43 protein-coding genes are annotated in these 51,280 nt (G+C 52.5%); 27 read left to right on the top strand and 16 right to left on the bottom strand.

Going from position 1 to position 51,280, the window contains the following annotated elements:
• Positions 1-26: 26 nt before the first annotated feature.
• The 4 genes from ACW73I_RS17935 to ACW73I_RS17920 all read right to left on the bottom strand — a co-directional run bounded on the left by ACW73I_RS17935 (position 27) and on the right by ACW73I_RS17920 (position 6,330).
• Positions 27-3,941 (bottom strand): RecQ family ATP-dependent DNA helicase, encoded by a 3,915-nt coding sequence (locus ACW73I_RS17935; protein WP_458030805.1) that lies wholly within the window; start codon positions 3,939-3,941, stop codon positions 27-29.
• 129 nt (positions 3,942-4,070) lie between these two features.
• The gene (locus ACW73I_RS17930) at positions 4,071-5,093 is read right to left on the bottom strand and encodes a M23 family metallopeptidase (RefSeq protein WP_458030804.1); all 1,023 of its coding nucleotides are present in this window, start codon (positions 5,091-5,093) and stop codon (positions 4,071-4,073) included.
• A 40-nt stretch (positions 5,094-5,133) separates the two neighbouring features.
• Positions 5,134-5,430: a hypothetical protein gene (locus ACW73I_RS17925; RefSeq protein ID WP_458030803.1), complete on the bottom strand. Its 297-nt coding sequence runs from the start codon at positions 5,428-5,430 to the stop codon at positions 5,134-5,136.
• A gap of 207 nt (positions 5,431-5,637) precedes the next feature.
• Positions 5,638-6,330, bottom strand: a complete 693-nt coding sequence (locus tag ACW73I_RS17920) for an SDR family oxidoreductase (RefSeq protein WP_458030802.1) — start codon at positions 6,328-6,330, stop codon at positions 5,638-5,640.
• Between the two features lie 51 nt (positions 6,331-6,381).
• Here ACW73I_RS17920 and ACW73I_RS17915 point away from each other — a divergent pair, with 51 nt between their 5' ends.
• Positions 6,382-6,726, top strand: a complete 345-nt coding sequence (locus ACW73I_RS17915) for a DUF2956 domain-containing protein (protein WP_458030801.1) — start codon at positions 6,382-6,384, stop codon at positions 6,724-6,726.
• Positions 6,727-6,777: 51 nt separating this feature from the next.
• Here ACW73I_RS17915 and ACW73I_RS17910 read toward each other — a convergent pair whose 3' ends face one another.
• Both ACW73I_RS17910 and ACW73I_RS17905 read right to left on the bottom strand, forming a co-directional pair.
• On the bottom strand, positions 6,778-7,440 hold the full coding sequence (locus ACW73I_RS17910) for a response regulator (RefSeq protein WP_458030800.1): 663 nt from the start codon (positions 7,438-7,440) through the stop codon (positions 6,778-6,780).
• 152 nt (positions 7,441-7,592) lie between these two features.
• The gene (locus ACW73I_RS17905) at positions 7,593-8,945 is read right to left on the bottom strand and encodes an ATP-binding protein (RefSeq protein WP_458030799.1); all 1,353 of its coding nucleotides are present in this window, start codon (positions 8,943-8,945) and stop codon (positions 7,593-7,595) included.
• A gap of 171 nt (positions 8,946-9,116) precedes the next feature.
• On the opposite strand from ACW73I_RS17905, the gene ACW73I_RS17900 reads away from it, so the two are divergent.
• Both ACW73I_RS17900 and ACW73I_RS17895 read left to right on the top strand, forming a co-directional pair.
• Positions 9,117-9,620 (top strand): DUF2380 domain-containing protein, encoded by a 504-nt coding sequence (locus tag ACW73I_RS17900; protein WP_458030798.1) that lies wholly within the window; start codon positions 9,117-9,119, stop codon positions 9,618-9,620.
• Positions 9,621-9,698: 78 nt separating this feature from the next.
• Positions 9,699-10,145, top strand: a complete 447-nt coding sequence (locus ACW73I_RS17895; RefSeq protein ID WP_458030797.1) for an SRPBCC family protein — start codon at positions 9,699-9,701, stop codon at positions 10,143-10,145.
• A gap of 153 nt (positions 10,146-10,298) precedes the next feature.
• On the opposite strand, the gene ACW73I_RS17890 is transcribed toward ACW73I_RS17895, so the two are convergent.
• Positions 10,299-10,682, bottom strand: a complete 384-nt coding sequence (locus tag ACW73I_RS17890; protein ID WP_458030796.1) for a hypothetical protein — start codon at positions 10,680-10,682, stop codon at positions 10,299-10,301.
• A gap of 86 nt (positions 10,683-10,768) precedes the next feature.
• On the opposite strand from ACW73I_RS17890, the gene ACW73I_RS17885 reads away from it, so the two are divergent.
• The 3 genes from ACW73I_RS17885 to glcF are packed head-to-tail and all read left to right on the top strand — an operon-like array spanning position 10,769 to position 14,499.
• On the top strand, positions 10,769-12,226 hold the full coding sequence (locus ACW73I_RS17885) for an FAD-linked oxidase C-terminal domain-containing protein (RefSeq protein ID WP_458030795.1): 1,458 nt from the start codon (positions 10,769-10,771) through the stop codon (positions 12,224-12,226).
• Complete coding sequence (gene glcE, locus ACW73I_RS17880) at positions 12,226-13,278, top strand: glycolate oxidase subunit GlcE (RefSeq protein ID WP_458030794.1); 1,053 nt, start codon at positions 12,226-12,228, stop codon at positions 13,276-13,278. The genes ACW73I_RS17885 and glcE overlap by 1 nt, the downstream gene beginning before the upstream one ends.
• A 3-nt stretch (positions 13,279-13,281) precedes the next feature.
• Positions 13,282-14,499, top strand: a complete 1,218-nt coding sequence (glcF, locus tag ACW73I_RS17875; protein WP_458030793.1) for a glycolate oxidase subunit GlcF — start codon at positions 13,282-13,284, stop codon at positions 14,497-14,499.
• Positions 14,500-14,590: 91 nt separating this feature from the next.
• On the opposite strand, the gene ACW73I_RS17870 is transcribed toward glcF, so the two are convergent.
• From ACW73I_RS17870 to adk, 6 genes are all read right to left on the bottom strand, one after another.
• On the bottom strand, positions 14,591-17,281 hold the full coding sequence (locus ACW73I_RS17870; protein WP_458030792.1) for a FimV/HubP family polar landmark protein: 2,691 nt from the start codon (positions 17,279-17,281) through the stop codon (positions 14,591-14,593).
• 71 nt (positions 17,282-17,352) lie between these two features.
• The gene (locus tag ACW73I_RS17865; RefSeq protein WP_458030791.1) at positions 17,353-18,375 is read right to left on the bottom strand and encodes an aspartate-semialdehyde dehydrogenase; all 1,023 of its coding nucleotides are present in this window, start codon (positions 18,373-18,375) and stop codon (positions 17,353-17,355) included.
• A 21-nt stretch (positions 18,376-18,396) separates the two neighbouring features.
• Positions 18,397-18,651, bottom strand: coding sequence for a hypothetical protein (locus tag ACW73I_RS17860; protein ID WP_458030790.1), 255 nt, complete (start codon positions 18,649-18,651; stop codon positions 18,397-18,399).
• A gap of 188 nt (positions 18,652-18,839) precedes the next feature.
• The gene (gene leuD / locus ACW73I_RS17855) at positions 18,840-19,478 is read right to left on the bottom strand and encodes a 3-isopropylmalate dehydratase small subunit (RefSeq protein WP_458030789.1); all 639 of its coding nucleotides are present in this window, start codon (positions 19,476-19,478) and stop codon (positions 18,840-18,842) included.
• Between the two features lie 148 nt (positions 19,479-19,626).
• Positions 19,627-21,036: a 3-isopropylmalate dehydratase large subunit gene (leuC, locus tag ACW73I_RS17850; RefSeq protein WP_458030788.1), complete on the bottom strand. Its 1,410-nt coding sequence runs from the start codon at positions 21,034-21,036 to the stop codon at positions 19,627-19,629.
• Positions 21,037-21,070: 34 nt separating this feature from the next.
• The gene (adk, locus tag ACW73I_RS17845) at positions 21,071-21,709 is read right to left on the bottom strand and encodes an adenylate kinase (protein WP_458030787.1); all 639 of its coding nucleotides are present in this window, start codon (positions 21,707-21,709) and stop codon (positions 21,071-21,073) included.
• Between the two features lie 521 nt (positions 21,710-22,230).
• Between adk and ACW73I_RS17840 the strand changes: the two genes are divergently transcribed.
• Both ACW73I_RS17840 and ACW73I_RS17835 read left to right on the top strand, forming a co-directional pair.
• Positions 22,231-23,256, top strand: coding sequence for a ParA family protein (locus ACW73I_RS17840; RefSeq protein WP_458030786.1), 1,026 nt, complete (start codon positions 22,231-22,233; stop codon positions 23,254-23,256).
• A complete protein-coding gene (locus ACW73I_RS17835; protein WP_458030785.1) occupies positions 23,253-23,927 on the top strand; it encodes a hypothetical protein in 675 nt (224 codons plus the stop codon). The genes ACW73I_RS17840 and ACW73I_RS17835 overlap by 4 nt, the downstream gene beginning before the upstream one ends.
• Positions 23,928-24,333: 406 nt before the next feature.
• Here ACW73I_RS17835 and rsmA read toward each other — a convergent pair whose 3' ends face one another.
• From rsmA to ACW73I_RS17820, 3 genes are all read right to left on the bottom strand, one after another.
• Positions 24,334-25,113 (bottom strand): 16S rRNA (adenine(1518)-N(6)/adenine(1519)-N(6))-dimethyltransferase RsmA, encoded by a 780-nt coding sequence (gene rsmA / locus ACW73I_RS17830; RefSeq protein ID WP_458030784.1) that lies wholly within the window; start codon positions 25,111-25,113, stop codon positions 24,334-24,336.
• Complete coding sequence (gene pdxA, locus ACW73I_RS17825) at positions 25,110-26,105, bottom strand: 4-hydroxythreonine-4-phosphate dehydrogenase PdxA (protein WP_458030783.1); 996 nt, start codon at positions 26,103-26,105, stop codon at positions 25,110-25,112. Before pdxA ends, rsmA begins: the two co-directional genes overlap by 4 nt.
• Positions 26,106-26,210: 105 nt before the next feature.
• Positions 26,211-26,774: a MarR family winged helix-turn-helix transcriptional regulator gene (locus tag ACW73I_RS17820; RefSeq protein ID WP_458030782.1), complete on the bottom strand. Its 564-nt coding sequence runs from the start codon at positions 26,772-26,774 to the stop codon at positions 26,211-26,213.
• A 201-nt stretch (positions 26,775-26,975) separates the two neighbouring features.
• Here ACW73I_RS17820 and ACW73I_RS17815 point away from each other — a divergent pair, with 201 nt between their 5' ends.
• From ACW73I_RS17815 to ACW73I_RS17725, 19 genes are all read left to right on the top strand, one after another.
• Positions 26,976-28,556, top strand: a complete 1,581-nt coding sequence (locus ACW73I_RS17815) for a cytochrome D1 domain-containing protein (protein WP_458030781.1) — start codon at positions 26,976-26,978, stop codon at positions 28,554-28,556.
• Positions 28,553-28,861, top strand: coding sequence for a c-type cytochrome (locus ACW73I_RS17810; RefSeq protein WP_458030780.1), 309 nt, complete (start codon positions 28,553-28,555; stop codon positions 28,859-28,861). Before ACW73I_RS17815 ends, ACW73I_RS17810 begins: the two co-directional genes overlap by 4 nt.
• Positions 28,862-28,864: 3 nt before the next feature.
• Complete coding sequence (locus ACW73I_RS17805; protein ID WP_458030779.1) at positions 28,865-29,167, top strand: c-type cytochrome; 303 nt, start codon at positions 28,865-28,867, stop codon at positions 29,165-29,167.
• A 61-nt stretch (positions 29,168-29,228) separates the two neighbouring features.
• On the top strand, positions 29,229-29,840 hold the full coding sequence (locus tag ACW73I_RS17800) for a cold shock domain-containing protein (RefSeq protein ID WP_458030778.1): 612 nt from the start codon (positions 29,229-29,231) through the stop codon (positions 29,838-29,840).
• Position 29,841: 1 nt separating this feature from the next.
• Positions 29,842-31,020 (top strand): cytochrome D1 domain-containing protein, encoded by a 1,179-nt coding sequence (locus ACW73I_RS17795; protein ID WP_458030777.1) that lies wholly within the window; start codon positions 29,842-29,844, stop codon positions 31,018-31,020.
• Entirely contained in the window at positions 31,020-31,475 is a 456-nt protein-coding gene (locus tag ACW73I_RS17790) for an Lrp/AsnC family transcriptional regulator (protein WP_458030776.1), read from the top strand. The genes ACW73I_RS17795 and ACW73I_RS17790 overlap by 1 nt, the downstream gene beginning before the upstream one ends.
• A complete protein-coding gene (gene ahbB, locus ACW73I_RS17785) occupies positions 31,468-32,004 on the top strand; it encodes a siroheme decarboxylase subunit beta (protein ID WP_458030775.1) in 537 nt (178 codons plus the stop codon). The genes ACW73I_RS17790 and ahbB (ACW73I_RS17785) overlap by 8 nt, the downstream gene beginning before the upstream one ends.
• The gene (locus ACW73I_RS17780) at positions 31,997-32,440 is read left to right on the top strand and encodes an Lrp/AsnC family transcriptional regulator (protein ID WP_458030774.1); all 444 of its coding nucleotides are present in this window, start codon (positions 31,997-31,999) and stop codon (positions 32,438-32,440) included. Before ahbB (ACW73I_RS17785) ends, ACW73I_RS17780 begins: the two co-directional genes overlap by 8 nt.
• Positions 32,440-32,919 carry a siroheme decarboxylase subunit beta gene (ahbB, locus tag ACW73I_RS17775; RefSeq protein ID WP_458030773.1) on the top strand — a complete coding sequence of 160 codons (480 nt, stop codon included), beginning with the start codon at positions 32,440-32,442 and terminating at the stop codon, positions 32,917-32,919. The genes ACW73I_RS17780 and ahbB (ACW73I_RS17775) overlap by 1 nt, the downstream gene beginning before the upstream one ends.
• Before the next feature lies 1 nt (position 32,920).
• Complete coding sequence (gene nirJ, locus ACW73I_RS17770; protein ID WP_458030772.1) at positions 32,921-34,060, top strand: heme d1 biosynthesis radical SAM protein NirJ; 1,140 nt, start codon at positions 32,921-32,923, stop codon at positions 34,058-34,060.
• Between the two features lie 167 nt (positions 34,061-34,227).
• Positions 34,228-35,037: an NAD(+)--dinitrogen-reductase ADP-D-ribosyltransferase gene (locus ACW73I_RS17765; RefSeq protein ID WP_458030771.1), complete on the top strand. Its 810-nt coding sequence runs from the start codon at positions 34,228-34,230 to the stop codon at positions 35,035-35,037.
• Between the two features lie 12 nt (positions 35,038-35,049).
• Complete coding sequence (draG, locus tag ACW73I_RS17760) at positions 35,050-35,937, top strand: ADP-ribosyl-[dinitrogen reductase] hydrolase (RefSeq protein ID WP_458030770.1); 888 nt, start codon at positions 35,050-35,052, stop codon at positions 35,935-35,937.
• Between the two features lie 82 nt (positions 35,938-36,019).
• On the top strand, positions 36,020-38,758 hold the full coding sequence (locus ACW73I_RS17755; RefSeq protein ID WP_458030769.1) for an Hsp70 family protein: 2,739 nt from the start codon (positions 36,020-36,022) through the stop codon (positions 38,756-38,758).
• Positions 38,759-38,866: 108 nt separating this feature from the next.
• Positions 38,867-41,908, top strand: coding sequence for an SNF2-related protein (locus tag ACW73I_RS17750; RefSeq protein ID WP_458030768.1), 3,042 nt, complete (start codon positions 38,867-38,869; stop codon positions 41,906-41,908).
• A gap of 145 nt (positions 41,909-42,053) precedes the next feature.
• Positions 42,054-42,650 (top strand): Uma2 family endonuclease, encoded by a 597-nt coding sequence (locus ACW73I_RS17745; protein WP_458030767.1) that lies wholly within the window; start codon positions 42,054-42,056, stop codon positions 42,648-42,650.
• Positions 42,651-42,968: 318 nt separating this feature from the next.
• Positions 42,969-44,258, top strand: a complete 1,290-nt coding sequence (locus ACW73I_RS17740) for an RraA family protein (RefSeq protein WP_458030766.1) — start codon at positions 42,969-42,971, stop codon at positions 44,256-44,258.
• Between the two features lie 404 nt (positions 44,259-44,662).
• A complete protein-coding gene (locus tag ACW73I_RS17735; RefSeq protein ID WP_458030765.1) occupies positions 44,663-46,117 on the top strand; it encodes a tetratricopeptide repeat protein in 1,455 nt (484 codons plus the stop codon).
• A 106-nt stretch (positions 46,118-46,223) separates the two neighbouring features.
• The gene (locus ACW73I_RS17730) at positions 46,224-50,102 is read left to right on the top strand and encodes a glycoside hydrolase family 99-like domain-containing protein (RefSeq protein WP_458030764.1); all 3,879 of its coding nucleotides are present in this window, start codon (positions 46,224-46,226) and stop codon (positions 50,100-50,102) included.
• A 150-nt stretch (positions 50,103-50,252) separates the two neighbouring features.
• The coding region (locus ACW73I_RS17725) for a flagellin N-terminal helical domain-containing protein (RefSeq protein ID WP_458030763.1) at positions 50,253-51,280 on the top strand (1,028 nt) is incomplete at its 3' end.

The raw sequence follows: 51,280 nt of genomic DNA, 5'->3' as shown, positions 1-51,280 counted from the left end.
ATCACGTGGCGGTGTAGGCGCGATTGCTAGCCAGGGATGGCTAGCAATCTTTCCCGCCGGAAGCCGACACTCTCCGGCAAATAATAGGTTTTGGCTTGGTAGTCGTCGGCGAAGCGTTTGATAAAGCGGACGCTGGCGCCGTCGAAGGCGTAGATGTTCTGATCGTCGTCGCCTACCGCCATGATGGACAACCTGTCTTCCTCGTTGTTGATGGTGCGGCCGGCCAGGGCGCTGATCAATTCGTAATGTTCGGCGTTGATATCCTGATATTCGTCCACCAGCAAATAACGCAGGCCGGACAACAAGCGGTCGCGCCGTCCCGAAGCCTCTAAGTCGCCGTCCGCTTCGGCATTTTTCAAATAAATGGTCGCTTTCTTGATGACGTCGGAGAAATCGATATCCTCGCCGTGTTCGGCGGCGACCGCGTAACTGGTCCCGGTCAAGCGCATCGCCAGGCCGTGCACAGTTTGCACCGCGACGCCCGCCGCATCGGCGCCGATCAAGTCCCATAACCGGCGCCTGATCTCTACCGCCGCCGAACGGTTATAGCTCAGCACCATGATGTCTTCCGGCGCCACCATGCACTCGCGTATAAGCCAGGCGACCCGGTGCACGATGACCTTGGTCTTGCCGGAACCGGGACCGGCCAATACCAAATGATTGCCGTCCAAGGCCGCAGTGACGATGGCCTGCTGTTCGGGGTTTTTCAGATCGGTCAAAATGCGGCGATGGGCGGTTTCGGTGGTCGCCATATCCAGAACTTCCCGGCGCCCGGCGAAATAGCGCCGCACGAATTCGTCGCGCTCCATGCCGAAATAATCGACGATAAAGGCCATGGCCGCTTGAATCTTGCCCAAGGCCAGGCGCGCGTATTCCGCCATCACATGAACCTGGATGATCTTGTCTTTGTAATGCAAAGCTAACTCGGCGTAATCCGAGTTCTTGAATTGCCGGCGCCTGGCTTCGGCATTCAGGTGTATGCTCATCGCCGAGCGGAACACCGCCTTGCCGCGGGCCAGATGCAACACTTCGTTGCCGTCCAGGTAGACCAAGGTTGCGGCCAGCGCGGTGTACCAGTCGCGGACGTCCAGGTCTTGCAGAGTCAAATCGGCTTGCAAGGCTGCTTCCAGCTCGCATTGCTTACAGGTGACCAACAAGGCGTTGCCTTCGCGCTTGGCTACGAAATAGGCAACCAAGGATTGCGCCAACCGCATGCGCTTGCGGCGGATGGCGTCGATATCGCTCCAATTGCGTAACAGCTTCAGATAGCGGTTATCCTGACCGCCGGGCCGCATCGCGAAAAAGCCGCGCTTGTCGCTGCCGCTACCGAAGGCCTCGGCAAACGATTTCATCAGCCGCGATAAACCCAGCGGTTCCAGGTCGACGCCGGACTCGCGCCGCAAGGTATCGCACAAGCGGCGCACGTCCAGGATTTGCCATTGTTCCCGATCCGCATCCGGCGCCGCCTCGCGTAAGCAGGCCAGCAGCGCGTCTTCCAATTTGGCCAAGGCTTCCAACCGCTCTGCCGTATCCGGATCGCGGTACAACACCACTCCTATTTCGCTATCGTTGGATAGCAGCTGAAAACGGTCCAAATCGCGCAGCAACTGCATCACCCGGTGCGAATCGCAACCGGTGGCCAGCATCAGATCGTCGGTGCTGACGCCTTCGTCGTCCTCGCAATAAAACAATTGCGACAGCAGCGCGATATAAGGTTCGACATCGGCATTCGGCCCCAGTCTTTTCTCCAGCACGGCCCGTGCTTCATCCAGATTCGGCACCAGCAAACTACCGGGAAACACGCGGGTATGGTTTTCCTGGCGCTCCAGCAAACGGGCTTCCTCCAGCCAGGCCACGCCGATGCGCACCTTGGTATCGGCATCGGCCGCATCGGGATCGATGCCGTGTTTGTCGGGGATTTCCAGCAGGATCTCGCCGCTGGTCACCACCACGGAGCCTTCGCTGCGGTCTTTCCGTTCTATGCTTCTCAGGGCTTTCAAGATCGCATAAATATCGTGCCGGCTGAGTTTGGAACTGCGCAGCAAGCGAAATTGCACGTCCAGGTCGGCATCGTCGTACAGCAGCACGCAGCGCGCCGGTTCTTGATCCCGCCCGGCGCGCCCGGCTTCCTGCAAGTAGTTTTCCAGGGAGCCCGGCGTATCCAGATGCACCACCAAACGCACGTCGGCCTTGTCCACGCCCATGCCGAAGGCGTTGGTGGCGGCAATGACCCGTAATTCGCCGGAGATGAAGGCTTCTTGTACCCGGCGCTTTTGTTCGGGCAGCATGCCGCCGTGGAAAAAACCGCAATCGAGGCCGGCTTGCACCAGAAATTCGGCCATGGCCTCGACCGTTTTTTGCCGCGCGCAAAACACGATGGCCTCGCCGTCGTCTCGCAAGGCCTGTTCCAGAAGGCGGAGCACTTCCGGAAATTTGGCCTGTACCGGTACCGCGTAGACTTCGTAGTGCAAATTTTCGCGCTTGACGCCGCCGCTCAGCGTTTGCAAGCGGATGTCCAACCGCTGCTTGAAATGACCGACGATGTCTTGCACCACGTCCGGCTTGGCGGTGGCGGTAAAGCAGAATACCGGCGACGGCTTGTCCTTCTGCCGGTTTTTGATGAAGCGCGAGACGTATAGATAATCCGGCCTAAAATCGTGCCCCCACTTGGACAAACAGTGCGCCTCGTCGAATACCCAGGCGCCGATTTCGCGGTGGGTCAAGGCATTGGTAAACGCGGTACTCCTAAACTGTTCCGGCGCGACGAATATCAAACCCAAATCGCCTAAACGCAATTTGTCCAGCATGATGCGCCGTTCCATCGGATTCAGCAGGCTGTTCAAATAACCGGCGCAGGTAATGCCGCGCGATTCCAGGTTATCGACTTGGTCTTTCATCAAGGATTGCAAGGGCGAGACGACCACCGTCAAGCTGCCGTTGCGGTAAAAGCGCGCCAGCGCCGGCAATTGGTAGCACAGGGATTTGCCGCCGCCGGTCGGCAGGATGGCCAGCGTCGACGTTCCGGCGAAACCGCTTTCGACGATGGCTTGTTGCAAGGAGCGGCCGTCTTCGGTCGTCGGCGCCGGCCGAAACTGGTTTATGCCGGGGAAATAGCACGGCAGTAGTTTCGATAAATCGTGTTGTTCCCGGCACCAGTCGCAATCCGGATCGCCGCACGGCACGTCGCGCAACAACGCGATCAGTTCCCGCGTTTTCGGAAAAGACAGGCTGACCCAAGGCGGCAGTACCGAATTTCCGCCGGACACCCGCAACCAGGCCACCACGTAAGCCAAGGGCTTATGCCATTCGGAATCGGTCAAAAAATCATCGGCGACGCGTTGCTGGCCGACCGTGCAAACCTTGCCGTCGCTCGCCCGCCGCCAAGCCGCTTGCGCCTCGCTTAGCGCAGGCCGCAGCGCCGCTCTTAAGGTTGCGAAAAAATTGGCCAGGCCTTTGCCGTTTTCGGGCGCCAATAAGTAGTGCAGGCACAAGGCCTCGTCGGCATGTTCGGCAACGCGCCGGCGCAAGGCGTCGGCTTGGTCTAAAAACAGTTCGTAAGCCAATTCGGCTTCGCGCACCGGATCGTTGCGGGTCGTCGTGCAAAGCTTGTAATCTTTGACCAGACGATGATACGGATTTTGCGGAAAGGCCACCGGCGACAGTTCCAAGGTGTCGATCATCGGCAAGCGGTGCAGGGCCAGATCGGGATGCAGCAACGATAAAGCCGGCTGATCGAAGGCGATCACATTATGGCCGAGGACGAAGGCCGCGCCGTCGGTGATCCGGTTTAGCTCGGACACGAGATTGGCGGCTTTACCGGCGAGTCGCAGTCTTGCGTCGGTATCCGGCCTATAGGCGCCGATTTCCTTGAGTCTTAACCGGTCTTGTCTGGCGGTTTCAATATCGATACAGAGACATTTCGCTCGGTTTCGGTCTGGCATGTGGTCCTTGAAGCCGTTCAAATCGTTAAAGTATAGTGCTGATTTCGCTTGTTTAGCCCCATCCGGGATAGTACCCGCTGAACCTCCCGGCAGCAAGAAAGGTGCTTGGACTGCCGATTGATCGAATGGCTAAAACGGCTTTAGGTTCAGCCGAAATTCGGCTTGAGCGCGGTTGCCGGCAAAATCTTCGGCTGAAATATATAGAGTAACGGACGCCTGTTTGTCCGGGTGCAGTCGGTTGGTGTCGAAACGGACTCTATAAAGAAACACTCTGGGTTTCGATGGGTCGATTTGATTGGTTAACTGCGTGCCGTCGGGAAGGACGATGGGCTCGACTTTGTAAACGGCGCTTACGCCTTCTAAAAAGTCTTTGCTCGGCAGACTGTTTCGGAAATCGTAATCGGTAATCGTTTGATCGTTACAAGTCACGCTCAAGCGGGCAATCGAATCGCCGGCGGGTTCGCCGTCGATAACGTCCAATAAATCGACGACCATGTCGTAAACGCCCGCTTTGACCGAGACGTTTTTGGCGGCGTTATGCCATTGCGCTACCACATGGTTGTCGCTGTCCGCGAAATAGACCCCTCTGAATTCAGGGGGCGTTTTATCGGCAAGCGGCGGAAAGAATCTAAGCGGATTTTGATGAATTCCGACTTGGTCGATAACGTCGATATGCACATGCGGCGGAATAGTCGGATCGAAACGCGGGGCGTCATAGATTTTCGCAATCGGCGTTCCGGCTTCGATCCGCCCACGCTGATCGGCCAGCGAGCGAATTTGATCGGGAATCGTTTGCTGATCTATGTGATGAAATTCCCAGCGATTGCCGTCGTCGGCGTCGATAAAGACCGCGTAAGTATAGGGTGTCTTCGCGCGAGGGTAGTAATAACCGATTGCTACGCTGCCGCCTACCGGCGCATAGACGGCTGTTCCCGCCGCGGCTTTAATATCAAGTCCGTGATGAAATCCGGGCCTTCCGCCATAGAACTGCAGCGTTGAGATCGTATCCATGATCGAATAGGCGTCCTTGATCGGCCAAACGTACTGCGGCGATAGTTCGGCAGCGATTGTCCGGCCGGCGAAAACGTAACAGATCAAGCCGATTAACCGTAGTACGGCTAATCCGTGTTTCTTAAATAGTGATTGTTGCATGGCAAAGAGCTGAACGCTTGTCGGTAGTCCAAACCAAATATCATGAAAATTTAAAAATCATATCTTCCTGAATTTGGCGAACCATACGATTGAATTGATCCGACTTGACGTCGATATATCTAAGCGGATCGTTTTTACTCAGCACGAATTCCCTGATGAACTCATTGTTCCAAGACCGATAATTATCATGCACCGCACGTAACACGGAATTCAGTTTATTAGCGGCATAAATCACATCGTCTTCTTGATCTTGTACCTCAAATTCCTTTAAGCCTTTTATTGCGCGCTTGACTTCAAAAAAAGCATTATTGGAGTCTGATTGTGCAGTTTGTTCCATATGTTTTCTCCGATTAAAAGTACGAATATTCAATTCAATTTCGTCAGGACTCAATGTCACATCAAGCCCTTAAACCAAACTTAACGATAGGCAGGGTGGTAATGGCTGAGGGGTAGCATGTTCAAGTTGTAAAATCGATTGAAGATCAAGGATTCCGGCTTTGATTCGGTCATTAAAGACTGTAGCTATATTAGCTAACGTAAGCAGTCAGTGTCCAGGCACGGTTAAAGGTTTGCCGTTATCGGCGGCCTTGAGTTTAAGTAGAAAAGGCACCGCCGTTTCCGCCCAACGTTCTGCTGAGGGATAATGCTTTGCTTCTTCGCCAAAACAGATTTTCAGCATGTCGGTAGCGATAATGCCGGGGTTCAACGCAATTGCCGCCATGGTTTTCGGCAATTCTTGCGCTAAAGCGCGTGTCAAACCTTCGATCGCCCATTTGCTGGCACAGTACGGCGCAACGCCGGCATCGGTGCTTCGGCCCCAGCCCGAGCTGAAATTGACGATGATGCCCGCTTGCCTTTCGACCATAGCGGGGACAAAGCCACGAATCAGATTGGCCACGCCTTTTATGTTTACATCGACGACGGCATCGAAATCTTGCGCGGAAATTTGCCACAGCGGTTCCACAGAGTTGATCAAGGCGGCATTATTGAGCAGCATATCAGGCGGGCCGAAATCCTTGATGACGGATTCGGACCATGCCGCCACATCGGCATTTCGGGTAACGTCGACTACATCGAAGCGATGCGGCGATGCGAGTTCCGTTCCGAGGTCCGCTATCGCGGCTTGCGATCGCCCGCAGCCAATGACGGTATGACCCAAACCAGCAAACTTGGCGGCCATGGCTCGGCCTAAGCCGCGAGTGACGCCGGTGATGACAATGATCTTGGATTTGGACATACTGGCTCCTTACCTAGCACTCAATCACTACTATAACGTTTAAGCGCGATCATGAGCAAAAACAGCCAGCAAAAGCCTTCTCCTCATACGCAAGAAGAGGCGTTAAAAATCGCCAAGAGCATTCAGCGTCCGGCGCAAACCAAAGAGCAAACCAAACTGATTGCTCAAGGGATACAACAAGGCATCGATCTTTACAAACGCCAACAGAAAGAAAAAGCCCGAGAGCTGGATAAACAACGGAAAAAATTAGCGCAGCAAAAAACGCAACCGGGCGGGCAGGATAACAATGAAACCAAGGAAATCATCGTTTATCGGCAGCATTGGCTGCCTTGGGCATTGCTGGTCATGACGTGGTTGGGTGTCGTAATTTATATCGCGACCAGCCAGCCGGTATGACTGGATACGCTGAGAGAAGACATGCCAATCCGGTTTGCCAAAATACCCTGGCTAGGCCGTCAGATCCAAAAGATTGACCAGATTTAATTTAATCGCCAGACGGGTCAGTTCGATGTCGCTGTCGACGCCGAGCTTACTCTTGATTAGATAATGGGTATTGCCGACGGTTTTGGGGCTGATATGCAGAATCGCGGCGATTTGTTCGTGGCTTTGGCCGTCCACCAACAATCGTAAGATTTCGAATTCGCGCACGGACAGCGACGACAGTGCCAGGTGCTCGCTTCCCAGTCTTTCCAAAGCCAGCGCTTGTGCAATGTCCGGGCTCAGTGCCACTTTGCCCCGGTATATTTCGCGAATGGCTTGCAGCAGAATTTCCGGTTCGCTGCTTTTGGTGATGTAACCCAATGCGCCGGCCCTAATGGCTTGCGTCGCGAATGCCGGATTTTGGTGCATGCTGAACACCAGAATCTTCGCTGTTGCGCAATATTGCTTGATCCGTTTGATTAATTCCAAGCCGCTGTCGTCCGGCATGGACAGGTCGGTAATCAGCACATCCGGTTGGTATTGTTGAAACAAGCGGTAGGCTTGGCTGCCGTTGCCGGCTTCGGCAACGATTCGTAAATCCGGCTGTTTGGACAACAAGGAACGATAGCCTTCGCGGACGATGGCGTGGTCGTCGGCCAACAGGATATGTATGGTTTTGGCTATCGGCATATTTCAAGGACGCTTAGTTGTTTTATCAATGGAATCTTGCCCGGACTGGTGAAAAAACACCGTGAAAGCACCGCGGTCAGCGACGCTTAGTCGCGACAAAGTGTCGCTCCCACATAGCTCGCCTTTCATGTTCTGGAACGATACCAAATGTTTCATGATCGTTTGTGAACCGGTAATGTCAGCGAAACCCGCAAGCCATGCGGCTGCTGAATCGATAAAGCCGCTCGTCCGCCTAAAGCTTCGGCACGTTCGCGCATGCCTAGCAAACCGATGCCGGCGGAACCGGCGAACGGCAATGCGGCGGCTTTGCCATCGTCTGTGACCTCCACCAGAATCCGGTCCGAAGTAACGGTTAAGCGGATATCGACTTGAGTTGCCTCGGCATGCTTGGCCACATTGGTCAGACATTCTTGAACCGCGCGGAATATGAACAAAGCCGGCGTTTCCTGGATTTCTTGAACATTGCCGCTGACGGTTAAAGCATAACGGGTTTTAGCGCCGGCATGTCCGTTCCAGGAAGCGACCAAACCGGACAGACTGGCCGCCAATCCCAATTCATGCCATTCCGGCGGGTGCAGGCGTTGCAGCATCGCGCGTATGGCAAGCTGCATATGCCCGGTAATCCGGCCTATGCGTTCGCCGTCTTCCAATAGCCCAGGACACTTTTCGGCGGCGGTTTGTTTGATCGATGCGGCCACGGCGTTGATCGCGGCCAGGCATTGGCCGAATTCGTCGTGCAGTTCGCCGGCTAGCTCCCTACGCTCTTGTTCTTGCAATTCCAGCATTTTGCCGATCAATCTTTGCCGCTCCGAAAGTAACTGTTGTTGACTGGCAGCGAGTTGGTTGATCGCAGAAGCAATGCTTTGCCATTCATTTAGCTCGAATGCGGGCAAGCGGAAAGACAGTAAACCGCCTTCCAGTTTTTTCAAGCCGTCTACGATGATTAAGCTTGGCCGCAGAGCCCGGCGCATAACCAGATAAACCAACACCGATACGGCCAGCACGGTCGCGCCGGATAAACTCATCAGACTGCGGCTGTAGCGCCAGGCTTGAGCGATTTCCTGTTCGGCGCTGGGGCTAACCGTCACGCGGCCATAATGGCGGCCATTGGGCGCAACCGTTTGTTCCACCGGCAAGCCGGGTTCGAGCAGTAATCGATAAACGGCTGCAAAGGCATTGGGCCAATCCTTAGACAGAGATTTATCGCCGTTGCACAAACTGCGCGGCGTTACTTGACTAACGGGGGTGTACACGACGCAGGTGCCCGGTTGGATGCTGGCATGTTGTTTCCAGCTGTCGAAATCCGGAAAGGGGTTTGCGCGGCCGATGCCGGCTTGAGTCAGCAGCAACTGAGATTCCAAGTGCCTAGCCAGCGATTCGGCCAATTGCCGCGAAACTTGCACGGCCTGACGATGGCTTTGATCGAGTGCATAGCTACCGATCATCCCCAAGCACAGCAAGACAACCAGGATAATTCGCGTTAGCAAATAAGATTGTAACTGCATGGCTTACCCGATCCGGTCATTGAAAACGCATCATTCTATGCTTGGTCCGGGCGAGGTTAAATTCTCATTGCTTCTATCGGGCAAATTGCCCGACTGAGGCGGGCAAATTTCGGCTTACTTAAATCAACGACACCCTTAATCTGGCGCCGGACAAATCAACGGAGACCCATCATGCACATCAATAAATCATTGGCATTCAGCCTGTTGCTGTTGGCCTCGGCGGCGCAAGCTAAAACGCGGATCGCGGTGCTGGATTTCGAGCTGAACGACATTACTTCCTTACCCAACACATCGGCAGAGTTAACGCGCACCGCGTCGATGGCGCCCTTGCTGCTCGAAGCATTAGGCCGGGCCGGCGATGTTCAAGCCGTACCGGTCTCGCCCGATCTGCAGAACCACGCCAACGGCGGTTTCGGCTATCTGTTCCGCTATCCCGATGAGGCTGCAAAACTCGGCCGACAAGTAGGCGCCGATTTGCTGGTCGTCAGCCAGCACAGCAAACCCAGTTTTTTATATTCCGAACTGTGGGTGTACTTGGTCGATGTAAAGACGCAACAACAGCTGGCGCGTTACGACATACAACTAAAAGGCAATCATGAAAATGTCACGCGGCACGGGATTCAGGCTTTGGCTGAAAAAATTCAAGTCACGCTTGATGCTAGGCCAAACCGTTAGCGTGCGCGGGCAGTTCTAATAAACCCGTGCTTACGGCTTAAATCCATTTCGACCTTGATCCAGACTTAGGTGACAACGATGCTGACCAAACAAGCGATTGTTAAAAAACTAACTTTACCGGCGGAAATTGCTTGGAACGCCATCCGAAAATTAGACCGGTTGGATGTCTGGTTTCCATTCATTCAAACCTGCCGGCTGCAAGGTTCCGGGCCGGGGGCTTTACGTTATATGACGACCGCTGACGGTGAAGAAATCACCGATACAATCGAAGAAATCGACCAGCGCAACATGCGCTTAGTCTACCTTAGGCCGGTTTCTCCGTTTCCGGTCAGCCGTTATAGGGGAACGGTCGAAGTGTTCACTTCTTTTGATGGCTTAGCGGTTGTGGTCTGGACGATAGACTTCGAATCAGAGCCTGAAGATGCGGGATCAGTGGCGGAAATTGTGTACGCGGCCATCAGCGATGGCATTGACGGCATGGAAAAAGACCTAAATCGGCTATTTCATCAAAAAAGAGCCGGTTGAGCCTGTAAACCGGCATAAAATCCAATGGCTGTTTATCGTGTTGCAGTCGGCCGATCGCCGGCCGAATCGATCCGGAGCCGGCGAACAATGATCACATGATCCACGCTCTTCGGACCGGATTATCCCGATCCGAGGTTTGGCGGCATACGGCTCTTAATACATGCCGTTGCCAAACCAAGCGCCTGCCGCTGCGCCTATTCCGGCCGCGACAGGATCGCCGTTTCCTAATTCGTAACCCATGGCGCTACCGATCACGCCACCGACTAAACCTTGCGGTGTGCGTCTGTCGTATCGATTGTAGTAAACGGGGGCCGGTGGAGGCGGGGCATAGTAACGCGGTTGTACCGGCACATATTCCACGACTCTACCGGGCACATAAACGACACGATCGCGGTGTCGCGGATAATAGTGGTCGACATGATGGCGGTGATGGTTGTGATGATGGTGGTGGTGACCGCCTCGCCATTCACCGCGATCGGCCCATGCCGAGGATGAAAATAACAAGCCGGCGATGATAAATGTTGTTATTCTGGACATATCGACTCCTTGGTAAATATTTTAGTCGTGTCGGATTGTCCGCATGCTTGCTTAAAAGTGACTTAATTTTTTCCTATCTATTCATAATGGCCTTAAGCGATCAATTTATCCGGCAATGCCATCGGCTATTGGGCCCGGAAAATGTCGTTGCCGACTTAGAAAGCCTCAAAGCATACGAATGCGATGCCTTGTCGGCTTATCGCCGGCTGCCCGGCCTGGTGGCGTTGCCCGAAACTACGGAGCAAGTACAAGCGATATTGAAATTGTGCCGTCGACAGGAAGTCCCCGTGGTGGCGAGAGGGGCGGGAACCGGCTTATCGGGTGGTGCCATGCCGGTCACAGGCGGCATCGTCCTGGGATTGAGCAAGATGAACCGGATACTGGAAATCGACACGCTAAATCAACGGGCTAAGCTTCAGCCGGGTGTGCGCAATTTATCCATCTCCGAAGCCGCTAGACCGCACGGTTTGTATTATGCGCCCGATCCGTCGTCTCAAATCGCTTGCACCATCGGCGGCAACGTGGCCGAAAACGCAGGAGGCGTGCATTGCTTGAAGTACGGGTTGACTGTACACAACGTGTTACAGCTCAAATTGGTCACAATGGAAGGTGAATTGTTGACCCTGGGAGGCGGCGGTCTGGATGCACCGGGATACGATGTGCTGGCCTTGTCGATCGGTTCGGAGGGGTTGCTGGGTGTCGTGGTGGAAATCACGGTCAGATTGTTGCCATTGCAACCGGCCACATGGGTTTTATTGGCCGCGTTCAGCAGCGTTGAGCAGGCAGGGGCCGCAGTTGCGGCCATAATTGCCGACGGCTTGGTGCCGTCCGGTTTGGAGCTGATGGACAATGCGGCGATCCGCGCGGCCGAAGCCTTCGTACATGCCGGTTATCCGGTTGATGCGGCGGCCATTCTGCTCTGCGAGCTGGATGGCTTATCGGAGCAAGTCGCGGCCGATAGCGCTCGCGCGGAACGATTGTTGCTTCAAACAGGAGCGGTCGAAGTGCGCAAAGCAACGAGTCAGGATCAGCGCAAACGTTTTTGGGCGGGACGGAAGGCGGCGTTTCCGGCAGTAGGACGTATCGCTAGCGATTACTATTGCATGGACGGAACCATTCCGCGTAAGCATCTGGCGGAAGTGTTGCAGCAAATAAACGCGATGGTTGCAGAGGCAGGTCTGGGTGTCGTCAACGTATTCCATGCCGGCGACGGCAATTTGCATCCTTTAATTCTGTACGATGCCAATCAAAAGGGGGATTTCGAAAAGGCCGAAGCTTTAGGCGGGGCCATTTTGGAGTTGTGTCTATCAGTCGGCGGCACGATCACCGGCGAGCACGGCGTCGGTCATGAAAAGCTCGGTCAGATGTGCGTTCAATTTAATACGCTGGAGCTAGCGCAGTTTCGTCGCTTGAAACAGGCCTTTGATCCTAAGGACTTGCTTAATCCCGGCAAAGCGATTCCAACTTTACATCGTTGCGCCGAATTCGGACGGCTGCATGTGCATGAAGGCCGGTTGCCGCATGTGGAGTTGGAGCGATTTTGATGCCTAGTCAAGATTTGACTCAGACTTTGCAACAGAGAATTAAACAAGCCGTTGCCGAAACCAAGCCGCTACGAATCGTCGGAGCTGATAGCAAAGCCTTCTACGGCGGACCTTGCGATGCAATCGAACTGCTGGAATTGAGCGATCATTGCGGTTTGATTGATTACGAACCCAGCGAATTAGTCATAACGGCGCGGGCCGGAACCCGGTTAAGCGATATTTCCGAAACACTGGCCGGCCGGCGTCAGGCACTGGGATTCGAGCCGCCGAATTTTGCGGGTCGGGCGACATTGGGCGGTACGCTTGCTTGCGGGTTTTCCGGGCCGCGGCGGCCTTTCGCCGGCAGCGCTCGCGACTTTACGCTGGGCTGTAAAATCGTTAACGGTCACGGCGACGTGTTGAACTTCGGTGGTCGCGTGATGAAGAATGTGGCCGGCTTCGATGTGCCGAGGCTAATGGTGGGGGCGTTGGGCACCCTGGGCGTGATATTGGAGGCCTCGTTGCGGGTTGTGCCGATGCCGGAATTCGAGTCGACGGTTGTGCAAGCTCTGTCCGAGCGGCAAGCCTTAGTCAGAATGAATGAGTTGTCGGGGCAGCCTTGGCCGTTATCGGCTATGACTTACGATGACGGCCGCCTGCGCTTGCGTTTCTCGGGAGCCGAGACCGCAGTAAGGGCTGCAATACGGCAAGTTGGAGGCGATGCGGATGTTCGGGCGGAAAGCTATTGGCGAGATCTAACGGAACAGCAGCTGGCGTTTTTTCAATTGCCGGGCGACTTATGGCGTATCAGTGTCGCGCCCGCTACGCCTGCTTTGGAACTGTCGGGGCGATGGCTGCTGGACTGGGGCGGCGCGCTTCGTTGGCTAAAAACCGACCTGCCTTCCGGACTCATACATGTTGCCGCGCAAAAAGCCGGCGCTCATGCGGTATGCTATCAAGGCGCGAAAAACGATTGGTTCAGGTTGGACGATGGCTTGCTGGCCTTGCAGCAGCATATTCGTAAGGCTTTCGATCCGTTAGCGCTGTTTAATCCCGGACGTCTGTTACTTTGAATTATGCAAACGCAGCTTGCCGATTTGATTAAGGACACGCCTAAAGGCCGCTTGGCCGACAGTATTTTGCGTAGCTGCGTGCATTGCGGGTTTTGCAACGCCGTTTGTCCAACCTACGGATTGCTCGGAGACGAATTGGACGGTCCGCGCGGTCGGATTTATCTAATCAAACAAGTGATGGAAGGGAATCGGCCAAGTCAAAAGACGCAAACACACTTGGACCGTTGTCTGACATGTAGAGCCTGTGAGACTGCTTGCCCATCCGGCGTGCGGTATTCACGCCTACTCGACATTGGGCGGGATATCGTAGATCAAAGCGTGAAGCGACCGCCGTTGCAACGCCTAGTCCGTAAGCTGTTACTCTATGGATTGCCGTACCCGCACCGCTTTTCGAGGCTGGTGGCTATCGGTCGTAAGCTCGGGTTTATCGTGCCGGAAAAATTAAAAAGCAAGTTGCCCCGGCGCCGGACAATTGACCGTGGTGTGGATACTAGGCATCGGCGGCGCATGTTGATGCTTGAAGGCTGCGTGCAGCCGGTATTGGCGCCGGGTATCAATGCGGCGACGGTTCGGGTATTGGATCAAGTCGGTATTAGCGCCATATCGATGCCTATCAACGGCTGTTGCGGAGCATTGCCCTATCATCTCAACGACCAGGCGACCGGCTTGAATATGATGCGCCGTATGATAGACCTTTGTTGGCCCGAAGTTGAGAAAGGGCTTGAAGCCATAGTCATCAATGCGAGCGGTTGTGGGGTAACGCTAAAGGAATATGGTGAGTTATTGCTGCATGATCCTTTATATGCCGACAAAGCGGTATGCATTTCAGCATTAGCTAAAGATATTGTCGAGATTTTGTCGGCGGAGGATTTATCGAGCATTAAAGTCAAACCGCGGCGTATTGCGTTTCACTCGCCTTGCACCTTACAACATGGTCAGGGGATTATCGGATTAGTGGAACAGTTAATGACGCGATTGGGTTTTACATTAACGGCGGTGCCTGACGCTCATCTTTGCTGCGGTTCGGCCGGCGCCTATTCGATTTTGCAGCCCGATCTGGCCGATAGATTAAGGACAGCCAAGATGCGAGCGTTACAAACGGAGAGCCCCGAATTAATTGCGACCGCCAATATAGGATGCTTGTTACATTTAAAAGAAATAGCCGATAGGCCTGTATTGCATTGGATTGAATTGCTGGCGGAAGTAAACTACGCCGATTGAGTTTTTTAGCCGATCGGTACAGGACGGAACTACTAGGGACGCTGTTAGTATAAGGACGGGTTTTGCCCGTCCTTATTTCGACAAAGAGCGATCAGCCTAATTCATCCAAGATTGCTTGCGCTGCTTGTTTTTGGTCCGGATTACCTTTTTCAAGCACTTCCTCCGCTATGGTTTTGGCCGCGTCGCTATCACCCATGTCGATGTAGGCTTTTGCTAAATCGATTTTAGTTTCAAATTCGTCCATGTCGGTTAAATCAGTAACGCCTAGATCCAATTCATCGTCGCTACTTTCAGCGCTGGCGGTTCCAAAGTCGAAATTGAAATCGAAGTCGTCGGATATTTCAGTGTCGATCGGTTCGGGCTTGTTCGGCAAGATATCCTCTTCGGCATCTACGCCGCCCAGTTCGGAGAAATCAAACTCTTCCAAATTCTCCAATGCCGATTCTTCTTTAGTCGGCGACGGCTCGTCGGCGGATAGGCTGGGTTCAGATTCAGAATCCATGTCGAAATTGAAGTCGAAACTTTCCACTGCGTCGCTGGCGGATTTTTTGGTATCTTCGGTCGGCGTAGGCGTTTCGTCTTCAAAGCGGCTGAGATCAAAATCTATCGATTCTATGTCGTCTTTTTTGTCGGCTTTGACATTCTCGGGCGGGCTTTGCTTTTCTATTTCCGAAAAAGAACCGAGATCGAAGTCCAGGCTATTGTCGTCGTCTTGGGCGTCTGCAAACTGATCCAGATTTAATTCGGCATCGAATTCGTCCGTTTCGTCGTCAAACGCTAATGGAGCTTCCAAATCGGCTAGGTCGGAGTCGCTATCGCTGTCATCGACATTGATGCGCTCTATACTGCTGAGTTTGGATGGGGTTTCCGCCCCGGTTTGCCCGCCACTTGCGTTCGGCTTTGGCGTATCGGCTTCATCATCCGATACGGTATTGCCGGTCCCGCCGAACAGCGGCGATTCGGGGATGATCTCTTTCGCCATATCAGCGACTTTGGTCCAGAACGGTAGATCGGCGGTTTTTCCGGCTTCGGCCAATTCGTTCGTGTAAGCGGCAAATCGTTCTTTGTTTTCGTTGGCGTAAAATATTTCCAGCAGTTTGAGCTTGTACTCGTCCTTGTTCGGCTGCTCCGAAATGGCTTGCCGCATCAAGTCCTCAGCCTGCTGATAACGACCGTAAGCCAGATAGACGTCGGCTTCCGACATTGGATCGACTTCCGTTTGATCGGTATCGAACGCTTCAAAGTCGCTGGGAGTAAAGTCGCTGATGAAAGAACTTTCTCCAACGGTGCCGACATCATATGAGCTGGTACTACTCATGTCGAGAACCGGCACCGACAAGCTGCTGTCGGTGTCGGGAAGCTTGATTTGACTGGCCGTCGCGAACATGCTTTCGGCATCAATTTGTTTTTCGGTCTGTTGTTTGCGCCACAGCAACCAAGCAAGCAAGGCCAGTATGCCTCCGCCGAGCCCTCCTAATGTCACATAATAAGCCGTTGACGAGAAGAAATCACCGCCTTCTTCCACCGGCGAGGGTGGGAGAGGAACTGCCGGCTTTGCTTCCGGTTTTGGAAGGGTAGGCGTTGCAGTTTGTTCGGGGACTTGAGTCTCGGCTGTGGGTTCGGAGGTCTTGACTTCCGGTGCAACCGGCTGAGTGGTTTGCAGGTTTTTAGCCGTTTCCGCTACTTGTTGAGCCGCTTCGGCATCCTTATTTTGTAACGCTGCAAGCTGCTGGTCTTTTAAAGCCAGCATTTGTTGCATCATATTTATTTGTTGTTCGAGGCGGTCGATCCGGCTCTGTAATTCAAGCGATTTATCGCCGCCGGGTGCCATTTCTTCATCTCCGGCTACGGATTTTCCGTGTTCTCCGCTTTCAGAGCCTGGTTTTGGTTGTTCGTCGAACTGAGCCGTTTCCGGGATTTTCGCGTCGGTCGGCGCCACAAGTTCAAGCGCTTTACTTGCCGCCGCCGTATCCGTTTTGGGAGGCGCTTGTTTTTCTTTACGAGCAGTTTGTGTCGGACCAGTGGCTTTGCCTGTTTGGAGTATCGCTTCGGTTTCAGGAATTTTCAGAACGACGTCGACTTTCATGGTGTTGATGTCGCCACGAATAAAAGCTTCCGGGTTGGCCCTGAATAAGGCCATCATCATGCTATTTGTCGGAACGCCGCGTTCGGCGCCTAGCTGTTCGGCGATCCGCCATAAGGTATCGGCATTTTTAGTTGGGCCATATTCACCGCTGATAGGCGTTTGCGGAGTGATATTCGATGCGACTGTCGATCGGCTGGCTTTTCGTCTTGGGGTACGCGGTCTCGGTTCCGGTATTCGATAGTCTTCAAGCGGTTCGACTTGGTACGGCGTACCGGTTACGCTGGGAATAACAGGTGGCCGGTAGCCTTCCGGCGGATCCAACAAGACGGTGTATTCGCGAAATTGACTGCCTTGCGGCCAGGAAATTTCCAATAGAAAGTCCAAAAACGGCTCGGATAGAATCTCACGCGAAGTTACTTTGATAATGATAGAACCGTCCGGCTGAATGACGGGTTTGAATTTAATTTTCGATAAAAAATAATTCCAAGGTACGCCCGCTTTGTCAAATTTTTCCGGAGACGCCAGTTTAACGTTGATGTCGGCTGGATTTTCGCCGGGTGCCAGGTGCAGGCGGATTTCGGCATTAAGCTGTTGATTTAGCGCAGAATGTAACTCAATATCGCCTATCCCTAAGGCCTGTGCTGTTATCGGCGCGAACAACGATACAACCGCTAACGTTTTAGTCAAATGTTTCACACTCTTTTCCTTCACTGGGATTACCTCGGCACTTTCGGATAGACGTATTAAAGTCGCTTGCTAATCTTAGTCTAGATGTAATTTTTTACCAGCACCTCCGCTATCTGCACACTGTTAAGTGCCGCACCTTTTCGGACATTGTCGCCGACTACCCACAAATCGATTCCGTTTGGATGAGAAATATCCTCGCGAATACGGCCGACGTAGACATTATCGTGACCGGACGATTCGGTCACTGCGGTCGGATAGCCGCCGTTGACGCGCTCGTCGAGCACGGTGACGCCCGATGCCGAGCCCAAAAGCTCGCGTACTTTTTCGACGGAAATCTTTTGTTTGGTTTCGATATGCACCGCTTCGGAATGGCCGAAAAACACCGGGACGCGCACCGCGGTCGGGTTCACTTGTATCGAGTCGTCGCCCATGATCTTGCGGGTTTCCCAGACCATCTTCATTTCTTCCTTGGTGTAGCCGTTATCCATGAATACATCGATTTGCGGCAGACAGTTGAAAGCGATTTGTTTGGGGTACACGCTTGGAGTGATGGGTTTCGCGTTCAATAGATTGGCGGTTTGCGTTGCCAGTTCTTCAATCGCTTCCTTGCCGGTACCGGAAACGGCCTGGTAAGTTGCGACGTTGATGCGGCTGATACCGACAGCGTCGTAAATCGGCTTCAATGCAACCAGCATCTGGATGGTAGAGCAGTTCGGATTGGCGATAATGCCGCGATTTTTATAGTCGGCGACTTTTTCCGGGTTGACTTCGGGTACGACCAACGGAATGTCGCCGTCATAGCGGAACTGCGAGGTGTTGTCGATAACCACGCAGCCGGCTGCGGCGGCTTTGGGCGCATATTCGGCCGAAACCGAAGCGCCTGGCGAAAATAGGCCGATTTGCACTTTCGAGAAATCGAAGGTCGCCAAGTCTTCCACAATCAGAGAGCCGCCTTTAAATGGAATGCGCTTTCCCGCCGAACGCTCGCTGGCTAAGGCGTAAAGCGTACCAACCGGAAAGTTGCGTTCTTCCAAAATGGAAATCATGGTTTCGCCTACTGCGCCGGTGGCTCCGACAACAGCGACATCGTATGTTTTCGACATAATTAAACTCCTTAAAGGGCGTTAACGACTGCATCCCTCATTTCTGAAGTGCCGACTTTCGTCATGCCTTCCGAATAGACGTCTGCCGTCCGGATTGTTGCATCTAATGCGACATTCACTGCGCTCGGCGGCATAGCTTAAATGTGCAGCGTAAGCATCATCGCTACTGACGTATGGCCGCGTCAGCGGATAGGCGATGCCCATGCCCGCAATGCCGGCAGCCATCGGTTCGTACATGCCTTTGCCGTTTGCATCCGGCGAGGCCGAGGTCAGCATGCCGATCGGGCGGCATCGCAGGCGGCAGGAAGGCCGTTAACCAAGGCATTCCCGAATATCAAGTCCAAACCCGATCGGTATTCAGGAACCTCAATACCTTAATGGCTTCGGCGCCGGTCTCGGGGCCGAAACCGTCGCCAGGCAAAACAGCAATCTTTCTAGCCATTGTGTTTACGCTAAACCGGGCCTCAAGCTTCTTTGAACAGCCACGGCGCGCGCTTGGCCCGTTCGGCTTCGTAGGCTTTGATCTTGTCGGCGTGCTGCAGGGTCAGGCCGATATCGTCCAAGCCGTTCAGCAATCGGTGGCGGCGGTTTTCGTCTACGTCGAACGGAATGATATGGCCGCTCGGCGTCGTGATGGTTTGCGCGGCCAAATCGATAGTCAGTTGATAGCCGTCGCTTAACTCTTTAAATAAGGCGTCGACGGTTTCCGCCGGCAACACGATAGGCAGGATGCCGTTTTTGAAGCAGTTGTTGAAAAAAATGTCGGCAAAGCTAGGCGCGATGATGGCTCTGAAACCGTAATCTTCCAGTGCCCAAGGCGCATGTTCGCGCGAGGAGCCGCAGCCGAAGTTTTCCCGGGTCAGAAGGATTTGCGCGCCTTGGTATTGCGGCTGGTTCAGCACGAAGTCCTTGTTCAAGGGGCGGTTGCTGCAATCCATGTCCGGCTCGCCGTGGTCCAGATAGCGCCATTCGTCGAACAAATACGGACCGAAACCGGCGCGGCGTATCGATTTCAAGAACTGTTTCGGGATGATCGCGTCGGTGTCGATATTGGCTCTGTCCAACGGTGCAACCAGAGCGGTCAAAGTAGTAAAAGCTCTCATGCCGCACCTCCTTGTGCGGCACCCTGACGGGCTGCCGTTGGCAGTGCAAAATTGCTGTCCTGCAATTTTGTCATGCCGAATCTACATGCGGCACCCTGGCGGGCTGCCGTTGGCAGTGCAAAAATCCTATCCTGTATTTTTGTCATTTTTATGCTCCTTCTTCTGCGATATTGACAAAGTGGCCGGCAATCGCGGCGGCTGCCGCCATCGCGGGGCTGACCAAGTGAGTGCGTCCGCCGTAACCCTGGCGGCCTTCGAAATTGCGGTTCGAGGTGGATGCGCAGTGTTCGCCGGCTTCCAGGCGGTCGGCATTCATCGCCAGGCACATCGAGCAACCGGGTTCGCGCCATTCGAAGCCGGCTTCGGTAAAGACTTTGTCCAAACCTTCGGCTTCGGCTTGTTGTTTGATCAAGCCTGAACCCGGAACGATCAATACTTGTTTGACCGAGTCGGCTTTTTTGCGGCCTTTGATCGCCGCCGCCGCCGCGCGCAAGTCTTCGATGCGCGAGTTGGTGCAAGAGCCGATGAAGACTTTGTCCAGATGGATGTCGGTGATTTTCTGGCCGGCTGTCAGGCCCATGTATTGCAACGCACGGGTTATGCTTTGGCGTTTGACCGGATCGGTTTCTTGGGCCGGATCGGGGATGCTGGCGTCGACCGGTAATACCATCTCGGGCGATGTGCCCCAGCTGACTTGCGGTTTGATTGCGGCGGCGTCGAATTCGATGACTTTGTCGAATTTTGCGTCGGCGTCGGAATGCAATCTTTCCCAATAGCGTACGGCCATGTTCCAATCGTCGCCTTTAGGCGCATAAGGTCGGTCACGGTAAAATTCGATGGTTTTTTCGTCGCAGGCGATCAGGCCGGCGCGGGCGCCGGCTTCGATCGCCATGTTGCAAATGGTCATGCGGCCCTCCATCGACAGCGCACGAATCGCTTCGCCGCCGAATTCAATCGTATAACCGGTGCCGCCGGCGGTGCCGATTTTGCCGATGACGGCCAAAACGATATCTTTGGCTGTGACGCCGGGACCGGTTTTGCCGTTGACCTTGATCAGCATGTTTTTGGCTTTTTTCTGCACCAAGCACTGCGTCGCCAATGCATGTTCGACTTCGGATGTGCCGATGCCGAAGGCCAGTGCCGCCGATGCGCCGTGAGTCGAGGTGTGCGAATCGCCGCAAACCACGGTCATGCCGGGCAAGGTCGCGCCTTGTTCCGGGCCGACCACGTGCACGATACCTTGGCGGATATCGCTCATGTCGAATTCGGTGATGCCGAATTCCTTGCAGTTGTTTTCCAAGGTTTCGACTTGCAGACGTGAAACCGGGTCGGCAATGCCGCTGGCGCGGTCGGTGGTCGGTATATTATGGTCGGCCACCGCCAGATTGCGCGTCACGCGCCAAGGCTTGCGGCCGGATATGCGCAGGCCTTCGAAGGCTTGCGGCGAAGTGACTTCGTGCAACAATTGCCGATCGATATAAATCAGGCAAGAGCCGTCGTCTTCGGTATGGACGACGTGGTCGTCCCAAAGTTTGTCGTATAAAGTTTTACCTGCCATTGCGGGAATCCTATTGATAAAGTTAATGCGGGGATTAGTTCAACGCGGCGAAGACTTTTGCGGTGATTTCGCTAACCGAACCGACACCTTCTATGGAAGTGAACTTGGACTTTTTACCGGGGGCCGAATAATAGCCGACCAGCGGTTTGGTCTGTTCGTGGTAAACGTTCAGGCGTTTGCGTACGGTTTCTTCTTTGTCGTCGTCACGTTGAATCAAAGCCTCACCTGTGACATCGTCCAGGCCTTCTTGTTTCGGCGGGTTGAACACGAGGTGATAACTGCGCCCGGATGCCGGGTGCACGCGGCGTCCGCTCATGCGTTTGATGATTTCTTTATCGTCGACCGCGATTTCGATCACATGATCCAGTTCGACGCCCATTTTTTCCAAGCCTTCCGCTTGCGCGATGGTGCGAGGAAAGCCGTCCAGCAAAAAGCCGTTTTTGCAATCGCCTTGGGCGATGCGTTCCTTGATCAGGCCTAAGATGATGTCGTCGGAAACCAAGCCGCCGGCATCCATGACTTTCTTGGCTTCGACTCCCAACGGAGTACCTTCGCGAACGGCTGCGCGCAGCATGTCACCGGTGGAAATTTGCGGGATCGCATACTTTTCGGTGATGAACTGGGCTTGTGTGCCCTTGCCCGAACCAGGGCTACCTAACAGGATGATACGCATAGTCATTAACTCCGGAGCATCGATGCGGCTTTTTGCCGTCTAAATTAATAGTTTGGTATCCGCGAGGGTATGTCCGCGAAAGCCGTTAAAAAACCGGTTATTTTAGCGTAAACCTTATAGTAATGCCGTTAAATGTTGGTTTTTGGTGGTGGGCTTTTTGTTTTAAGGTGTCGCTATCGCGACGGGTGATTTGATGTCGGTTCGCGGACCGACTGCCGCGATACTTTCTTTTGCGTTGCCAAAAGAAAGTATCCAAAGAAAAGGCAACCCGGATGCCGCGTTGATCCTGCGCTCCTCGGGTTTGCGCGGGGTTTCCCGAAGGGGCCTCCAAGCCCCTGCGGAAAACGCGATGCATCCGTGCATCGCCCCTAAAGGGCTGATCCGCACAAACCCTCCGGTGCTCGGCGCGGCATAACGGGAGAAAGCTCCGCCGCGAAATTTGAAATCGTATAATATTGATGTATATCGGGATCCGTCTTACTCGGGTTGTTTTTAAATGTTTACAATGAAACAAATATTATATGGCTAAGGTAATCGCTCTATACAATAATAAAGGGGGAGTTTCTAAAACTACAACTTTATTTAATTTGGCTGTTCATCTGTCTAAAAACCATAGGGTGTTGATAGTGGATTGTGATCCACAGTGCAATGTAACTGAAATGTTTTTTGCCGCACTTGATGATGTGGATGATCCGGAAAAAGAGTTGCCAGGGTCGTCGATTTATCAGGCATTGCTTCCCAGGTTTCAAGGAAAGCAAGCTTTTATAAAACAAGATGATGTTGTTCTTGTTGAGCATTCTTTGTACAACAGACTATTCCTGTTTAGAGGCGATATAGAGTTTTCGCGTGCGGAAACATATCTAGGCACTGCATGGAATCAGGCGATAACAGAAAATATACATGAGAAAAATACCTATGTAGTATTTAATAATTTGCTTAGAGCGCTTGCCGAGGCACGTGGTTTTGATTATATATTGTGTGATGTAGGGCCTAGTACAGGAGCAATCAATAGAACTGTAATTCTGAGTTGTGATGAAATTATAATTCCTTTGGTCCCGGATCGATTTTGCTATCAGGCAGTTAAGCTATTGGGAAGTATTATAAAAGAGTGGGTTAATCGCCATGAAATAATAAAAGAATCTTTGATTCCGTTTGGAATAGATCCGTTTGATGGGAGGCCGAAACTTGCAGGGACTGTGTTGCAAAATTTTAAAGTTCACGCGGGCTCAAAAATAAAGAAATCCTATATTAAATGGCAAAATAAAATTAAGACGGAGATTGAAAACTCATTAATAAACACGAATGGCCTAAATCTTAAGGCGGGGTTTGATCCCAAAAATCCTTTTACTGCATCAATACAAGATGTTGCAGTTCTTGCTCCAATAGCTCAGCTCTTTGGGCGGGCTATATTTGATATACAGCAGGACCATACTAAGGAAGCATCGAGCGATGGAAGAATGTACTATGGTTCAGTATGGGAGCCTTGGGTGGAAAAAATGGCGGAATATAGAAGTGAAATTGAAAAAATAGCTAACTCCTTATTATGACTCCAATGTATTCTTACGTTGCGCTAATTGATGTCTTGGCTTACCGTTCTCGACTAGAGAGCGATAAAAAAATGGGGCAATTTAAACTGAAAGATGATCTTGAGGGAGCTCTATCTGTTTTTGATGTAGTTAGCCCCGAAAGATTCGGTGTACAAGCTATTTCAGATACAATAATTCTTTCATGTGATAATCACAATGATTTTTTAGAGTTTTTAATTTTAATAAAAAGAGTATTTTTAGCGTTTTTAGATAAGGGGCTTTTTATTAGAGGTGGGGTTTCTTACTCTAAACATTTTCACTCTGGCAGGCTAACTTACAGTCATGCTGTCGCTAGAGCCTATGAGATAGAAAATAAAATTGCTATATATCCGAGAATAGTAATTGATTCAAATATAATAGAAATGTATTCATCAAGTACTTCTTTGCCAGCTATTTTAGGCAAAGACTTGTTTGTAAGTCATAATAAGGTTAATTTTCTTCATATTATAGACGATCAAAATTTTGATTCTGTATATGTAATGGCAAAAAACATATACGATCGAGATATAGAAGACATCAGTCTTGATGAAGGTGCATTTTCTAAGCACCAATGGTTTGAGGATTATATTTTTACCTTTGCGGGTGATAATGCATCTAAGCAGAAGTACATTAAGGAAATGATTGTATTTTAACGTATGGTTTGGTCGGGGTAACGGGATTTGACCGAATCCTGCATTTCGGATCGGTACCTTCCATGTTGATTTTATGCCAAATTGTGGGATGGTTTTATTCCCGTTATGCCGCGCCGAGCACTGGAGGGTTTGGGCGGATCAGCCCGTTAGGGGCGATGCAGGGATGCATCGCGTTTTCCGTAGGGGCTGGGATGCCCCTTCGGGAAACCCCGTTCAAAGCCTTCGGAGCGCAGGAAATACGCGGTATCCGGGTGTCGTTTCTTTTGGATACTTTTCTTTGGACAAGCAAAGAAAAGTATCCCGCCTGTCGGTGCGGGAACCGACTTTAAATAACCCGTCGCGATAGCGACACCCAATAATCGAAATCCTTTAAATTGGGCTACGGCAATTGCTCGTAGATTGGTCTCTAAGGCTGACTATGTCGACTAATCAACGCAAATTCCTCCAGCGAAACCGACTCGGCGCGTAAATTAGCGTCAATGCCCAATGCCAGGATTGCGTCTTCGGCGATAAAGTTTTTCAGCGAATTACGCAGGGTTTTGCGGCGTTGCGAGAATGCCTGGGTGACCAGCCGGCTGAAATGCACAAAATCCCCGATTTCGACCGGCGGCTTTTGGTGTGGCACCAAGCGCACGATGGCCGACATGACTTGCGGGGCCGGATTGAAACTCTCCGGCGGTACATCGAACAGCCATTCGGTTTCGCAGAAATATTGCATCATGACGCTGAGGCGGCCGTATTTTTTGCTGCCCGGTTCCGCGCATATCCGGTTCACCACTTCTTTTTGCAGCATGAATATCATGTCCTCGATACAGCGGGTGGTTTCGAGTAGATGGAACATCAGCGGCGTGGATATGTTGTACGGCAGGTTGCCGATGATGCGCAATTTTCCGCTTGGCGCCGCCAGCGCCGAAAAATCGAAAGCCAAGGCATCGGCGCTGTGAATCCGGAGATTGGCGCGATCGCCGAATTGCCTATGCAATCGCGCGACCAAGTCTCGGTCCAGCTCCACGACGTCCAACTTGACGCCGGTTTGCAGTAGCGGCTCGGTTAGCGCGCCCAGACCCGGTCCGATTTCCACCCAATGCTCGCCGGCCACAGGGTGGGCGTAGTCCAGGATATCGCTGATGACGCGGTGATCTTGCAGAAAATTTTGGCCGAAGCGTTTGCGGGCTTGATGAGTCATGTATCGTGTTGGTTTAACTGGAGCATATCGAGCGCGGTTTGCAGCGCGTAGCGCAAACTGCCTAGGTTGGCTTTGCCGGTGCCGGCCAATTCCACGGCCGTGCCATGGTCGACCGAGGTTCGGATGATGGGCAGGCCGAGGGTGACGTTGACCGCGTGGCCGAAGCCTTTGTATTTCAATACCGGCAGGCCTTGGTCATGGTACATCGCCAGCACGGCGTCGGCATAATCCAAATATTTGGGCGTGAATAGGGTGTCGGCCGGCAGCGGGCCGTATAAATGTATGCCTTCGCAGCGCAGGCGTTCCAGCGCCGGTTCTATGACTTCCATTTCTTCCAGGCCTAGATGTCCGCCTTCGCCGGCGTGCGGGTTTAAGCCGCATACCAATATATTGGGTTTGGCTATGCCGAAGCGTTCGCGTAAATCCTTGTTCAACACTCGAATCACACCGATCAAGGTTTCCGCCGTGATGGCTTCGCTGACTTGGCGTAACGGCAAATGCGTGGTGGCCAACGCGACGCGCAAGCCGGGCGTTGCCAGCATCATTACCGGGGTGCCGCCGGTAATCTCCGCGATGAATTCGGTATGGCCGCTGAAAGCCAACCCGCTGTCATTGATGATGCCCTTGTGTACCGGAGCTGTCACCATGGCTGCGAAGGTCCCGTTCATGCAGCCTAGCGCGGCTTGACGTATGGTTTCCAATACGTAAGGGCTGTTGCCGGCGTCCAGGTGTCCGCTTATCGCGGATTTGGCCGGGTTGATCGGTAATACCGTCATATGACCGCAGGGTAGCGCTTTTTGCCAGGTATCGATATCGAAATAGTGCAGGGTCAGCGGCAGGCCTAGTTGTTTTGCCCGTTCTTCGAGTAAAGCCGGGTCGGCGATTACCACGAGTTCGAAGCTATTGTGTTCCTGGGCCAGTTGCACGCATAGATCGGGACCGATGCCGGCCGGTTCGCCGGCGGTTAAAGCGATGCGGAAATTGGTTTTCATGGTGTTGCTTGCGTCGATTACCGAAATTCATTTAGCGTAGCTTAAATCGTACGCATTACACCTGTTTATTGAGAGTCGGTCCGGTGTTGCACAAACCGCTTGTGTTTAACGAGGCGCGTGTTCTTGGCAAATTTGCTCGCTGTCTTCGGTCGTTAGTTTTTGCTGGGTGAGCTCGCAGAAAAAATCGCCGTCTCTTTCGCTAAAGTTGCGACAGGTTTTGCAAACGCCGAAGGACTGAGATTCGTTGGCTTTTTGCAATGCGGTCAGGGCTTGCTGGAAGACATTGACGTCCGGCGACATCGGATCGGTGGTTTTTAGAATATCGGTTGCGCTATCGAACAGGTCGGACGGTCTGGCTTGTTTTAAAATCGCAGCGCCTTCCGCCAGCAATCTCAGATGAACGACGCGCTTGTCGTTGGCATCCGGCGTTTTTTCGATATAGCCTTTTTTCTCCAAGATGATCAACGATTGCGATACGGTCCCCCGCGTCATGCCCAAATAATTGGCAACGGCCGCCGGGGTGTTGCTGAATTTATTGGCGCGCGACAGATAGTTAAGCACTTGAAAGTGCACGGGTTGCAGACCTAGCTCGGTGCATTTTTTACGCTCTTCCGAGCGTATCAGCGAGGTCATGCATTCAATGAGTTCGTAAATGTCGGTCTGTGCCATGGGAGTTATTTTACCATCGAGTCTAAGGTTGACAATAGTCTGGTTTGAGTATTTAATAGCGATTCGAAATTTTATAACATTCAGCCACGAGTCGACGAGGAATTTTTCCATGACAGCATGCCATTGGCGAGATCGCATGGCGTTTATGGTTTAATATTTTCGGTTGACTCTTTTTTTACCGACGGATGACAGGAATGCTCTATGAAAACTATAACTAAAAGACGACTGAATCTATCCCTACTGACGAGTTCTATCGCGATGCTGCTGTCATCCGGGCTGGCAACGGCAAAATCCGGCAGTCCTCATGACATTTACATGAACAACTGTGCGAGCTGTCACGGTGCCGATCTTGGGGGATATTTGGCTCCGGCTTTGAATGCCGACACATTAAAAGGGCGCAGTCCTACCGCACTGCGCACCATTGTCATGGCCGGCAGCTTCGATACCTTGATGCCGCCTTTCTACGGCAAGCTCAGTGACGATGAGATCCGTGGGGTCATCAAGCATTTGCAAGCTACCCCGAAGCAACCGAATCCGGCCTGGACCCTGGACGATATGAAAAAGTCGCTTAAGGTTTATGTCAAGGACGAAAGCACGCTACCGGATAAACCAACTTACCAAATCGATAATATCGACAATCTAATCGGCGTGGCGGCCCGCGGCAAATACGGACGCGGCGAGGGTTCCAAAGCCATCTTCATCAACAGCGTGACCCATCAAAAAATTGGTGAAGTTCCGACCGGAACAGCCGCGCATATCATCGATTTCAATCCGGCCAACCCGCGTTGGGCCTATGTCAAAACCGATACCGCCGAAATCTTCAAGGTCGACCTGTATTCGATGCAAGCGACCCGTAGCATCAAAACCGGTTACAACGGTCCCGGCATGGGCGTTTCCCGCGACGGCAAATACATCATGGCCGGTTCCTTCGTGCCGCACAACGCCGTGATCTTGGATGCCGATACATTGGAACCCTTGAAAACCTTCGAACTGGAAGGCGTCGATCCCGACGGCAAAATGGTCAGTTCCGATTCCGGCATGATCATCGGCACGCCTTATGCCGATATTTTCGCGATCGCGCTGGAAAATGCCGGTCAAGTCTGGATCGTCGATTATAAAAAAGACGGTTTTCCGGTTACCAAAATCGAGAAAGTCGGCCGCCATTTGCACGACGCTTTCCTGACCCACGGCGGCAAGAAGCTGATGGTGGCTTCCTATGACGACAGTATCGTCGCGGCGATCGATTTGGAAGAACGCAAATTGATCAAGCAATTGCCGGCCGGCTGCGTGCCTCATGTCGGCGGCGGCGCGGCGGTCGTGGTTGACGGCCGTACCTTGGGCTTCGGCACCAACTTCGGCGATTGCGACAAGATGGTGGTCAGCGTTTGGGACTTGGACAAAATGGAAGTGGTCAAGCAAGTGCCGGTTTCCGGCGGCACCGAATCGCCGGCGGCTCACGCCAACGCGCCTTATGTCGCGGTCGACATCATCAGCAAGGACAGACGCGCCCGCACCGTGCAGTTGATCGACAAGAAAACGCTGGAAGTGGCTAAAACCCTGGACGTCGGCGGCCACGCCTATTTCCCGGAATATAGCGCCGACGGCAAGTTCCTGTACATCAGTGCCGGCTATAACGGCGACGAGGTGGTGGTTTACGATTCCAACACACTGGAAAAAGTCGCTAGCGTGCCTATGGAGAGTCCGGCCGGCATCTTTTCCAGAGGACGGGTCAAATACATGACCCGCGGTTTGTCTCCGGATGAAATGGAGCAAAACCAATGAAAATAAAGCTTGCTATGTTGATGCTGGCCGGCCTGACGGGTATTGGTTCCGCACAGGCGGCTAGTCTGTACGTCGGTCAATCGAAAGCGGCGGCGGTTTGTTCCCAATGCCACGGTATCCGCATGCCCAGCGCAGATGCGCCGTTTCCGCCATTGGGCGGGCGCGACCCGGAATACTTGAAAAAGGCGATCAAGCAGTATCGCGACAAGACTCGGGTGTCCGAAATCATGAACGCGATAGCCGGGTCTTTGACCGATAAAGATATCGACGATATCGTTCATTATTACGGCAGCGTTAAACCTTGATTGATGCGTGTGTTATGGCTGTTTAGCCTGCTGTCTTTTGCCGCCGTTGCGGACGAGCCCGGTACGCAACGGCAGCAGGAATTAATCAATCTGCTAAAGCACGATTGCGGTTCCTGCCATGGCCTGCCTCCGAAAGGAGGCCTGGGACCATCGTTAATGCCCGATGCCTTGTCCGGAAAAAGCGACGCATGGTTGATCGATGCGATACAAGACGGCCGGCCGGGGACGGCGATGCCGCCGTGGAAAAACTTTCTGACGGTGGATGAAACAAGCTGGCTGGTGAAAAAATTGAGGGAAGGCCGGTAGTGGCCGAGTCGCTGGCGTCGCGGCAGATGGGCATAAATCTAAACAGACAGTGCGGATATCGATGCAAAAAGGAAAATTAATAAAATGGGATGATGAAAAGGGTTTCGGTTTTATAGAGCCGCAGAATAGTGCGGAACAGGTCTTTTTTCATATTTCAACCTTGCAAGGAACGACACGCCGACCTGTCGTGGGCGATACGCTATTGTTCAACGTCGTGTCCGACGAAAAAGGGAGAAGAAAGGCAGCCGATGTCAGCATCGAGGGCGTGAAAAGCGTGTTTGCCGAACGCAGCCTTGGTAAAAACAATCCGTATGATAGGCAAAACAAACCGTTGCGAACCGAGGCTGGTCGCTCTCGACAATTTAAGCCGAGGCGTGGAAGCGGTCGTGCCGGTTTTGGTTTCGGAGTTGTTGTGATGGTGATAGCTGTTTTATTCGGAGTCGATCAGATCCAGAAACGCCGCTTTTTTGTAGACCTTTCAACGCCAAGCTCAGAGGTGGACGAGTTTGATACCCTTGCCGTCGAGAGTTCGTTCAAATGCGAAGGAAAAACCCGCTGTACACAAATGACCTCATGCGAGGAAGCGATGTTTTATCTGAATAACTGCCCAGGTAGTGTAACGGATGGCGACGGTGATGGGCGGCCGTGTGAAGATCAATGGTGCGGACATTAATATGAACCGGATTTTTCGCAACATTTTTTTTGCCATTGCGTTGATTTTGAGCGGTGTTGTTCATGCCGACCTACGCGCCACAGGTGACCTCGGCGTCGCGATCGAGCGCGAGACCGGGAGCGTTCAGATCGTCAACACCAGTCGTCCGGCGATGTTGAGTCGTATCGAAGGCTTGGGCGACTTGTCGCATGCCTCGGTCGTGTTTTCCCGCGACCAGCGTTATGCCTATGTATTCGGGCGCGACGGCGGCTTAAGCAAGATCGACTTATTGCAGGACAAAGTCGAGAAACGCATCGTGCAGGCCGGCAACAGCATAGGCGGGGCGATTTCTCAGGACGGCAAGGTCATCGCGGTATCCAATTACCAACCGGGCGGGGTTAAGCTGTTCGACGCCGATACGCTGGAACAACTGGCCGAGATTCCGGCCGTTTACGGCGAAGATCATCAGCTTTCCAAAGTGGTCGGCTTGGTCGATGCGCCGGGGCAGCGCTTCGTTTGCAGCTTATTCGACGCCAACGAAATCTGGCTGATCGATGCCCACGATCCGCGCCGGCCGCAAGTACAAAAATTCAAAGACATCGGCAAGCAGCCTTACGATGCGCTGTTGACGCCGGATGGCCATTTTTACGCGGCGGGCTTGTTCGGCGAAAAAGGCTTGGCCTTGCTGGACTTATGGCAGCCGGAGCAGGGTGTCAAACCTATTTTGCAAGACTACGGCAAAGACGACGAACAAATGCCGGTCTACAAAATGCCGCATTTGGAAGGCTGGACCGTGGCCGGCGATTGGCTATTGGTGCCGGCGGTAGGACGGCATGAAGTACTGGTCATCGATAAACGCAATTGGTCGCTGTTTAACCGCATTCCGGTGGCCGGCCAGCCGGTGTTCGTGATGTCCCGACCGGATGGTCGCCAGGTTTGGATCAATTTCGCTTTTCCGGATAACGGTACGGTACAGGTCATAGACGTCAAAGATTTCAATGTCGTCAAAACGCTGCAACCGGGCAAGGGCGTCATGCACATGGAATTCACGCCGCGAGGCGAAGCCGTCTGGCTGGCCGTGCGCGACGAAGACAGGGTGATGGTCTACGACACCGAAACCTTCGCCGAAACGGCCCGTTTGCCGGCGCAAAAGCCCAGCGGTATTTTCTTCAGCAACCGCGCGAATCAATTGGGTCTGTGATGCTGGCGCCCCTGCACAAACAACTGTTAAACGACTACCAGCAGGACTTTCCGCTGAGTCCGAGGCCGTATCGCGATATCGCCGAGCGGCTCGGCGTCACGGAAGACGAGGTGTTGCAGGCATTTCAGGCTTTGTCCGAACGGGAAATGATTAGCCGCATAGGGCCGGTCATCGCGCCGAACAGCATCGGCAGCAGCGCGCTGGTCGCGATGGCCGTGCCGGAAGCCGATCTGCTTCGCGTTGCCGACGTTGTCAGCGCCTATCCGGAAGTCAATCATAATTATGAGCGGGACAATCGCTTCAATCTGTGGTTTGTGTTGATCGCGGACGATGCGAGCCAACTCGGTGCGGTGGTCGCCGATATCGAAGCCAAAACGGGTTGTTCGGCCATGGTTTTACCGATGCTGGCGGATTATTTCATCAACCTCGGTTTCGAACTGAACTTACATGATTGACGTACTGGATTTTCAGCTGATAGCCGCCGTGCAGGCAGGACTGCCGCTGGTGGCCCGCCCGTACGCCGCTGTCGCCGAGCAATTGAGTATCGGCGAAGATGAAGTGATACGGCGTTTGCGCCGTTTGAAGGATCGGGGCTTGATTCGGCGCTGGTGCGTGGTGGTCAAGCACCGGCAATTGGGTTATACCGCCAATGCCATGGTCGTGATGGATGTGCCGGACCGGCAGGTCGCGGAAATCGGCAAATTGCTCAGCCGGCAGGCCAGCGTCAACCTCTGCTATTTGCGGCCGCGCCAGGACGATGTCTGGCCCTACAATCTTTATTGCATGATACATGGCAAGGATAAAAACGCGGTTTTGCGAGAATGGGCCGCGCTCCAACGCGCATGCGGCCTGGACGATTATCGCCACGAAGTGCTGTTTAGCGGACGCTGTTTTAAGCAACGCGGCGCCTTGTATGCATTGCGAGACAAAACGCAGACATCAAAGGAAGTGATGGCCGCGGAGACGACGCCGGCCTATGGATGACATCGACAAAGCCATCGTCAATCACTTGCAGCGCGGCTTTCCCATTTGCCGGTCGCCCTATCGCCGGGTCGCCGAGCAATTAGGTATTGCGGAAGCCGATTTATTGCGTCGTTTGAAACGCTTGTTATCGGACGGCGTACTGTCCCGCTTCGGACCGATGTATCACGCCGAACAAATGGGCGGCGCGCTGACATTGGCGGCTATGAAAGTGCCGGACGCGCGTTTCGACGAAGTGGCCGGCATCGTCAATGCCTTCCCCGAGGTCGCGCATAATTACGCGCGCAGCCATGTGTTGAATATGTGGTTCGTGCTGGCGACCGAACGACCGGAACAGGTGCAAGCCGTCATAGCCGCCATCGAAAATCAAACCGGTTTAAAGGTGCATAACATGCCGAAAATCAAAGAATATTTCGTCGGCCTGCAATTGGAGGCCTAATGCAGCTCGATGCCATTGATAGACGAATCATTCAGGCAACTCAGCTAGGCCTACCTTTGCTTGCCGAGCCGTATCAAGCCGTCGCCGACCAGCTCGGCCTGAGCGCGGAAGACGTCATGCAGCGTATGGCTAGAATGCAAGAACACGGCGTGATCCGCCGCATCGCCGCCGTGCCGAATCACTACAAGTTGGGTTATCGCTACAACGGCATGAGCGTTTGGGATGTGGACGATCAATGTGTCGATGCCTTGGGCCAAAGGGTAGCGGAATTGTCCTTCGTCAGCCATTGTTACCAGCGCCCGCGCCATCTGCCGGACTGGCCGTACAATCTGTTCGCGATGATACACGCGAAAACCGAACCGGACGCCGAGCGGCAGATCGCCGTCATCGCCGATTTATTGGGCAAGGACTGTAGCCGGCATGAGGTGCTGTACAGCACTAAAATCCTGAAAAAAACCGGCTTGAGGATCGTGGGTTAACATGTTCAGACTCAGTCAATACATGCGCGAATTGCTGCAGCCCACGCCGGTAAAACCGCCGCGTAAACCGTCCGGTCCCGTGGTGATCTGGAATTTGATCCGGCGCTGCAATTTGACCTGCAAGCACTGTTACACGACGTCCGCGGATATCGATTTTCCGGGCGAGCTGAGCACGCCGGAAATTTATAGTGTGATGGACGATCTGAAAGGGTTTGGCGTGCCCGTACTGATTTTGTCCGGCGGCGAACCCTTGTTGCATCCGGATATATTTCCGATTTCGCAACGAGCTCGCGATATGGGTTTTTACGTGGCCCTATCCAGCAACGGCACGTTAATCGATGCATCGAATATCGAGCAAATCGCCGCGATTGGCTATCAGTACATCGGCGTCAGTCTGGACGGCATGCGCGAGGCCCACGACAAATTCAGGCGGAAGCAAGGCTCGTTTGACGCTTCGTTGGCCGGCATACGTTTATGCCGCGAGCATGGTATCAAGGCCGGCATTCGTTTTACCCTGACCCGGGACAATGCCCACGACTTCGATGCCTTGTTGCAGTTGATGGACGACGAGGACATAGACAAATTCTATTTGTCGCATTTGAATTATGGCGGGCGCGGCAACAAGAACCGCAAGGATGACGCCGAGTTTCAGCTGACCCGCAAGGTTATGGACAGCTTGTTCGACAAATGCCTGGCTTGGGAACGGCAAGGTTTGCATAGAGAAGTCGTCACCGGCAACAACGATGCCGACGCGGTGTATTTTCTGCATTGGGTCAGGCGTCGCTTCCCTGACCGCGCCGAGCACATGCAGGCTAAATTACAACAATGGGGCGGTAACGCCTCCGGCGTCAATGTGGCCAATATCGACAATCTGGGGAACGTGCACCCGGACACGTTTTGGTGGCATTACAATCTGGGCAATGTCCGGCAAAGACCTTTTTCCGAAATCTGGCGGGATGTTTCCGATCCCTTAATGGCAGGCTTAAAAGCTTCGCCTAGGCCTCTGAAAGGCCGCTGCGCTCTCTGCCATTATCAAAGCATTTGCAACGGCAATACCCGAGTACGCGCGCAACAATTGACCGGCGATTTCTGGGCCGAGGACCCAGGCTGTTACTTGATGGATGAGGAGATTTTTGGGTAGGGCGGATGCCGTTAGGCGATCCGCTAATAATCAGCAGCTTAAACCTCCGGCGGAACCGCTATCCCGTTCCGTCTTACGCGGGTTATCCGAGCTATAGTTAAGTTGGCTTTGACGGCCGATTAGTGTGATGATTGCGTCCATGTCATCGCCCGAACTCTATACCTATCATGCCTGGCCATACTAATTACGGGCACAGCACCAATTTAATCGGTGTCGCCACAGCCTGCATCGCCCATTATCTGTTTAACGAAAATCCCAAGCCCTTGCATATCGCGGGCACGCGCGAGTCGGCTCACGGCTTGTTCGATCAATTGAATGGGCAGCGTCAATTAGAGGCATGCGGGCGGATTTTTCAGGATTACATGTGCGTGGTATTCGGTTTCGAGAGCGAGCAGCGTTTGCGCGACGATGCGATGGGACGGCGGCGTTATCGAAACAGCTATTTGCGTTTGATTCAGGATTGGGGGCTGGATTCCAACAACGCCCAAGGTGCCGTCTTCAAAGGCTGGGTCGAAAGCCGCTTCGGATTGTTTCCGCACTATCATAAGCAGCAAATCGAAAGTTTTATGGACAAGAGCTGGATCGCCTACATCGAGGAAAAGATGAACAGCCGCTATCACAACAACTGCATCTACATGCAGCTGGATTTGCTTTACGAATATTGCCAGTGGGTGGTCGAGCGCTTTCAGGTGCCGGCGGCGACGCATAAAACGCTTTATCGCGGCGTGAATGGCTTGGAGGAGCATTGCATCGTTCTGGAGGGCGACAAAACCCATAAGGTCATTCGATTTAATAATTTGGTGTCTTTCACCGATAAATGCGATATTGCCGGCGAGTTCGGCGCCTATATTCTGGAAGTCGAGGTGCCTATGGTCAAGTTGGTGTTTTTTAACGATTTGCTGCCTCACCATGCTCTACATGGCGAGGCCGAGTATCTGGTGATCGGAGGCGATTACCGGGTCAAGGTGCTGCGCTAATCGGGAGTTGAAATGCGCGATGAACAGTTATTCAATCGGGCCTTGGGGGCCTATTTAGGATTTGCCTGCGGCGACGCGCTGGGGGCGACCGTGGAGTTCATGTCGCCGAAACGGATTCAAAAACGCTACGGCTTGCACAAAGATATCATCGGCGGCGGCTGGCTGGGGCTGCAGGCCGGCCAAGTCACCGACGATACCCAAATGTCGCTGGCGCTGGGCCAGGCGATCATCGATCACTCGGAATGGAATCTAAAGGCGGTTGCCGATCACTTTCTTGCTTGGCTGGAAAGCGAGCCGGCCGATGTCGGCAGCACCTGTAGACGCGGCATATTGCGTTACCGCGAGCTCGGCGATTTATCGGGGCCGCCCCGGGAAGACGAAGCCGGCAACGGCGCCTGTATGCGCAATTTGCCGGTGGTGCTGGCGACGCTGAACCGGCCGGACCGCTTCGAGACCTGGAGCTTGCAGCAAGCGCACATCACGCATCATAACGCGCTTTCCGACGCGGCGACCTTGGCATTGGGTCGCATGGCCGGACGATTGATCGTTGCCGAAGACTATGCTGCTTGCGAAACGCTAGCCGAAAGCCTGGCCGGACATTTCCCCGAGTTTGCCTTTAACCCGTATCCCGGCAAAGCCTCCGGCTACATCGTCGATACCGTGCAGACGGTGCTGCATCATTTCTTTAATACCGGTGACTTCGAATCCTGTTTGATCGGCGTCGTCAACCAGGGTGAGGACGCCGATACCACCGGCGCCCTGGCCGGCATGTTGGCCGGGGCGAAATACGGCATGCGAGGTATTCCCCAGCGTTGGTTATCGAGTCTGGATCAGCGAGTGGCCGCACAAATTCGGCAGCAAACGCAGGCCTTATTGACGCGAGCGGCGTTTTCCGAATGAAACGCGCCGGTTGCGTCTAAAAGGCATACGGTGTTCAATGATCGGCTAAGTCTTTTATAACAATCGGATTCAGAAGTTTTCAGTGAATAAGCAATCAGCGCAATTTTTAGTCGGCATCGATCTGGGCACCACGCATACGGTCGTGGCTTATGCCGATTCGAATGACCCCGACAAACGCATTCATCTGTTCGAGCTGCGGCAACTGCTGGCTCCCGGCGAAGTCGGCGAGCGGCCTTTGCTGCCGTCCGTTCGATACCATCCCGCGCAAGGCGAATTGAGCGACCAGGTCGGATTTCTGGCGCCGGAAGACGGCGCGGTGTTGGGCGAGGCGGCCAGGGTATTGGGGGCGAAGTCGCAAGGACGTTTGGTGACCAGCGCCAAGAGCTGGCTGTCGCATACCGCGGTCGACCACGGGGCGGCGATTTTGCCTTGGGGCAGCGACGAAACCGTGTTCAAGGTTTCGCCATTGGAAGCCAGCGCCAGTTATTTACGCCATGTGCGCACGGTCTGGGAGCAACGTTTTCCGCAGGCGCCCTTGGAACGGCAAAACGTGGTCATCACCGTGCCGGCTTCGTTCGACGAATCGGCGCGCTCGTTGACGCTGGAAGCGGCAAAAATGGCCGGCATCAACGGCGTACGCTTATTGGAAGAGCCGCAAGCGGTCTGTTACGACTGGCTGCGCCGGCATGCCGGCAGTATTGGAGAGAGTCTGGCCGGTAGTCGTTTGCTGTTGGTTTGCGATATCGGTGGCGGTACCACGGACCTGACCTTGATCAAAATCGAACACGGCGACGGCGAGCCCAAGCTGACCCGTATCGCTGTCGGCGATCATCTGATGCTGGGCGGCGACAATATCGATCTGGCATTGGCGCATCTGGCCGAAAGCCGGCTGCGCGTGGGCGACAAAAAACTGTCCACGGCCGATTTGTCGCAATTGTTGGAGCAATGCCGTATCGCCAAGGAGACGCTTTTGGCCGGCGATGGGCCCGAGCAAGTCAACGTTACCTTGTTGGGTGGTGGTTCCAAGCTGATAGGCGGCGCCCGCAGTACCAGCTTGAGCCGGCAAGAGGTGGCCGAGATCGCGCTCGACGGCTTCTTGCCCTTGTCCGAGCTTCAGGACTTGCCGGACAAGAAACGCAGCGGCGTGGTCGAATTCGGTTTGCCCTATGCGGCGGAGCCGGCTATCAGCAAGCATATCGCCGCCTTTTTACATTTGCATGCCCAGACGGCTAGTTTAGCCCTTGGTGAAGACACGAACGTGCCGGATGCCTTGCTGCTGAACGGTGGCGTGTTCCGCAGTCAAACCATGGTACAGCGGATAACGGCCCTATTGACGCATTGGCGCGGCGGAAAAATACCTCAGGTGCTGGACAACCGTCACCCCGAGCTGGCCGTGGCCTACGGGGCCGTTAGTTATGCGGCGGCGAGGCTGGACAAAAAACTCAAAATCGGCGGCGGCGCGGCGCGTAGTTATTTTTTGTTGATCGACAGCGGTCAAGACCAAGTCAAGCGCGGTGTTTGCATTTTGCCCAAGGGCAGCGAGGAGGGCCAGGAAATATTATTGGCCGACCGCCGTTTTGCCCTGAGGGTCGGCCAGCCGGTGCGCTTTCATTTGCTATCCAGCAGCGGCGATGGTGATTACCGGCCGGGCGACCTGGTCGAACTGGACGATGAACGCTTCCAAAGTCTGCCGCCTTTGGCGGTGGCGCTTGAAGGACGGCAAAAAGCCGAAGTAGCCGTGCAGTTAATGGCGACGTATACCGAAGTCGGCACCTTGCAGTTGCAGTGTGTGGCTGCGGACGATGCCACTCAGCGTTGGGATGTCGAATTTCAGATCCGAAAAAAAGCTTCGTCTCCCGCGAACGCCGATTTACCCGCACAACTGCCGCAGGCTATCGAGAAAATCCAGGCCGTGTTCGGACCCAAGTCCAAGCAGATCGATCCCAAGCTCGTCAAGACCTTGCGCGCCGACCTGGAAAAAGTGTTGGCGGCGCCGCGCGGCGATTGGGCGACGCCGCTACTGCGTGAATTGTTCGGTGCTTTATTGGAAGGCGGGAAATATCGGCGGCGCAGCGAACAACACGAAAGGTTATGGTTGAGTTTGACAGGTTTTTGTCTGCGTCCCGGTTTCGGTTATCCGTTGGACGACTGGCGGGTTGAGCAGTTGTGGAAGCTGTACCCTGAGGGCCTGCAATTCGTCAACGAGAAACAAAATTGGGCGGAATGGTGGACGCTTTGGCGTCGCGTGGCCGGCGGCTTGAGTGCCGAGGCGCAGCAGCGCGTCTTCAATGACATTTACAAATTTATCAATCCGGCCGCGGCGCGCCAGGCCGGCGTGGCTAAGCAAGCGGCGATGCGCGGCTACGAAGACATAGTGAGACTGGCGGCCGCAATGGAACGTTTGCCCGTGGCCGATAAAACCCAGCTCGGCGAATGGTTGCTGAAGCGGCTGGAAAAAGCCGGCGAGCCCGAGCAAAGCTGGTGGGCAGTCGGTCGTGTCGGTTCCAGGATTCCGTTTCACGGCAACCAGCATGACGTGATTCCGGTTGCGGCGGCGGAGAATTGGTTGCGGCAATTATTGAAAGTGGACTGGAAGAAGCAGCCGCAAGCCGGGTTTGCCGCCACCTTGCTGGCGCGCCGTTGTGACGATAGGGTTCGCGACATCGACGACGCGTTACGCGAACAAGTTTTGGACAAACTACGACAGCTAAAGGCGCCGGTGATCTGGCAGGAAATGGTGGCCGAGTTTAAACAGTTGGATGAGCAGCAGGAGAAACAAGTGTTCGGCGAGGCCTTGCCGCCGGGTTTGAGGTTGATATGAAGTTAGCTGCATAGGGGTAAACCTACCCGTATATTAAGAGGCCGATATTTTGGGCTTTCCGAGGTTTCCCGATAGAATCCAAGTATCCCTCAATCATTTTTTGCCGCCATGGAAAACGATATTTATCTCTACGATACCGAGCGCCTGCACAGTATTGCTCCGGAAGACCGGGTCAAACAAGGGCTGATGTATTTCAACGACAACCGGGTCATCGGCGTGGCCTTGGAGAACGACAGGGTGGTGGCCCAGGTGGAGGATGTCAACGATGATCAGTATTGGCTGGAATTATCGGCCGATGACGCGGGGCATTTACAGGTCGCTTGCGATTGTCACCAGGATGCCTCGGTTTGCGTACATGCCATAGCAGCGCTCTATGCCTACGCGGACCAATACGCTTCCATTGAAACCGAGGGCTTGGATAGCGCCGTGGTCGAGGCGATACAGGAACGGGTCAAGAAAGGCCGTAACGAAGTAAAAGTCAAATTGCTCAGCGGCAATTTGGGTTTCGGTACCTGGCAGGCGACTTCTTTGGTGTCGGCCACGCATTGGCAACGCTCCTATCAGGTACAGATTCGCTCGCTGGACCAGCGCGTCAATTATTGCACTTGTCCGGATTTGGCCAGCAATCGGCTCGGCACTTGCAAGCACATCGAGGCGGTATTGCACTATGCCAGAAAACAAAAGGACTACAAACACCTGAAAGCCGAGGGTTGCCCGGTTTCCTTTGTTTATTTGGCGTGGGAATCGGCGACCCGGCCGGTGATTCGTTTGCAGCGGCGCGCCGAGTTAGCCGACGATTTGACCGGCCTGCTGGCCGAATTTTTCAATGAACAAGATTTGTTTGTCGGCCGCTTGCCGGAAGACTTTTTCCGTTTTTCGCAAGCGGTCTATGGACGCGAGGATTTTTTGCTGGGCGATGATGCGATGCAATATGCCCAGCAATGCGCGGAGGATGCGGCGCGGGCGATTCGGGGGCATGAAATCAAGCAAGCGATTCGGCAGAGTAATGGCGTGTTGCCCGGGCTCAGGGTCAAGCTGTTTCCTTACCAAGTCGAAGGCGTAGCCTTTCTGGCGTCGCGCGGACGGGCCTTGCTCGCGGATGACATGGGCTTGGGCAAAACCCTGCAAGCCATCGCCGCCGGTAGTTGGTTGGCCGACAATGCCGCCGTCAAACGCATCCTGATCGTCTGTCCGACTTCGCTGAAGCACCAATGGGGGCGGGAAATCGCCAAGTTTACCGGTCGCGACGTGCAGATTCTGCATGGCGGACCGGATCAACGCGGGGTGCAGTATCGGGCCGATGCCTTATTTTTCATCGTGAATTACGAGCTGGTGTTGCGCGATTTAAGCGTCATCAGCGAAACACTCAAACCCGATTTATTGATACTGGACGAAGCCCAGCGCATCAAAAACTGGCGCACCAAGCTATCCTCCACCGTCAAATTGATACCCGCGCGTTATGTATTCGTGCTCAGCGGTACGCCGCTGGAAAATCGGCTGGAGGATTTATATAGCCTGTTGCAATTGATCGACGCCCGCGTGTTAGGTCCGTTGTGGCGCTGTTTGCTGGATTTTCATATTACCGACGAGCGAGGCAAGGTTATCGGCTACCGCAACCTGTCCGAACTGCGCCGCCGTATCGCACCGGTGGTGTTGCGCCGCGACCGTAGTCTGGTGGCGGACCAGTTGCCGGATCGCACCGAAGTGACGCTGGATATCGCGATGGATGACAATCAACAGGGCTTGCACGACTCTGCTTTGCAAGCGGCGGGGCTGTTGGCGAAAATCGCCAAGCGCAGGCCGTTGACGCCCAGCGAACAAAACCGCCTGATGTCCGCTTTACAATCGGCCCGCATGGCCTGCAATGCGGCCGGTTTGGTGGACAAAGAAACCAAGGGTTCACCTAAACTGGAGGAATTGGCCCGTTTGCTGGACGAACTGTGTCTGCAAAGCAATCGCAAGGCCGTGGTGTTTTCGCAATGGGCCCTGATGACGGAAATGGTGGAAACCATGGTGCGCGGCATGGGCTTGGGTTGCTTGCGCTTGCATGGCGGGGTGCCTAGCCATAAGCGAGGTGAAATGATGGAGCGCTTTCACAGCGACGATGCCTTGCAGATCTTCATTTCCACCGATGCAGGCGGCACCGGTTTGAATTTGCAAGTCGCGACGGCGTTGATCAATCTGGACATGCCGTGGAATCCCGCCATTCTGGACCAGCGCATCGCACGCATTCATCGGCTGGGGCAAAAAAACAAGGTGCAAATTTTCCTGTTACTGGCCGAAGATTCCTACGAACAGAGGGTTGCTCAGTTGGTGAGAGGCAAGCGGGCCTTGTTCGACAACGTCATCGATCCGGAGGCAACGGAAGACACGGTCGGCGTTAGCAAAAAAATGTTGCAGAGCTTGATAGACGATTTGGTCGGTGAGCCGAGCGCGGAAGAGGATGCGGCAAAAGTTGAAAAGGAAACCGAAGAGGTGTTACCGGAAGTTGGGGTGAGCGATGAGCGTCGCCCGGATGTCATCGAAATTGCCGCCGATGAAGACGATGAGGCCGTCCGTCAGGCGGTAGCCGGCATTCAAACGGCGTTTGGCCCGCGCATCGAGCGGGTATTGGCCAAGGCCGGCGGTTTGCTGGTGGTGGTCGGCGAGTGGCGAGACGATGACGAACAAGCCGCTGAAAATTTGTCGACGGAGGGTTTGCCGGTGGCGGTGATCGACGGTCGCACTTGGCGCGGCTTGCAGCGTTTGGGTAGTGCATCGCCGCTAGCGGAAACCCGTACGCTTTTCGAGCCGGCGGTAAGTGAGCAAGTGACGCAAAATCCCTTGCTGAGCCTGGCCGAACAAAAACTAAGGTCGGCCCGGGTGTTACTGGAGCAACAATGTTACGCCGGAGTAATGGATTTACTGGCTTCGGCTTTGTTGGCGAAACTGGCGGGGTTAAACGGCCAATCGCAGGTGCCCGCTGCTACCGAAGCGGCGGCTTGGTTGTACGCGGATTTAATGCCGAACGGTTTGCTTACGGCCGAGCAAGCGGTCAGCATCGTGCAGGTGCTATCCTTGAGTTTGGCAACCAGTTTGCCGGAAGTCTTGATCAGACAGTCGGCCGATGAAGTAGGGGTGTTGTGGGAGAGTTTGATGAAACAGGCATAGCCGGCGGTTAAGTAACAGCTAAAGCGATTGCACTCCTATATTGCCGTTCCGGAGTAAAAAAGCTTTAGTTTTTTTCGGTAAATGTTCACATGGATGGGGTGGATGTAGACGACCATTGCTCTAGTAAGTAGGTAAGGGAGGCGAGATGAAAACAAATACAGCTGTCAATTTTCTGAGCGAAGCAGATTATCTGGCCGGTGAGCGGGACGGCCGATTTCGGCATGAACTGATAGGCGGCCAAGCGTATGCGATGACCGGTGCGAGCGATAAGCATAATAAAATTTGCGGCAATCTGTTTGCGGAATTGCGAAATGCGTTTAAGCAGAAAAATTCACCCTGCACGGCCTATGTCAACGATATGAAGGTCAAAGTTCAACAGGACTTTTTTTATCCCGACGTGATGGTCGTATGCGATTCCCAGGATAAGGAAAACGATTATTACAAAACCCGGCCTATACTCATCGTCGAGGTATTGTCTTCTTCGACGCACCGTATCGATAAAACCGTGAAACGCCAAGCCTACCAATCACTGGAAAGCCTGCAGGTTTACGCGCTGGTTGAGCAAGACAGGGCCGAAATCGAGGTATTCAGCCGGCAAAACGACTGGCGGTCGGATTATTTTTATTTGGGGGATACGGTCGCATTTCAGGCGATCGATGTGATGGTCTCGGTGGAAGATATTTACTATCAAATAGAATCCGAGGATGTTTTGGCTTACTTAAAGGCTAAAGCCGAAGCTTGAAGGAGGAGGGGCTAGGGTGGCGCCGAATTATCCTGCAATCTTACAAAGGGCTGCCGACGGCGTGACCGGTTCCTGTCGCCGCTCAGTGAGCAAGGATTATAAATGCAAGGTACATTTTAATCCGCTAATGTTGTTATCAACAGCATGCACTTTTTACTTTATTCTGCGCAACAACCCTAAAAGGTTTTAGCCTATTGATTGTTGTGTGGCTCCGGGATAATGGGCGGGGCTACATTTTGATGATGTTTTTCGATATTTGAGTGACGCTGCAATCGTATAAAATTTTAAATTGACGACCATTAAATTATCTTGCCACCGATGAAAACTGTAGCCTTTGTTCCCGCTAAGGGAAGTAGCGAGCGCATCCAAAACAAAAACTTAAACGTTTTGGATGGCGAATATTTATTTAAGCGAAAGTTGCGCCAGTTGCTTGAATGTCCCTTGATCGACGAAGTAATACTAGATACTGACAGTGACGAGATTGCGGCTTATGCAGCAGATTTACCGGTCCGCCGCTTAGTACGTCCTGAAGAACTCGCTTCTAATGCCACGGACGGACACGAGCTGTTCGCCTGGGAGTGCGCTCAGGTTCCCGCGGATATTTATATTCAAGCCTTGTGCACGGCCCCATTCGTTTCCGCCGAAACAGTAACGCGCGCTTTAGAGACTTTGTGCGCGTCTTTCGAACAAGATTCTTTAGTCGCGGTGACAACTTCCAAGCAATATTTATGGAAAGACGGAGAGCCTCTTTATGGACGGGGACGGATACCCAATAGCGTCGATCTGCCCGCTACGACGATCGAGGCAATGTCTCTTTATATTTGTCGAGCCTCATCAGTATTGCGGACCGGAAAACGATTCGGATTGCATCCTTTGCTATTTCCGTTGAGCCCGACCGAAGCGATCGACGTGAATTGGCCCGATGACTTGCACTTGGCCGAGCTGATTGCTTCCGGAGTGCGTGCTCAGGAGAACTTGGCTTTAGGTGCCTTGGCGCCCTATATCACTTCCGCTATGTTGTCGGACATTACCCGCGATATGGGCATGAATTTGGCGCTACCCAAAGAAATTACGGGGCGAGGACGTTTTTTCGGTAAAGCGAAGACCTTACTGTTGGATAAGCCCGGGGCAGGACAGGATTGGACAGCGATTTACGATGCGCTGGGCTCATATAAGTTCGTGCGCCCTGGCGATGTTGTAATGGTGGAAAATCGCGTTCCCAACCATGCTTACTTCGGCAACTTGAATGCCCAATTAGCGATGCGAGCGGGGGCGATAGGGGCGGTGATCAACGGTGTCACCCGGGATCGGGAGGATGTTCAGCGTCTGGATTTTCCAGTGTTTTCTCGCGGACATTACTGTGTGGATATCCGCTACGAAGGCGCTGTTCGGGCGATCAATACGCCAATCGAAATCGGCAATGTGCGAATTGAAAGCGGTGATTACGTATTCGCTGATGCTGATGGCGTGATTGTTCTGCCGGTCAAATTGTGGCCTCAAGTTAAGGATCGTGTGTTGAAGAGCATCGAAAAGGAATGGAGAGTCGGTATGTCGGTAGCGTTGGGAATTTCGCCGGAAGATATTTACCGTCAACTAGGGCAATTCTGATTGTTATCGTGCCCAGGGTCATGCAACGATGAACAATTGTATCTATTGTGCGCGACGTTATCGGGTTCTGCGCATTGACAAATATTTAGATGAAAATTCTGTTTTGGCTTGAACCGCATTTCGAACTGGCGCGCCCAGGCGTCATGGTAACCTGGCTGGAATGGTTCGAACGTATTGCTCGCGAACTGGGTAAAACCAAAGGTGGAGTCGATTACCGGATATTGTGTTTGGATTCGGCTCCGGCGCAAGCGCGTGCCGGCATACTCGGTGAAAAAATCGTTTTAGTTTCCCAGAAAGAGCTTCGTGCGGATTGGCGGATTAATGGAGACGCTTTCATCGAGTTAGAACACAAGCGAATTAATGCCGAAACCTGCTCCCGTCTTAGGGAAAGGGTGCGCGCGCGATTGTCCGGATTCGAGCCGGATTTTGTTTTCTTACATAATCAGCAGTCATGGTTGCGCGAGGCTTTTTGTCAGGCACTTTTTATCAACATTGAGCTGAGCTGGGTTTCCCGTCAACCCTTTACTTTCTCCTGGCAGCTGGATATAGCCGGGGCGGGAAAGGGTAGGCTGTTGGCGGAATATCCGAATGAGGTGTTGAGTGGCGTCGTTTCCGATACCGAAGGCTTTGTCGCAGAGGTAAGGCAGTTCGCTAAAAAGCGACTGATCACTCCCGACGCCGAGAATTACGTTAAATCGCTTCGTGAAAAATATCGGGCTATTACTTTGTTACCTCTGGGGATATTTGATCGATTTGACGGATGTACTCCGTTTTTTACGGTGTTGGATAAGTTCTTAAGTGAGCAGTCCGGAGAGAACGCTTTGGTTTTGACTCAACATCCTATTTGGTCGTTATTAAGCCGGGAGCAATGCTCTTACTTGTATGGTAAATATCCTTTTCTGCACGGCGGCAATCACATTGGAAGTCAGCATTTGCTGCCGTGGGCGGATAGTGTGATCGGAGATTTCAGTACAGTTGCAACCCAGGCCTTGCTCTTTAGTACGCAGGTCGTCTCCGTAATGGGCGGTTTGAGCTATTTCCCCCGAGAGACGCCCTTGCGTAATCCGTTGGTCGATGTGCTCGTCAACGCCGACGAGTTGACGCGGAGTAAGATGTTGTACTGGTTGCTGCTACATTACTTGGTGCCGGAAGATCGAATGTTTGACGGTGATTGGTTATACGATTTTCTCCAACGAGCACACGCGGCAAACCGAGCGGGACAACCGTGGGCTGCCTACTCAACCCGGATTTCAAAACGAATGGATTGGGAGGACTACCGTACGAATGAGGGAAAAGTCGACCCGCTCGGTCTGAACCGCCAAAGTAATAGCGGCGGTCAATCGGAAACAAATCTCACCGGCAGTCGAGCTGGCGCCATACAGCCGGATTCCGCGCCTTGTATCCCCGAATCAAATATAAATGATAAGACTATACAAGAGGAGGAAAAACGCGCGGAAGATACTAAAGCGTATCAGAAGGCTGCCAAATTTCTTGAAAGCGGTGACGAGAAAGCGGCGTTTGTAATACTAAAGAAGCTGTTTGAAGAAGGAACCGAATGTTGGGGAGTTTACGATGAGCTTGCCGCTATTGCAGTAAAGCAAGGCGAAATAGATTTTGCTAAAGAATTATTGCGTTTAGCGATTGAAAAACAAACAAAGCCAGGCAAAACTCGTTTTAATTTGGCCAATATTTTAGCGGCGCAAGAAGAATACGATTCTGCCCTCGAAACGCTGAGCCCTTTGCTGCGTTCTTGCCCTAACGATTATGACGCATTGAATTTAGTGCGAGAGATATTAGGTAAACACGGTGAGTTGTCAAAAATCGCATGGGCACGCTTGTTGGCAGACTTACGCGCCTGATAATTATGCCTGTGTGCCGAATCAAGATTGATGGTGGGGGAATTCGTCAATTGCTAATCGCTAACAGAATTTATTTATAACCGAATATCAACTAGCTCCAAAGGTTATGAAGGATATAAAAGACTATGCAATAGCCCTTTTTGAAAAGTACGTAAACGATATGTACATGGCGAGTTTTTCGGAATCGAAAGACTATGTGCCGTGGAGTCATAACGAAGCACTATCTCACGGGCCGCATGATATTAAATTGATTGCGTTTTATCTGCCCCAATTTCATCCGATTCTGGAAAATGATGAATGGTGGGGTAAAGGGTTTACGGAATGGACAAATGTAACCAAAGCTGTACCGCAATTTGTAGGGCATTATCAGCCGCGTTTACCGGGTGAGCTTGGGTTTTATGATTTAAGATTAAAGGAAATTCAAAAAAGGCAAATCGAAATTGCTAAAAATTATGGGGTTTACGGTTTTTGTTACCACCATTATTGGTTTGGGGGAAAGAAGTTATTGGAACGTCCTTTCCAGCAAGTGCTTAATGATCCGGATTTAGATTTGCCTTTTTGTTTGTGCTGGGCAAACGAGAACTGGACTAGACGTTGGGACGGTTCCGAATCGGAAGTTTTGATCGGACAGGTTCATTCGCCGGAGGACGATTTAGCTTTCATTAGAGATATCGAACCCGCGTTTAGAGATGAACGATATATAAGGGTGAACGGCAAACCGATATTGATAGTTTATAGAGCGTCCCTATTACCGGAGCCAAAAGAAACGGCGAGACGCTGGCGGGATTATTGCCGGTCGTGCGGTATTGGGGAAATATATCTTATAGCGGCAAAATCGTTTGAAATCACTTCCCCTGAGCCATTCGGTTTCGACGCTGTTGTCGAATTCCCGCCCCATGGTGCAATAGCGCCATTAATCCATCCGCAGCTTCGTTTTATTAGAAATGATTTTGCCGGACATGTTCATCATTATTCAGAGCTGGCTAGGTACTTTCAAGATTTCGTCGAATATCCTTACAGGACGTATAGAACGGTTGTTCCTTCTTGGGATAACCAAGCAAGACGGCCCAAAGGTGGGGCTATTTATCACGATTCTACTCCCGAGCTTTATGCTGAATGGCTTAAACAGGCGTGTTTGCATACCGAAAAAATAGCCGGAAGCCGCGACAAATTCGTGTTTGTAAATGCCTGGAATGAATGGGCCGAAGGTGCGTATTTAGAACCGGATAGGCGGTATGGCTACGCATATTTGCAAAAGACATATCAGGTATTAACGGATATCAAGGAAGGAAACTTAAACGACGCAATGGATCTTAAGCCTATTCGGTTTTATAAGGGGCCTTATCAAGTATGGCTGGAGGCTCAATCGCGAGCGAGAATCGATGAGGCTTGTTATTATGAAGCAAATAATTTAAGTAGCGATTCTTTACCGATTCATTTTTTTGTCAAATGCTCATGCGCGGAATTTCCGTTTTTAGCCGATACGCTCGATAGCCTTTCGGCACAGATCAGTGATCAATGGACTTTAACAGTATTATCTGACACGGATTGTCCCGATAGCTTGTTTTATGAAATCGACGCATTGAACTGGGAAAAATATGACGGCGATTGGGGGAGTTACTTTAGCAATCTCGGGAAAGATATCGAACTGAATTGGGTGCTGGTGTTTGAAGTGGGCGTGCGCTTCGAACCGTATTTTGTCTCCTTGGTGCGCCGATATATTAATACTAATAAGTATTGGCGATTCATATATTTCGATGAAGATATTGTGGATAATAACGGCTACTATAAGGATCCTAAGTTTAAGCCAGAATTAAATGTTGATCTTCTTTTTTCTTTTTCTTATATCGGGTCGAATTGTTTGATTGATTTCAAATCGATAAAACATGCGGGTCGTGCATCGATCGATTGTTATGAATGGGCCTTAAATATTCTGGAGAAAGACGGAGAAAAAGCGATCGGCCATATCGCAGATGTTTTGATTCATGTTCCGGAAGGGCGAATCGGCGATATTGATTTAAATAGGAGAAAGTCCACGCTCTTAAAATATTTGACTCATGGCGCTTCTATTCATGATGGTTGGTTAGATAGTACTTTGAGGATTAAATACCCGTTAGTTCGGCAGCCGTTCGTTTCAATAATTATTCCGACCAAAAATAGGGTGGATTTATTAAAACCATGTGTTGAAAGTATCATTGAAAAAACGAATTATAGTAATTATGAAATAATCGTAGTTGACAACCAAAGCGACGAAGACGAAACCAAGGCTTATTTAAATGATATTGTAGAAAGCTATTCTGTAAAGGTGATTCGCTATGATAAGCCGTATAATTATGCATCAATAAATAACTTGGCGGTGGAATATGCAAAAGGCGAATATATCCTCCTTTTAAATAATGACACTCAAGTTATTCAAAGTGATTGGCTTGGCGAAATGCTGAGGTTAGGGGAAAGAAGTAACGTCGGCATTGTTGGGCCTAGATTGGTTTTTTTGAATCAGCACATTCAACACGCGGGAGTGGTGTTAGGAATGGGGGCTTTCGGCGTGGCCGATCACCCCAATATCGGTCGTCCCATGCTAGATCCGGGCTACATGGGGAGAGCGCAAGTAGCCCAAAATTTTTCGGCCGTTACCGCCGCGTGTTTATTGATTAAACGAGGCTTGTATCTGCGGGTTGGAGGATTGGATGAAGAAAAATTTAAGGTACTCTTCAATGATGTTGATCTATGTCTAAAGGTTAGCCAGCTAGGATACAAAATTGTTTGGACGCCTTTTGTAACGCTGGTGCATCATGGTTCGAGTTCCATTAAACAGGAAAAGGCAAACCAGGAAAAAATTGATCGGGCGAAGCAAGAAGCGGACAACATGTTGGAAAAATGGCTGCCTCAATTAGCCGACGATCCCGCCTTTAATCGTCACTTGAGCTTAAAACATTTTGACTTTCAACTAGAAACAAAAACCCATGCTACATGGAACGTCGATTTTCACGACAAACCTCGCGTGCTGGCGTTTCCGGTAAACGAATCGGGAGTTGGTGAATATCGGATTCGTTCTCCGTTACGCGCTTTAACTAAGGCGGCCATGATACAAAGCAGCTTGTTGCCGAACCACGGGGAGATGATTATTCCCGATGTTGTTGAAGTGGAACGCGCTAAACCCGATGTATTGTTTTTACAAAATGCCTTTGCCGACCACATGCTGGAGGCTTGGGGGAGATATCGTCGGTTCAACAATACATTCATGATTTATGGGCAAGATGATTTATTGTATTCGTTGCCAAAACAACACCCTAAACAAGGTCAGTGGCCCAAGGACGTTCGGCGCCGATTAAAAAAAATGATGCAAACTGCGGATAGAGTGATCGTAGCCAATGAAGTTTTGGCGGATGAGTTTAAAAAATTTAACACCAATGTCATCGTAGTACCTAACTATCTGGAATCGGATCGTTGGTTATCGTTGCAGTTGCCGGAAAAATTGCCGATGGGTAAGCCGAGAGTTGGTTGGGCCGGCGGAGTTGAGCATCAGGGGGATTTGGAGCTTATTATTCCTTTGGTAATAGCCCTGCATAACGAAGTGGATTGGGTTTTCATGGGCATGTGCCCGGATCTATTGCGGCCGTATATAAAAGAATTTCAAACCGGCGTGCCATTTCAGCAGTACCCGCAAAAATTGGCCGCTTTGAATCTTGATCTAGCCATTGCACCGTTAGAGCATAATAAATTCAACGAAGCCAAGACGAATTTACGTTTGTTGGAATACGGTGTGTTGGGATGGCCGGTTGTCTGTTCCGATATTCTTCCTTATCGAAACGCACCTGTGACTCGTGTTCCAAATAATCCTGATCATTGGGTTCGCGTAATAAGGGAAAAAATTCAAGATCCGGATAATTTGCCGCAAGAAGGTCAAATTTTGCGGCAATGGGTCATTGATCATTACATTTTGGAAGATCATCTGGAGCAATGGTATCAAGCGTTGACGCCATAGACGAAACTAAAGAAATGGTGACAAATAATTGACGAATTTGATATTGGATAAAATATCAATAAAAACATGCGGTTAGAGTTTATTATTGTTGGCATGTGATTTGCTTTTGGGTTTTTGTAGAGATCAAAACTCAAGTTAAGGGGAAAAATCATGCCACAAATAATCAATACAAACGTCATGTCGCTTAATTCTCAACGGCAATTGAACCGTTCTCAAGTCGGCTTGCAAACTGCAATGGAAAGATTGTCATCCGGCTTGCGCATCAATAGTGCCAAGGACGACGCTGCGGGTTTGGCGATTGCCGATAGAATGACGGCTCAAATTAGAGGCGTTAATCAGGCGACCAGAAACGCTAATGATGGTATTTCCTTGGCTCAGGTTGCCGAGGGTGCGCTGCAAGAGTCTAGTAACATCTTGCAAAGAATGCGCGAATTGGCGGTCCAATCGGCCAACGATACCAACTCGGCCAGCGATCGCGCCAGCTTGCAAAAAGAAGTTAACCAATTGCAGCAGGAATTGGACCGCATCGCCACCACTACCAGTTTTAACGGCAAGAACGTATTAGACGGCACTTTAAGTTCGGCAGTTTTTCAAATCGGCGCCTATGCTAATCAAAGCATCGCGGTGAGCATTGGCAACGCGCAAACCAATAGCATAGGCGTCAACAGAATCAGTTCGGCCACCACGGCTTTTACCCCCGTGGCGGAAACGGCCTCAGGCACGTTTGCGGCCAACAACTATGCTAATGGCACCTTGACTATCCAAGGTTCATTCGGCTCTGCCGACGTGGCTGTCGCGTCAGGTAGCGATACGGCGAAAACCGTTGCCGCGTCTATCAATAACGTTGCCGACCAAACCGGGGTTCAAGCCACGGCGATAACCAATGCCGTGCTTCAGAATGCATCGGCCGATGGCACCTATAGTTTCGTGCTGGAAGGCTCTGCCAGCGCGACGGTATCGGCTTCGGTGACGGGTGGCAGCCTCAGTGGAATAGCGGACGCCATCAATGCGGTTTCCGGACAGACCGGCATTACCGCCAAATACGACAGTGAAAACAACGCCATCGTGCTGAATAACCAAGCCGGCGAAGACATTAAGATCGCAGACTTCAGCGGTGCAGGCACCTTGGAAATGGACGGTTTGGACGCGACAGGGGATATCGCCACGGCCTCTGGAAG

This window comes from Methylomonas sp. MgM2 (assembly GCF_054172045.1).
The sequence above is the reverse complement of the archived record's forward strand: the minus strand, read 5'-3'. Positions and strand labels throughout refer to the sequence as shown.

What these genes read in the sequence shown, in the direction of transcription:
- ACW73I_RS17935 (WP_458030805.1), bottom strand. Translation starts at nt 3,941, where the DNA reads ATGCCAGACCGAAACCGAGCGAAATGTCTCTGTATCGATATTGAAACC.
- ACW73I_RS17930 (WP_458030804.1), bottom strand. Translation starts at nt 5,093, where the DNA reads ATGCAACAATCACTATTTAAGAAACACGGATTAGCCGTACTACGGTTA.
- ACW73I_RS17925 (WP_458030803.1), bottom strand. Translation starts at nt 5,430, where the DNA reads ATGGAACAAACTGCACAATCAGACTCCAATAATGCTTTTTTTGAAGTC.
- ACW73I_RS17920 (WP_458030802.1), bottom strand. Translation starts at nt 6,330, where the DNA reads ATGTCCAAATCCAAGATCATTGTCATCACCGGCGTCACTCGCGGCTTA.
- ACW73I_RS17915 (WP_458030801.1), top strand. Translation starts at nt 6,382, where the DNA reads ATGAGCAAAAACAGCCAGCAAAAGCCTTCTCCTCATACGCAAGAAGAG.
- ACW73I_RS17910 (WP_458030800.1), bottom strand. Translation starts at nt 7,440, where the DNA reads ATGCCGATAGCCAAAACCATACATATCCTGTTGGCCGACGACCACGCC.
- ACW73I_RS17905 (WP_458030799.1), bottom strand. Translation starts at nt 8,945, where the DNA reads ATGCAGTTACAATCTTATTTGCTAACGCGAATTATCCTGGTTGTCTTG.
- ACW73I_RS17900 (WP_458030798.1), top strand. Translation starts at nt 9,117, where the DNA reads ATGCACATCAATAAATCATTGGCATTCAGCCTGTTGCTGTTGGCCTCG.
- ACW73I_RS17895 (WP_458030797.1), top strand. Translation starts at nt 9,699, where the DNA reads ATGCTGACCAAACAAGCGATTGTTAAAAAACTAACTTTACCGGCGGAA.
- ACW73I_RS17890 (WP_458030796.1), bottom strand. Translation starts at nt 10,682, where the DNA reads ATGTCCAGAATAACAACATTTATCATCGCCGGCTTGTTATTTTCATCC.
- ACW73I_RS17885 (WP_458030795.1), top strand. Translation starts at nt 10,769, where the DNA reads ATGGCCTTAAGCGATCAATTTATCCGGCAATGCCATCGGCTATTGGGC.
- glcE (WP_458030794.1), top strand. Translation starts at nt 12,226, where the DNA reads ATGCCTAGTCAAGATTTGACTCAGACTTTGCAACAGAGAATTAAACAA.
- glcF (WP_458030793.1), top strand. Translation starts at nt 13,282, where the DNA reads ATGCAAACGCAGCTTGCCGATTTGATTAAGGACACGCCTAAAGGCCGC.
- ACW73I_RS17865 (WP_458030791.1), bottom strand. Translation starts at nt 18,375, where the DNA reads ATGTCGAAAACATACGATGTCGCTGTTGTCGGAGCCACCGGCGCAGTA.
- ACW73I_RS17860 (WP_458030790.1), bottom strand. Translation starts at nt 18,651, where the DNA reads ATGCTGACCTCGGCCTCGCCGGATGCAAACGGCAAAGGCATGTACGAA.
- leuD (WP_458030789.1), bottom strand. Translation starts at nt 19,478, where the DNA reads ATGAGAGCTTTTACTACTTTGACCGCTCTGGTTGCACCGTTGGACAGA.
- leuC (WP_458030788.1), bottom strand. Translation starts at nt 21,036, where the DNA reads ATGGCAGGTAAAACTTTATACGACAAACTTTGGGACGACCACGTCGTC.
- adk (WP_458030787.1), bottom strand. Translation starts at nt 21,709, where the DNA reads ATGCGTATCATCCTGTTAGGTAGCCCTGGTTCGGGCAAGGGCACACAA.
- ACW73I_RS17840 (WP_458030786.1), top strand. Translation starts at nt 22,231, where the DNA reads ATGGCTAAGGTAATCGCTCTATACAATAATAAAGGGGGAGTTTCTAAA.
- ACW73I_RS17835 (WP_458030785.1), top strand. Translation starts at nt 23,253, where the DNA reads ATGACTCCAATGTATTCTTACGTTGCGCTAATTGATGTCTTGGCTTAC.
- rsmA (WP_458030784.1), bottom strand. Translation starts at nt 25,113, where the DNA reads ATGACTCATCAAGCCCGCAAACGCTTCGGCCAAAATTTTCTGCAAGAT.
- pdxA (WP_458030783.1), bottom strand. Translation starts at nt 26,105, where the DNA reads ATGAAAACCAATTTCCGCATCGCTTTAACCGCCGGCGAACCGGCCGGC.
- ACW73I_RS17820 (WP_458030782.1), bottom strand. Translation starts at nt 26,774, where the DNA reads ATGGCACAGACCGACATTTACGAACTCATTGAATGCATGACCTCGCTG.
- ACW73I_RS17815 (WP_458030781.1), top strand. Translation starts at nt 26,976, where the DNA reads ATGAAAACTATAACTAAAAGACGACTGAATCTATCCCTACTGACGAGT.
- ACW73I_RS17810 (WP_458030780.1), top strand. Translation starts at nt 28,553, where the DNA reads ATGAAAATAAAGCTTGCTATGTTGATGCTGGCCGGCCTGACGGGTATT.
- ACW73I_RS17805 (WP_458030779.1), top strand. Translation starts at nt 28,865, where the DNA reads ATGCGTGTGTTATGGCTGTTTAGCCTGCTGTCTTTTGCCGCCGTTGCG.
- ACW73I_RS17800 (WP_458030778.1), top strand. Translation starts at nt 29,229, where the DNA reads ATGCAAAAAGGAAAATTAATAAAATGGGATGATGAAAAGGGTTTCGGT.
- ACW73I_RS17795 (WP_458030777.1), top strand. Translation starts at nt 29,842, where the DNA reads ATGAACCGGATTTTTCGCAACATTTTTTTTGCCATTGCGTTGATTTTG.
- ACW73I_RS17790 (WP_458030776.1), top strand. Translation starts at nt 31,020, where the DNA reads ATGCTGGCGCCCCTGCACAAACAACTGTTAAACGACTACCAGCAGGAC.
- ahbB (WP_458030775.1), top strand. Translation starts at nt 31,468, where the DNA reads ATGATTGACGTACTGGATTTTCAGCTGATAGCCGCCGTGCAGGCAGGA.
- ACW73I_RS17780 (WP_458030774.1), top strand. Translation starts at nt 31,997, where the DNA reads ATGGATGACATCGACAAAGCCATCGTCAATCACTTGCAGCGCGGCTTT.
- ahbB (WP_458030773.1), top strand. Translation starts at nt 32,440, where the DNA reads ATGCAGCTCGATGCCATTGATAGACGAATCATTCAGGCAACTCAGCTA.
- nirJ (WP_458030772.1), top strand. Translation starts at nt 32,921, where the DNA reads ATGTTCAGACTCAGTCAATACATGCGCGAATTGCTGCAGCCCACGCCG.
- ACW73I_RS17765 (WP_458030771.1), top strand. Translation starts at nt 34,228, where the DNA reads ATGCCTGGCCATACTAATTACGGGCACAGCACCAATTTAATCGGTGTC.
- draG (WP_458030770.1), top strand. Translation starts at nt 35,050, where the DNA reads ATGCGCGATGAACAGTTATTCAATCGGGCCTTGGGGGCCTATTTAGGA.
- ACW73I_RS17750 (WP_458030768.1), top strand. Translation starts at nt 38,867, where the DNA reads ATGGAAAACGATATTTATCTCTACGATACCGAGCGCCTGCACAGTATT.
- ACW73I_RS17745 (WP_458030767.1), top strand. Translation starts at nt 42,054, where the DNA reads ATGAAAACAAATACAGCTGTCAATTTTCTGAGCGAAGCAGATTATCTG.
- ACW73I_RS17740 (WP_458030766.1), top strand. Translation starts at nt 42,969, where the DNA reads ATGAAAACTGTAGCCTTTGTTCCCGCTAAGGGAAGTAGCGAGCGCATC.
- ACW73I_RS17730 (WP_458030764.1), top strand. Translation starts at nt 46,224, where the DNA reads ATGAAGGATATAAAAGACTATGCAATAGCCCTTTTTGAAAAGTACGTA.